Genomic DNA, 57,671 nt, shown 5'->3' with positions numbered 1-57,671 from the left:
GGCGGGCATCGATTTTATCGGCTTCAAAGTCCAAAACGAAGATGCGCTTAACACTCTGGAGAAAGATTTAAACGATTACGGTATTGAGACCCGACGTATTCCTGCTGGTGACCTACTTGAAACCGGTGAGCGGGTCCGTTTCACCTTGCCTTCTGGTCATGAGCTTGAGCTATTCGCAACCAAGACCTCGGTTGGTAATGGTATGTCGTTAACCAATCCTGGCCCCTGGTGTGCTGATTCAGAGAAAGGTATCTCGCCAGTACGCTTTGATCATGCACTCCTCTATGGCCCCAATATCGATCAGGTCAAAAAGATCTTCACAGAGGTGCTTGGCTTCTATCTGGTGGAGCGGGTGCTGGGTGAGGATGGCTCTACAGAGATGGCTATCTGGCTCTCCTGTTCGCATAAAGTCCACGACATCGCGTTTGTTGAATACCCAGAACCAGGTAAGTTGCACCACTGTTCTTTCTTGATGGAAACCTGGGAACAGGTGCTACGCGCGGGGGACATCATGTCGATGAATGAAGTCGCTGTCGATATCGGTCCCACCCGACATGGCATTACCCGTGGTTGCACAATCTACGCCTGGGATCCCTCCGGCAACCGCTTCGAGACCTTTATGGGTGGTTATCAACCCTATCCCGATTATGAGCCCATCACCTGGACGGCAGAGAATTTTGGTCAGGGGCTGGATTACCCGCAGCGGAAGTTACATGAGACTTTCCTAACCGTGGTTAGCTAATCAGCTGGTTTTGTAGAGCTCTGCGGGCCAGAAAGTTTTACTGGTCAGCTAGAGCGTTCACTTAATTGGAGAGCGTCAGGGGATACCTATGCCTATCGATCAGCTACCAACCGACAATATGACTAAATATGTGCACGTCACACACAGAAGCAGCCGCTTTGTAGAGTTCAACTTTGCTATAGGTGATCCTTCGCTCTACGCCGAGTTAATTCTACCCTCGGTCGCGTTCGCTGAATTCTGCCAAAAAAACAATGTGCAGATGTTGTCTGAGCGCGAAGTGGTAGAGATTAAGGCGGCAGAAAACCGGTGGCGCTTTGGTGACCTTGTGCCAGATTAACCGACACACATCACTACCCGATTGCAAATAGATAAAGATAACAAAATAGAGGGCTCACTATGTCCATCGAAATTAAAACGGCTTCGATAGAACCGGTGCGCGCGACATTCGCCAATATCAGCAGACGCTTTGGCGAAAAGGCGGCAACCCGTTATCAGGAAGCGACCTATGATATTCAGCCAGAAGGCAATGAACACTATCGTCCGCTCTGGGATCATGATCATGAAATGGTGGATGCCAGTCGTACGCAAATAGTGATGCGCGATTGGTACGACTTAAAAGATCCCCGCCAATACTACTATGGCGCCTATGTTCAGCAGCGGGCAAAAATGCAGGAGATAGCTGAAGGCAATTATAGCTTTTTTGATAAGCGAAATTTGGCCGAGCTGTTAACGGACGATATCAAGTCCCGGGTTATTAAGTATTTGGTACCACTGCGCCACGTGGAGCACACCGCCAACCTAAATAATATGTTTGGTTGCGCCTACGGTTTCGGTACGACATTAACCCAGGCCTTTCTCTATAACGGTATGGATAGATTAGGTATGGCGCAGTATCTGTCCCGTATTGGCCTGCTGCTGGATGGCAATACCGGTTCGGCATTGGCTGAGGCTAAGCAGGCCTGGATGGAAGATCCAATGTGGCAAGGTTTAAGGGCGCTGTGTGAGTCGACGCTGGTGGTAAAAGATTGGTTTGAACTGTTCATTGCGCAAAACGTGGTGATGGACGGCTTGGCCGCCGAGCTTTTCTATCGACAATTTGATCAGCAGTTGGTGGCTCAGGGGGGGCAAGACATTGGTATGCTCACCGAGTTTATGCGCGAGTGGGAAAAAGATTCCAACCGCTGGGTCGACGCAGTCGTTAAAGTTACTCTGGCTGAATCGGATGGCAACGCACAACTATTGCGTAGTTGGACAGAGCTCTGGCGATCAAAAGTGGCCGAAGCCTATCAACCGATCGCTGACAGTATTCTGGGTAGTGAAGGGCTAAACCTTTGCCTGGCTGAGCTGGATAAACGACTAACTAAACTGGGGCTTTGCTAGGAGGGGGCTATGTCTAAGGTCTATTTAGTGTTGCAAGACAACGATGACTCTCGATTTATCGTAGAGGCGATAGAGCAGGATAATGGCGACGTCAATATTATCCATCAACCAGCCATGATCCGTATTGAAAATGAGAACTCACTGGTCATTAAGCGTGAGAGTGTTGAGGAGAAAATCGGACGAAGCTGGGATATCCAAGAGTTACATATTAATTTAGTCACTCTGGGCGGCAACGTCGACGAAGATGACGAACAGTTAAGTTTAACCTGGAATTACTAGGGGAATGCACGATGACTAATAAAAAATTAAATATAAAAGATAAATACCGGCTGCTGACTCGGGATCTTGACTGGGAGTTCTCTTACACAGACCGCAAAGCGGCTTTCCCCTTGGAAGAGTTTGAGGGAATAAAAATTACCGATTGGTCCAAATGGGAAGATCCGTTTCGTTTGACCATGGATGCCTACTGGAAGTACCAGGCTGAAAAGGAAAAAAAGCTCTACGCCATCTTTGACGTGTTTGCACAAAATAACGGCCATTTAAATGTCTCTGATCCCCGTTATGTTAATGCCATCAAGTTGTTTCTAACGGGTATTACCCCTCAGGAGTATCAGGCGTATCAGGGCTTTGCTCACCTGGGTCGACAGTATGGTGGTGTCGGCGCTCGCGTCGCCTGCCAGATGCAGTCGATTGATGAGTTGCGCCATGTGCAAACTCAGGTGCACGCCATGAGCCATTACAACAAGTTTTTTGATGGCTTCAAAGAGTGGACGCACATGCAGGATAAGGTGTGGTACCTCTCTGTTCCCAAGTCTTTTTTCAACGATGCGCGCAGTGCCGGCCCCTTCGAATTTCTGGTGGCGATCAGCTTCAGTTTTGAATATGTGCTAACCAACCTTCTATTCGTGCCGTTTATGTCGGGTGCGGCCTACAACGGGGATATGGCGACGGTTACCTTTGGCTTTTCGGCGCAGTCCGATGAGGCCAGGCATATGACGCTGGGCTTGGAGGTAATCAAATTCCTGCTTGAGCAGCACGAAGATAACCTGCCGATTATCCAGAAATGGATCGATAAGTGGTTTTGGCGGGGCAGTCGACTGCTCACTATCGTTGCCATGATGATGGATTACATGCTACCCAATAAGGTTATGAGTTGGCAGGAGGCATGGGAAACCTATTTTGAAGAGGCGGGTGGCTCACTGTTTAAAGATCTGGCTCGCTACGGAATTAAAATGCCGGAGTATGCGGAGCTGATCAAGCGTGAAAAGGAGCATGTGTCACACCAGGCCTGGTGGACTTTTTATACCTATGGCCAAGTTGCAGGTTTTCATACCTGGATCCCTACCGACGATGAGCTCGATTGGTTGAGTGAAAAATACCCGAATACTTTTGATAAGTACTACCGCCCTCGATACGAGTACGCACGCAAACTGGAGCAAGAGGGCAAGCGCTTCTACAACGGCACGCTGCCAATGCTCTGCACCACGTGTCAAATTCCGTTGCTGTTTACCGATATGGATGATCCCAGCTTAACCAGCCATAGAAGCAGTGAGTATGAAGGTGATCACTACCACTTCTGTTCCGATGGTTGTCAGCACATCTTTGAGGATGAGCCAGAGAAATACGTGCAATCCTGGTTGCCGGTTCACCAAATATATCAAGGCAATTGTGGCGGACCTGGGCTGGAGGAGATCCTATCCGAGTACTACCGCTTCAGTTTGGGCGAGGACAACCTCGATATGGTCAATTCGCCGGATGAGCAGCGCTGGAAGAAGTGGAAGGGCGTTGCCTAGATAAAATCGCTGATTTTCACTCTGGCAATGTGTTGTTTATCTGCTCAGCGGCCTGGTGTTTAACATTAATGCCGGGCCGGAGAAAGATAACAAATAAATAATAATGATAAGGAGGCCGACGTGTCTGTTAAAGCCTATTACGAAGATTATAAATACCCTGCTAAAGATCGGCAGGAAAATTTCCATGGTAATCAGCTGGTCTATGTCAATTGGGACAAACACCTGCTGTTTGCTGCACCCTTTACACTGATGGTATCGCCAGCAATATCTTTTCGATCGTTGCGCGATGAAGTGATGCCCAACGCATTTAATCAGCACCCAGAGTGGACTGCCATTGATTGGCAGAAGGTTCATTGGCTGTTAAACGGTGAGCCGTTTACCCCGCAACTGGAATGCACGTTAGTCGACCAGGGGATTACCCACAAGTCTTTTCTGCGTATACAGACTCCTGAATTAACCGGCATTAGTGCCGCTGGCATATAGCAGGTAGGATCATGAGCTACGAAGTTACTATCGAGCCCACCGGTGATGTGATTACTGTGGAAGAGGGGCAGACCATTCTCGACGCGGCCTTGCGCCAGGGGGTGTGGTTGCCATTTGCCTGCGGGCACGGCACCTGTGCCACCTGCAAAATTCAGGTGTTGGAAGGCGAGGCAGATGTTGGCGAGGCATCACCCTTCGCACTGATGGATATGGAGCGCGATGAAGGCAAGTTGCTGGCCTGCTGTGCCAAGCCCGAAACGGACATGGTGATTGAAGCGGATATCGATGTCGACCCCGATTTTTGTGGTTACCCGGTTGAAGACTATACCGCCACCACCATTGCTATAGATCAATTGTCACCCACGATTAAAGGTTTGGTCTTCGAACTGGATCGTCCGATGCAATTTCAAGCTGGCCAATACGTCAACCTCACGATTCCTGGTGTCGAGGGAACGCGGGCATTTTCTATCGCCAACTCGCCATCCCAACCCACCCGCTTGGAGCTGCACGTGAGGTTGGTTCCGGACGGGGCTGGTACCAGTTGGCTGCACCAGCAGTTGCAGGTGGGTAAGCAACTACAGATCTCCGGCCCTTACGGCCAATTCTTTGTGCGCAAGTCCGATCCAAAAGATCTTATCTTTATCGCTGGTGGTTCCGGTTTGTCGAGCCCGCAATCGATGATTTTAGATCTGTTAGAAGAGGGCTGTGAGCGACAGATAACCCTGTTTCAGGGGGCTCGCAATCTGGCTGAGCTCTACAACCGGGAATTGTTTGAATCACTGGCCAAAAAACACAGTAATTTCTGTTATGTGCCGGCCCTGAATGCACCGCTACCGGAGGATAACTGGGCCGGGTTTGCCGGTTTTGTTCACGAAGCGGCCATGGCTCATTTCAACAATCGGTTTAGTGAACATAAAGCCTATTTGTGCGGCCCCCCTCCCATGATCGACGCCGCCATCACCAGCCTGATGCAAGGCAGGCTGTTTGAGCGCGATATTCATATGGAGCGGTTTGTTACTGCCGCCGATGGTGCCGAAGAGCAGTCAAGATCGGCGTTGTTTAAACGAATTTGATTGAGCGTCTGGCCATAAGAGCGGAGGTGTATGCCTGCTGGTCTGTCGGTTGTGCACTACAGTTTCTGATTACTATAAAGGTATGAGGAAGGCGAAAAAATAGTATTAGATGGTATTCGATTGGTTAATTAAGCTAATCCCATCAGCCATTATCTCTGTCTACAGCCGTTTCGGCGTGCTATCTGAAACGACAAAATAATAAAGGTCGTAGCAAATGCGAGAAGTAAATAATTTCATAGCGGGTTGCTTTCAGCCATCCCAATCCGGCAGAACCTTCGACAAGCGTTCACCGATCAATAACCAAGTCATTGCCACCATTGCCGAAGCGGATCGCAGCGATGTCGACCAGGCTGTGGCGGCCGCTCGGGCGGCATTGAAAGGGGAGTGGGGGCAGTTGTCGGCCGATCAGCGTGTGGCCATGTTGTACGAGGTTGCCGACGAGATCACGCGACGTTTTGATGATTTTGTTGAGGCAGAGATGGCCGATACCGGCCAGCCAGAGCACGTCATGAAGCATGTGTTTATTCCCCGTGGTGCCGCCAATTTTAAAATATTTGCCGACGTCATTAAAAATGTAGCCTCCGAATCATTCCGTATGGCAACGCCGGATGGCCTGGGCGCGCTCAACTATTCGCTGCGAGTACCGAAAGGGGTGATTGGCGTTATCTCGCCCTGGAATGCCCCCTTTATGTTGATGACCTGGAAGGTTGGCCCCGCCCTCGCTTGTGGCAATACGGTGGTGGTTAAACCCTCGGAAGAGACACCATTAACAGCGGCGCTGTTGGGTGAGGTGATGAATAAAGTGGGTGTGCCGGCCGGTGTTTATAACGTGGTCAATGGTTTTGGCCCCGACTCCGCCGGCGCCTTCGTTACTGAGCACCCGGAGGTGGATGCCATTACCTTTACCGGCGAAACCCGTACCGGTACCGCGATTATGAAAGCCGCCGCTGAAGGGACGCGGGATGTCTCCTTCGAGATGGGTGGCAAAAATGCGGGGATTATTTTTGCCGACTGCGATTTTGACAAGGCCGTTGACGGGATCTTCCGCAGTGCTTTCTTAAACACCGGGCAGGTCTGTTTGGGTACCGAGCGGCTCTACGTTGAGAGGCCCATATTCGACAAATTCGTATCGGCATTAAAAGCTAAAGCCGAAGCGGTGAAGTACGGCTCGCCCCTGGATCACGCCACCAATTTTGGCCCATTGATTAGTCGCGAGCACCAACAGAAGGTGCTCTCCTACTACAAAAAAGCGGAGCAGGAAGGTGCCACCGTGGTGACCGGTGGCGGCATTCCCGATATGCCACCAGAGCTGGCTGAGGGTAATTGGGTACAGCCCACCATTTGGACCGGCCTTGCCGACGATGCGGCAGTTTGCACCGAAGAGATCTTCGGCCCCTGTTGTCATATACGGCCGTTTGATTCCGAATCTGAAGTGGTCGCGCTGGCCAACAATACCAACTACGGTTTGGCCACCACCATTTGGACCACAAATTTATCACGCGCCCACCGTTTAGCCGAGCAGGTTGAGGTGGGTATCACCTGGATTAACAGCTGGTTTTTGCGGGATCTACGCACCCCCTTTGGCGGTTCTAAGCAGTCCGGTATTGGTCGCGAAGGCGGTGTGCACTCACTGGAGTTTTACACCGAAACTCGCAATGTCTGTATTAAGTTGTAGAGGTAATTATGGAACAGCAACAGATTCAAGAGATTGGCGAAAGACTCTACGACGCCTATCGATCTGGTACCACGATAGCGCCACTCACAGAGAGCTATAGCGGTATCACCCTGGAGCAGGCCTACCAGGCACAACTCTATTTCACCGAACGACGACTGGCCGCCGGTGAAAAAATCATTGGCAAGAAGATCGGCGTAACCAGTAAAGCGGTGCAGGATATGCTGGGCGTTTATCAACCCGATTTTGGTCAGCTGACCGACGCCATGATTTTTCCCAATGGCAGCACACTGGACCTGAGTAACCTCATTCAACCGAAAGCGGAAGCGGAGCTGGCTTTTGTTTTAAAAGAGGATCTGGTTGGGCCTGGTATTACTGCAATGGACGTCATTCGGGCCACTGACTATGTTGCACCCTGTTTCGAAATTGTCGATTCCCGCATCGATAATTGGAGAATCAAAATTGAGGATACCGTTGCCGATAACGCTTCCTGTGGTGTTTTTGTGCTGGGGGATATCAAGGGCGACCCGCGCTCAATTGACATCACCATGGCCGGTATGGTTTTGGACAAAAACGGCGAGTTGTGTTGCACCGGCGTGGGTGCGGCCGTGCAGGGCGGGCCTGCCAATGCGGTGGCCTGGTTGGCCAATACGCTGGGTAGCTTAGGGCTGCCGTTTAAAGCCGGGGAAATCATTCTTTCCGGTTCCCAATCACGGTTGGTGGAAGTGACCGATGGTGACGAGCTGGTGTGTACCGTCGGGGGCTTGGGTTCCTGTCGGGTTAAATTTAGCGGGAGGAGTCGAGCATGAGCACAACACTCAATCGCGAGGATGTGGTACGCCTGTGTGAACGGGTGGAGGGGGCTCAGACTCGAGCCTACTCAATACCGAAATTAACCGACGAGTATCCCGAGATGAGCATCGCTGATGCTTACTTGGTGCAGAATGAATTGCGCCGTCGTTTTCTGCAACAGGGCCACCGCTTAACGGGTTGGAAGGCCGGCTTGACCTCCAAGGCAAAAATGGAGCAGATGGGTGTTGCTGTACCCACCGTGGGTTTCTTAACCGACAAAATGGCGCGCTCTGAAAACACCGTTATCTCGGTCGCTGATCTGGTGCACCCGCGGGTGGAGTGTGAAGTGGCCTTTGTAACCAGATATCCACTGGCCGGGCCCAACTGCACCGCCGAACAGGTGCTGGAAGCGACGGATTATGTGCTGCCCGCCATTGAGGTGATCGACTCGCGTTTTCACGGATTTAAATTCGACCTGGCCAGCGTAATTGCCGACAACAGCTCCTCTGCCCGCTACGTCGGCGGTGGCCGCCCCCGCAACGTACACGATATCGAACTGCGTAGCATTGGTGTGGTGCTAGAGAAAAATGGCGAGATTGTACAGATGGGTGCGGCCGCAGAGGTGCTGGGTGATCCGGCGGAAGCGGTTGCGCTGTTGGTTAATATTTTGTCTGAATTTAACGAAACCCTGCCGGCCGGTAGCTTTGTTATGAGTGGTGGTATCACTGCGGCTGTGGCAGTGGCGCCGGGGGATAATATCATCGCCCGTTACCAACACCTCGGTTCTGTATCGATTCGCTTTGGCGAATAACATTGGAGAATAATTAAAAATGCCAATTATTGAAATGCATCTATTGGCGGGCCGCTCCACCGAAGCCAAGGGTAGGGCGGCCCAAGCCATCACCTCCGCTGCCGCCGAGGCGCTGGGTGTGGCACCGGAGACGGTCCGAATTCTAATCACAGAGCATGCAAAAGATGAGTTTTACGTAGCGGGTAAAGCTGGTCGAGCGAGCGATCAATTGCGTGCAGTCGAATCCAGTGGAGATGAGTAGCCATGAAAAAAATTAAATGTGCTCTTATCGGATCGGGCAATATCGGTACTGATCTGATCTATAAAATCCAACGCAGTCCGGTGTTGGAGGCCGTGTGGATGGTGGGTATCGACCCCGAATCCGAAGGCTTGGCGAGAGCCCGCGAGATGGGCTTGAAAACCACTCACGAAGGCGTTGATGGACTATTGCCGCACGTGCTGGCAGACGAAATTCAAATTGCCTTCGATGCCACCAGTGCCTACGTTCATGCCGAAAACAGCCGTAAGCTCAATGCGCTGGGCGTAATGATGATTGATCTGACACCGGCGGCTATTGGCCCGTTGTGTGTGCCGCCGGTGAATTTAAAGCAGCATGCTGAAAAATTGGAGATGAATGTCAATATGATCTCTTGCGCCGGCCAGGCGACTATTCCGATTGTGAATGCCGTGGTGCAGATACAAGAGGTTGAGTATGCCGAGATTGTTGCCAGTTTGGCCTCGCTCTCGATTGGGCCTGGTACCCGAGCCAACCTGGATGAGTTTACCCACACCACCTCTAACGCCATTGAAAAAGTGGGCGGTGCAAAAAAAGGTAAGGCACTGGCTATTATCAATCCCGCTGAACCACCGATGATTATGCGGAACACCATCTACTGCCGCACCAGCGACACCCCCGACCAAGAAGCCATTACCAAATCGATATTGGATATGATCGAGAAGGTCCAGGTTTATGTGCCGGGTTACCGGTTGGTGAATGGGCCGGACTTCGACGGCAATATGGTGTCGGTCTTTATGGAGGTGGCGGGCCTGGGTGATTACTTGCCCACCTACGCTGGCAATCTGGACATTATGACAGCGTCCGCAACGCGCACGGCGGAGATGTTCGCCGAGGAGATTCTCTCGGGCGCTATTGAGTTAAAACCGGTTGAGGTGGCCTGATATGTCTGATCAAAAACGACAAGTAATTCTGCACGATATGTGTCTGCGTGATGGTATGCACGCTAAAAAAGAGCAGATATCGGTGGCGCAGATGGTAAAGGTTGCCACGGCGTTGGATGAGGCGGGAATGCCCTTTCTGCAGGTGACCCACGGTGCGGGCTTGGGGGGTAATTCGCTACAACATGGCTTTGCACTGGCCTCCAACGAAGAGTACATCTCCGCTGTTGCCCCACTTATGAAACAGGCCAAGGTCTCGGTGTTACTAATTCCGGGGCTCGGTACCATGAAAGAGCTAAAGGCGGCTTACGAAGCAGGGGCGCGCAGTGTGCACGTGGCAACCCACTGCACCGAAGCCGACACCTCGCCGCAACATATTGCCTATGCGCGAGAGCTGGGCATGGATACCTCCGGCTTTTTGATGATGGCCCATTTAAACAGTGCCGAGGGTTTGGCTGTAGAGGCCAAAAAAATGGAATCCTACGGCGCCCATACGGTTTATATCACCGACTCTGCCGGTTACATGTTGCCAACGGATGTAACAGAACGGGTAGTAGCGTTGAAGTCGGTATTAAAGCCCGAAACTGAAATCGGCTTTCACGGCCATAACAACCTGGGTATGGGTAACGCCAACTCCATTGCCGCTATTCAAGCTGGGGCATCGAGAATTGATGGCTCGGTCGGAGGCCTGGGTGCCGGTGCCGGCAATACTCCGCTGGAGTCACTCACCGCCTGTTTGGAGCGTATGGGTATAGAGACGGGTATTAATCTGTTTAAGCTTATGGATATCGCGGAGGATATTATCTTCCCGATGATGGAGCATATTGTCCGGGTTGATCGCGAATCTCTAACCTTGGGTTATGCTGGTGTCTACTCCACCTTTTTGCTGCACGCGAAGCGCGCCTCCGAGCGCTTTGGTGTGCCGGCACGGGATATTCTGGTGGAGTTGGGCCGCAAAAAGATGATCGGTGGTCAGGAAGATATGATTCTTGATACCGCGATGACCATGGCCAAGGAGCGTGGTTTGCTTAAGGCAGTGGGTGCTTAAGCTGAGGTAAGCGGTATGGCCAATTTTCAAAATGAGCTGGCGATCGTTGTCGGCGCGACTGGGGACTTCGGTCAAAAAATTGTTGCCAGCCTTTTGAATAAAGGCTTGTCGGTAATGGCCGTGGCTCGTACCGAAAGTGCTGTGCGCGATCTGGTGGCGGAGTCATCGCAATTGATTGGCTGTGTTGCCGATATTGCCGATGACCGCGCCATTGCTGCTATCGCAAGCAACATAGATCGTCCAGTGCGGGCGGTAGTGCATGGGCCAGGCGTGGGGGTTGCCGGCGGTATATTAACCGCCCCGACAGAGACCATGGTCGATGCGGTTAATATTAAAGTCGGCGGGTTATTGCGCCTGGTGCGGGCGGCGGATGCACAATTTACACAGCGATCTCGAATAATCGCCATTGGTGGCCACTATGGTCTCGAGCCAACGGCTTATGCCGCATCGGCGGGTGTGGCCAATGCCGCCTTGGTAAATGTGGTGCGACAGTTGAGCTTGGCCTATGGCGCCCGCCAAATTACGGCCCATACGATTATTCCCGGCCCGGCCGATACCGAGCGCCTGCATCGGGTAGCTGCCACCCGGGCCGAGCAGCGCGGTGTGAGCCTGCAACAGGTATTAACAGAGATGCGCAGTGAATCCAGTCTCGACGCTTTTACCACACCGGAGCAGGTGGCTTGGGCGGTAACGACTTTATTGGAACCTCAAGCCGATGCCATGACCGGATCCGCATTTATGCTCGATTCCGGCCGACGCAAAGGTCTGCCCTGAGTTGAGGGGGCAGACCTGACCGACCAACGAGGTGTTCCTATGCCAATTGTACATTTTCATGTTTGCCAAACAGAAGCCAGCGAAGAGCGCTGTCGGCTTCTGGTTGAGAGCGCTTGTCAGATCTACGCGCGTATCTTAGATGCCCCCATAGAGCGGGTACGGGCATTTATAACTGTCCATAAACCCTACGAAATGGCTCTGTTGGGAAGATCGCTCCACACCGGTGATAGTGGTGCCCCTTTTTTTGAGGCCTACGTGTTGCGCGGCCGTACGCCAGCCCAGCGACAGGAGTTGATGATGAGTTTTACCGAGATTCTATCGGAGATATTGTCGATCGATAAATCCGTGGTGCGAGGTCGGTGTGTGCAGGTAGACCCGGAGGATTGGTGTATCGCCGGTTACCCGGCAGCCGATATCAGAAAAGATGAGATAGAAGCAAGGCAGAAAGCGATCTCTTAACTCTACCTTTGCTTGAATCATCGACGTAATAACAATAATAGTGCGGAGTTGACGACTTGGAAAAGCACACCATTTACATTGTTGACATCGACAGCGGTGCGCACGAGGCTTTCTGTTGTCGCAGCGACGAGTCGATACTGTCAGCCCTCTACCGGTTGGGGCGCAAGGGAATTCCCTCCGGCTGTCGCGGCGGTGGCTGTGGTATCTGCAAAGTACAGATTATATCGGGGGTCTATCGCCGTAAGCCGATGAGCAGTTGCCATATCTGTGATGACGATATCGATAGTGAGTGTCTGCTGGCCTGTCGGGTTTTTCCGGATAGTGATATCCGGCTGCAGGTGGTTGGTAAAATGAAATTCAAATTCGGCGGCCTGGAAGCCGCTATGGGGCTGCAGGATCACAGCTCCGCTGGCAAGGCGACGGTTAGGTTATCCTGATGCTGTTACACGCTCTTATTGCTGAAAATATTTAGCTAGGAGTGGTATTGATAAACTTGCAGAGTAATCTAGTCGTTGTCACGTTTGGCGTTGCGAGAGAATTCCCTTACCTTCTCCAAAAAAGAGAAGAGCAGGGGGGATTGGTCGTCTGCCCGATAGATACAGCTTAAATCGACCTTGGCGCCGGCTGGCGCTTTTGAGATGGGCAGATATTTCACGCCGGTTAATTTAAGTGCAGCAGCGGATTCCGGCACCACACAGACCCCAAAACCACCCGCTACTAACGAGACGCCAGTAACCGCATCGCCAACTTCATGGGATATCGTCGGAAACATTTTGGCTTCGTGAAATAGATTAAGCAGCTTGCCCTTAAAGTTGGGTTGCCCGCGGGAAGGGTAAATGATGAGAGGGTGTTTATCCAACTCGGCAAAATCAACGTTCTGTTGTTGCGATAGGGGAGAGTTGGTATTGACCGCGAGCAGAAGGTTTTCCGAAATAATAACTTCGGATTTAATATCGGGTAACGGCATTATGATTCGGTTAAAAGCCACGGATATTCTGCGCTGGCGCAACGCTTCTATCTGATCGCCTTTGCCCATTGAGTGCAGAACGATTTTTACATCCGGATAATCACTGCGAAAACTGAGTAATATTCTGGGGATTGTGTCGAGTATGCCCGATCCAAAGATGGCGACATCCAGCCTCCCCAGCCTGCCACTGCCGGCTCGTTGAGCTCTTTCGGTAGCTTGTTCCACCAGCGAAAAAATATTTCGCGCCTCCTCCAGAAAGATAGTGCCCGCTTCCGTTATCTCCATTCCCTTAGGTGTTCTATTAAACAGCTCAACACCCAGCTCCTCTTCCAGTTGATGGATCTGCCGAGTCAGTGGTGGTTGTGAGATGTTGAGCGCCGTCGCCGCGCGGCCTATGTGACCCTCTTCGGCAACAGTTATGAAATAACGAAGCTTGCGTAGATCCATGGAGCTGCTCTCTTTTTTCTTGAATACTCTAAAGGTATTGAAACCTTGCGTCAAATGTATTGGATGGGTATGGGCTAGCTGAATTAGAGTAATTCTTGTCAGCGCAGAGAGATGATATTTTCGCGTGATTTTCTAAACCCGACCAATCATCTCACTAATAATAATGCCGATGTTTAATAGCGGCGCTAGCACAAAAATGGCCCAACGATGAATAACAATAAATTGAATTCGAATGGCTTCCGACTCAAGCCACTGTGGCTGCCCATTCTGGTGGGTGTTCTGACTGGGTGTGAAGCCTCGCTCGATTTAACCGGAATTGAGCAAACCACAACACAAGCCGTTCGCAGAACGGATCAGATTCAATCGGTCGCCGCCAACCAGGCAGTACAAGTCGCGGTCGGCAACAACGGCTTGATACTGCGTCGAGAGTTAAATCAATCCAACTGGCAACGTCAGGAACTTCCATCGGAGAGCGGCTTGATCGACCTGGCTGTTTGCCCCGATCAAACGTTCGTTGCTCTCGGCTTTGATCAAACCGTCTGGCTTGCTCCGAGTGATGGCACTAATTGGCAAAAGGTGGAGTTGCCGACCTCGGAAAATTTGATGGATCTGACCTGTGCTCCCGACGGTTCAATTTGGGTGGTGGGTAGCTTCTCCACTCTCCTGCACAGCAGCGATAGCGGCCAATCTTGGGACGAGTCTTCTCTCAATGAAGATGCTTTTCTCACCTCAGTTCAATTTATTGATAAAGAGACAGCGATTGTAGCCGGCGAATTTGGCCTCTTGGCCAAATCCACTGATGGTGGCCAGCAGTGGCAGCTGTTAGATCCCATGCTGGATGATTTTTACCCGCAACAAACCTGGTTCGCCAATAAATCAGAGGGTTGGTCAGTGGGCCTGGATGGAGTGCTGTTACACACCGACGATGGTGGCAACAGTTGGCAGTCGATGGTCACTCCGGTATCTGCTCCGTTGTATGGCATCGTCTCAGATGGTAGTTCGCTCTACGTGGTGGGAGACAACGCGACGCTATTAAAGCAAATCGATGGCCTCTGGCAGAGTGTGCCGGTCGAACTGCCTCCTGTTTTTCTCCGGTCGGGTCTTGTTGCGGATCAGCAGCTGCTTTTGGTTGGTGGCCAGGGCTCAATTTTAACACTGGCTTTATAAGTGTTGTGTGGTGGTAAAAATCATGAATAAGAAATCCGCGAATAATCATAAGATTACCCATTGGCTGCACCTGTTCGAGACTAAGGTGTTTGAGTATCCAAAAATCATATTGGGCTTAATAGCACTGGTTGCTATTTTCTTTGCATTGCAGCTGCCCAATTTAAAAATCTATTCAGATTTTGCTGATCTTCTCCCGCAAACGCACCCTTACATTGAATTGCATAATGAGATCAAGGAGTCGTTTGGTGGGGCCAACGTGATTATCGTTGGTGTGGAATACACACAGAGTGATATCTTTAATAACGATGCCCTGGCTCGTATTCATCGGGTGACGCAGGCAATAGATTCACTGCCCGGCGTCAATCATAACCTGGTTACCAGTCTGACCCACCGAAATACCCGTAAAGTGTGGTTAACCCCCGAGGGCAATTTAAACTCCGAGCCCTATTACAATCCTGAACAGACCAATCAAACCGATGCCGCACTGGACTCACTAAAAAGTGATGTCATTGCTGATGCCCGTGTCTATGGGCCACTGGTAAGCCCTGATATGCACATGGCCTTAATTAAGGCACAGTTGATTGAAGGGAAACTCGATTATGCCGAAACCTTTCGACAAATTCGTGCGCTGCAGGAGTCTGAGCAGGCAGAAGGGGTAAAAATACATGTGACCGGCCAACCGATGTTGGTCGGCTGGAGCTACCAATATCTTGACCAGATAATTGTGATCTTCCTGTTTACCGGATTGATTATGGTCTCTCTGTTGATCTGGTATTTTCGCAAAGCTTATGGAATTTTAATTCCGCTGGCCGGGGTGATCGTCTCCTCCATTTGGGGGGTAGGTATTATCTCTCTGTTTGGCTACAACCTGGATCCGCTCAGCCTGGTGATTCCATTTCTGATCTCAGCGCGAGCTATGTCCCACGGGATACAGCTGGTTGAGCGCTACTATCAAGAGTTAACCACCCACGATAATCACCACCTGGCTGCCAGATTGACCTTTGAAAATCTGTTCAGACCAGGAAGCTTAGGTGTGGTTTCTGACGCTATTGGGTTGTTGCTTATCGCAATTGGCTCGATTCCCCTTAACACAAAAATGGCCCACTACGCGTCAATCTGGGCATTGAGCATTATTGTTACCGTCCTGCTTGCCGTGCCACTGCTGTTGTCGGTGCTGCCGAAACCGAAAAATAGCCAGGCAACACATAATATTTTCCGCCACGTGGGTTCTCTGTGTGCGGATCTTATCAGCGACCAGAAGTCGGCCAAACGACTCTTGGTTGCCGGCCTGCTATTAATGGCCGGTGGGCTCTATTTCTCTTCGAAAGTTGTGATTGGCGAATCCGAACCTGGCTCGCCAATATTGTATCAAGATCACGAATACAACCTTGCGTCCAAAGCGATTAACGATAGTTTTCCCGGTTCCGAGGAGATGTATATCGTTGCCGAAACGGACGAAAAAGGCGGGATAAAAAGACCGGAAGTACTTAAAGCTTTGGCCGATCTGCAACGGCATATGTTACTCGATCCAGAGGTTGGTGGGGCCAAGGGTGCACCAGATCTGGTCAAGCAGGTTAATCGCCTGTTGCACAACACCGACCCGCGCTGGTCACAGATACCCGACGATCAGTTGTATGTCGGTGGTTTGATGTACACCTACATGATGTCTAATCCAATACCCGGTGCCCTCAATGAATTTATCGACACCGACGAACGGGTAGCGAACTTGGTCTTCTATTATAAGGATCATCAAGGGGAGACTATTCGCCGGGCGATCTACGCAGCAAAAACCTGGATCGCAGAAAACGAAGGTAAGGTAGAGGGGTTAACCATTCGCCTGGCGGGTGGCACTATTGGTGTGATTGCGGCACAAAACGAGGCGGCTTTTCAGACCAATCTGCTCGTTCTGCCACTGGTATTTCTACTCATTTTTTGTTCCGTCACTCTTTTCTACTCCTCGTTCTTGGCAGGCACCATGATGCTTGGTGCCATGTTCTTCGCCACCACACTGACCTACGCCTACATGGGCATCGTCGGTATGGGCATTAACTCCAATACGGTACCGATTATTGCCGTTGGTGTGGGTGTCGGTATCGATTACTCCATTTACATGATGGATCGTGTTCGGGCGGAAATGGTGCTCTCGCACAGCTTGATTGCGGCGGTCCAAAAAGCGATTCGCACCACCGGCTTGGCGGTGAGCTTTACCGCTATAACGTTGATCGCGGGCATTGTTATGTGGGTGGTACTTTCTGATTTGCGCTTCCAAAGCGATGCGGCCCTGCTGCTGATTGTGATGGTGGTACTCAATGGATTGTCTGCGCTGCTGTTAGTCCCCTCATGGATATTGATATTCAAGCCGGCCTTTATTACCAGCGCCTATAGCGATGAGGACGGAGTTATCCATGGTTTGGCGGATGCCGATTCCAGCGCTGACTCGGATGCTGCGCCTTTAACGGAAGCGACCTCTGCCACCTGTTTAAAAAAAGCAACAGCCTAAATTATGTAGCTGTATAAATTTAGTCATTACCATAATAATAATGAGGTATCCACAATGTCGAAATTAATCACTGTGCAGCGAAAGCCACTGTCGCTGGTGTTGTCTGCATTAACTTTAACCATGGCAAATGGGGTCTCGGCCGCGGATAGTAACCTTGAGGTTTTTGCTGAAAACGCAAGTTATTACCGCGACGAAGTTGGCCTTTCCAAGTTTCGCAACACTCTGCAGCTGGAGTTTGAATCCAAATTTAGCAGCAATTTGTTTCGCTCTATTTCTGTAAACGCCATTATCAGGGGAACCTACGACGGTGTTTATGATATGAACGATGATGAGTTTGGTGAGGATGTCACCTACCAGTACCTGGGCGAGGATTGGCACTCCAGCGATGTCTCATCACCGGTAATTCTGACGCCCGGTGTTGCGGTTCCCTGTGAAAACGACACGCTGCTCTGTCACAATTTGGATGGCTATATGGACCAGGATAGCAATGATATCCGCTATCCAGATTTCAACGACTCCTATGATTTTATCCGTGAACTCTACGTTACCGCCGATACGGTTGTAGGTGGTGACGATATTCTCTCATTCAGACTGGGTAAACAGCAGGTGGTCTGGGGTAAAACGGATCTGTTTCGGGTATTGGATGTAATCAACCCGGTCGATTATTCCCGACACAATATTTATGACGAGTTGGAAGATATCCGTATTCCGCAGTGGATGCTGAAGGTGGATTGGCGTATGGGGGCCAATAAGGTTTTCGATGATTCCAATTTCCAACTGGTGTGGAATTTTGATGAATTCCGGCCGAGTAACCTGGGTACCTGTGGTCAATCCTATCGTATTCTGGATGCCGGTTGTTTCTTCTCTTCCTACGTGAATGCCAGCTACTTAAATGCCGTATTGGGTTCCATGGGGTTGCCAGCACTGTACGCCGGCAATGTTCCGATTATCCACGATGTGGAAGAGCCGGATTGGAATCTCTCTAACACTCAGGTGGGTTTAAAGTGGGAAGGCGTTTATGGCGATGCCACCTTTTCCCTCAATGCCTTGACCTATCGTCAACAGTTACCGTCACTGCATTTCCGTCCCTTCGCAGAAGGTTTGCCGATTCCAGCCGCTGATGGTGTGTTCGATATTGTATTCCCGCGGGTTAACCTTCTGGGCGGTGCTATCGATTACTACTCCATGGCAGCTGATGCCGTGTGGCGGGTTGAATTTGCCTATACCGAAGGCGAAGAGTTAGCGCGTGATACGGATGGCCACAAAGAGACTGAAATGGCCCGCTATGTGATCGGTTTGGATAAAAACCTCGTAATTCCGGCGCTGGGTACACAAAGCGCCTTTTTGATATCGGTGCAGCTCTTCGGTGAACATATTCTCGATTTTGAAAAGGATATGCCGAATGAAGAGGATAACTGGATAGCGACGATGTTGTTTAAAGGTTTTTATATCAACAACCGTTTAAGCCCGCAAATTATTCTGGCGCACGATGTGGGTGGCAAGGCTACGGCGATTGCTCCGAGCATCTCCTATTTGTCGGGCAATCATTGGCTCTTCAACCTGGGCTTAAATATTAAAACCGGTGGCGATGAGACCTTCCCCTGGACAGTAGCGGGCGGTGCCAGCGTAACCGAGCCGCTCTCTCGATTTACCAATGGTCCAATAGGGGTTGCCAATAATGAAGACGAGGTCCAACTGACTATTCGTTACAGCTTCTAATGCATAAATATAAGACTAAGTGATAGGTGTACTCATGTTAAAGCTCAAACTATTCGCCGTAACCCTAGCGGCTGCGGTATCCATCTCGACTCAAGCCGCCGAGATAAGCGAAGAGGTAATCAATAACTCTTTTCACCCCTATAAAAATGGGGTTCCCTCATACCCTGGTTTATCGGTGGGGATGACGATCGATCAGAGCAACGTCGATCAATTTAAAGAGATTCTCGACCCTGCTATGTACCAATTTATTAAGGCGGGTGACACCTCTATCACGGTGGGTGAAACAACCTCCTTTGATCTTCACCAAAGCTATGTTGATGCCACCCGCAAATACTCGGCGGGTGTTACCTTGGGGGCGGGCAACGGTGAGTTGTCTGAGACTGTCGCCGGGCGGCCATTTCCGGAAGAGCCCTCGTTGGATGATCCTCGTGCCGGGGAGAAGTTGGCCTGGAACTTTAAATACGGTTATAACTGGGGCGATTCTGCCGCGATCAAACCCTTCTATTGGGTTATGCGCAATATGGACTCCGGTAAAAAGGAGCGGACTTTGAAGTTCAACTTTAACTTTTTGAACTACACACATCGCACCACGCAAGAGCCGTTACCGAAAATTACCCCCAATCCATCGAATCTCTTCCGTGGTACCTACGCAATGGTGCTTGAGCCGTTTGATGTTAAAAATACTCAGCTGCTCATTCACCGTTTTGAAGATGACACAAAATTGGATAATGCCTATCTCTACCTCGGCTTTCAACGTCGAGTGCGCCGACTCTCATCCGGCCAAACCACCGATGCCTTTTTGGGTACGGATCTGATGATCGAAGATTTCGAAGGCTACAACGGCCGTGTTAGTGATATGCAGTGGAAGTTTTTGGGCACAAAAAACATATTACTGCCATTTTATAACCACAACGATCTGACTTCATTTGATACTGAAATTCACCAGAACGACGAGGATGGATTTCAGATGGTGGCCTATGGTGGTAAAGGCGGTTGTTTCCCGGAGGTTAGCTACCAGCTCAGAAAAGTCTATGTGCTGGAGTCTTCCCCCATTGATAAAAGCCATCCCATTAGTAAACGGCTACATTTTATCGATGCACAAACCTTCACCATGCCGCGCAACGTGCTGTATGACCGCAAGGGCGATATGTGGAAGTCTTTCACCATTGGTCAAGCGCATCCGGACCACCACCTGGCGATCAATAAAGGTTCGGGTGTCTCTATCGATGATGCGGTAACCATGATTGATATTCAGGCCAATCACTGCACCACGGCGCAATTTAAAGGGATTGTCGATCCAAGCCTTAGCCCACTGGATAAATTTACCGTGCAAAATATGCGCACCTCGGGCAGTTAATTGGCGAGCCAATCGATGTGATCTGTTCTGCTGTCACCGTCCTCTTCTGCGGCGGTGACAGTAATCTCACCGTTACCATAATGATAAAAATAGGGTGGCAACTAATGACCGAAGTAATCGCAAAGGAAAACCCCAACTATTTTTTACGCAATGCCTGGTATGTGGTGGCCTTGTCGAGCGAGGTTGATACGCAAGCGTTGTTTAGCCGTACCGTAATGAACGAACCTATTGTTCTTTTGCGGGGCGCTAGTGGCCAGATTTCCGCGCTGCAGGATCGTTGTCCACACCGTTTTGCGCCGCTCAGTTTGGGTAAGCGCAAGGGCGATAACATTGAGTGTATTTATCACGCACTGGAGTTTAACGCCGTGGGTGAGTGCATTCATAATCCTCACGGTAACCAGCGGGTACCCGGTGCTTGTGCGGTTAAGCGCTACGCCACCGTCGAGCAGGATGGTTTTATCTGGTTGTGGATGGGGGAGCCTGAGCAGGCGCAGCTGGCGCTGGTGCCTAACAACAGCCTCTATACCGAACAGCCGGAGACGGCGGTTGGCCATGTGTATATGTACAACCGGTGCAGCTACGACCTGATTATCGACAATGTAATGGACCTCAGTCATGTCGACCACCTGCATGGCCCGTTAATCAATACCGCCGGCAAACTGAGTGAGCAGATCCCTAAGGTAAGCGAGCCCGATGATAACCGGGTTCATATTCGATGGGACTGGATTGCCGACCCGGCGATGCTGCTGTTGCGCGAGCATCTGCCGCGGCCAGAAGATAAGGCCGATCAATTTGTTGAGGTCACCTGGCAGGCGCCAAGCCATATGCATCTGTGCGTTGGTGCGGTACAGGATAGCCCCCATTTCCATCGTGACGGAGCCGTGCTTTACGACTTTCATACGGTAACCCCGGAAACCGAATCCACCACCCACTACTTCTTTGCTTCTTCGCGCAATTACCTGCTGGGTGATGGCGACTACAACCGTGCGAAAATGGCGGGTATGACCGAAGCATTTACCCAGGAGGATAAACCGGTTATCGAGGCGCAGTTCAAAAATATGCAGGGGCGTGGCTTTTGGGAGTTAAAGCCTGTAGTCCTCTCCAGCGACGCCGGTGGCTTGCGGGTGCGGAGAGTGTTTGAGCGCATGCTGAAAGCGGAGCAGGCGCCCGTGGAAGGTGGAGTGTAATGCAGTTTAAGAGGTCCCAAAAGAGGTGTGCATCTGTTCTCTCTTGAGGCAGATGGCACTTCTGTGCTGGCTTAGCCCGGAATATTCCGGGCTTTTTTTGTCGGCACGGTTATTCACTGCTTAAGGGCAGTTTTTGCAAACGGGATAAAAATAATTTAACCCCTTTTTTCTGTTCCACACCAACCGCGTAAAGGCTGGCCGGCGTGGCTTGCCAGTCGCTTAAGCGCGCGGCCTGGTCGGCGGTTGCGGCAATGGTTTGACCGATGGCAATACCTTCGGTGATGACTCGTACCGGGCCGCCCTCCAAGTTGAACAGCTCTGGCTTAATCACGTAGAGAATGGCCGCTGGGTCGTGCAGATAGAAGCCTTCCTCGACCCCGACCGAACGGTAGAAATTGAGATAAAAAGCGCTGATTCCCTCCAGAAATTGGCCGGTCGTGGGGTTTTTCTTGGTAATGGCGGCGAGGTCTTTCGGGCCCACCACCAGCTGCGTGGTTACATCCAAACCGATGGCTACCAGCTTTTGCCAGGGGGCACCAAACACGACGTCAGCCGCGTGCGGGTCGCCGATGATATTGGCCTCTGCCACGGGGGTGACATTGCCGGGGTGGTGGAAGGCGCCGCCCATTAATACCACCTGCTTGATGCGAGACGGCAGCGTTGGGTCCAGCGCCAGTGCCAGGGCGATATTGGTCAGTCGGCCCACGGGCACCAGGGTTAATTCCCCGGGGTAGATATGGCTCTGCTCAATAATAAATTCGGCGGCGGTCAGGTTTAACGGTATTCGGTCGCCGGCCAGATTCACCGGGTAATTACCCAGTCCGTTGGCGCCATGGACAAAATCGGTGGGTGGCCCTTCCGGCAGTACCAGGGGTTTACGGGCCCCCTGCACAACCGGCGTGGCCACCTGCAACCGCTGGGTTAAATAGAGCGCATTGCGGGTGCTGTTTTCGATGGTGGCGTTGCCAAATACGGTGGTGATGCCCACCACCTCGAGCTCCGGTGAGGCGTGGGCCAGCAGTATGGCCATGGCATCGTCAATACCGACGTCGGCATCAATGATAATCTTCTCAGGCTCGGCCCGGGTGTGGGCGGCAACCAGAGCCAGCAGCAGTGCCAGCAGGGCTGCTTTCGTGCGCTGAGTAACCTTGCCCGCGCTTCGGTAACAACAATTTAGACGATCAGTCATGGCTGAGCTCCTCCAGTACGGCAAAGAGTACCTCTGCCCCAATGCGGGATACTTCGCTGTCGTAGATGTGTTCGACATTGACCCCTTCCTGGCCCCCGGCCAAGTCGCTGATGGCACGAATGATCATCCAATCCACCTCGTTAGCGTAACAGACCTGGCCCACGGCGGCGGACTCCATTTCGGTTACCTCGGCGTTGAAGACGTCGCGTACCCATTTGCGGTACTCGCGGTTATCCAGAAAGACGGAGCCGGTGACGCCATTGCCTCCCACACTTAATACGGCATCACGCTCGTCCAACACCCGCTGGGTGGGCATGCTGGCGATTGCCTGCTGAGCGGCCTTGAGCAGGCGCGGCGAGGCGCTGAAGTAGGGGGTGTCCTGGGGTTTATCCAGGCCGTCTTTGATTACCACCACTTCATCCGGGTGGATAAAACCGATCGGTTGATAGTTGGGAACATTGGGGTCGGCGGCGCGGCGGGCGGGTTGCTCCGCCAGAAAACGGCGGTAGTAGTCGGGAATCAGGTAGCTGCCGGGCTCTGCCGGGTCGGGGTTACTGTAGACGCTTTCATCGTGGTAGTACCAGCGTTCGGGTACGATCACATCCCCGGGTTGCCATTGGGGGTTAACTGCTCCGGCAATGCCCATGTAGACCACCTCGTTGATGGGGAAATAGTCCAGTGCCATCTGGGTGGTCATGGCGGCATTGGCGATGCTCATGCCGGTGGCAAAAATGAGAATGGGCTGGTCGTGGAAATGGCCAATGCGGTAGGTGACCCCTTTAATGGTTTCGATCCGATCGATGCCGGCATGGGGCAGGCTCTCCAAGGTGGAGAGAATACCCTCCAGTTCGGGGGCGTAGGCCACCATAACGGCGGTGTAACCGGTGGGATCAGCGGCCTGTTCGGGGGTGGTTTGGCAGCCAGTGGTGGTAATGATAACAACGGTGAGTAAGAACCAACGAGCGAGGGATTTCATTCTGGGGCCTGTCTTACGGGGTTAATCGAAGGGGCGTGGCAAGCTTGCCTGTGGTCGAAAAGCAATATGTATGCCCCTGGTGGTTAAACGGTTTGTGGAAGCTTTGATGATAAACACATTTTTCTACCTAAGCCGCAGCCATAGGATCATTCTGTTAGCCAGGGAAATGGTCTAAAATCCGCGGCTAAAGCTTTCCAGCTCGGCCGGTTCCGGCCGCGCGTAGCCACCTATCATAACGTTTACGGCCGACAGGGCCGCAATCTACTTTCGAGGTCGACAGTGCGCTTTCAATTTCCGATCATTATCATCGACGAAGATTTTCGTTCCGAAAACACCTCTGGCCTGGGTATTCGGTCGCTGGTAAAACCCATTGAGGACCAGGGTATCGAAGTGCTGGGGGTAACCAGCTATGGTGATCTGACCTCCTTTGTGCAGCAGCAGAGCCGGGCCTCCTGTTTTATATTAAGTATCGACGACGAAGAGTTTAATGATGGCCAGGCCGAGACCACGTTGGCGCAACTGCGGGCGTTTGTGGCGGAGCTGCGCCACCGCAATCCCGATATCCCCATCTTCCTCTACGGCGAAACCCGCACCTCCCGCCACATCCCTAATGACATTCTGCGAGAGCTGCACGGCTTTATTCATATGTTTGAAGATACGCCGGAGTTTATCGCCCGCTATGTGGTGCGCGAAGCCAAAGCTTACATGGATACCCTGGCGCCGCCTTTCTTCCGGGCGCTGGTTCACTACGCCGCCGATGGCTCCTACTCCTGGCACTGCCCGGGGCACTCCGGTGGCGTCGCTTTTCTGAAGAGCCCGGTCGGGCATATGTTCCACCAGTTTTTTGGCGAGAACATGCTGCGGGCCGACGTTTGCAACGCGGTGGACGAGTTGGGTCAGTTACTGGATCACACCGGGCCGGTAGCGGCCAGTGAGCGCAACGCGGCGCGCATTTTTCATTCCGATCACCTCTTTTTTGTGACCAATGGCACCTCCACTTCCAACAAGATTGTCTGGAACTCCACGGTGGCGCCGGGGGATATTGTGGTGGTGGATCGCAACTGCCATAAATCGATTTTGCACTCCATTATCATGACCGGTGCCATTCCCGTTTTCCTGATGCCCACGCGCAATAACTTCGGCATTATCGGCCCGATTCCCAAAAGCGAGTTCAAGTGGGAAAACATCAAGGCCAAAATTGATAAGAACCCCTTTATCACCGATAAAACTGCCAAGCCACGGGTGTTGACCATTACCCAGAGTACCTACGATGGTGTGCTCTATAACGTGGAGGAGATTAAAGAGGAGCTCGATGGCAAGATCGACACCCTCCACTTTGATGAGGCGTGGCTGCCCCATGCCGCCTTTCACGAATTTTATGGTGACTACCACGCCATTGGCGAAGATCGCAAACGCTGCGACGAGTCGCTGATTTTTGCCACGCAAAGTACACACAAGCTGTTGGCCGGTATCTCCCAGGCGTCGCAGATTCTGGTGCAGGACTCCAACAGTCGCCAGCTGGATAAAGACCTCTTTAACGAGGCCTATTTAATGCACACCTCCACCTCGCCCCAGTACGCGATTATCGCCTCCTGTGATGTGGCCGCGGCCATGATGGAGCCACCCGGTGGCACCGCTCTGGTGGAGGAGTCCATTGCCGAGGCGATGGAGTTCCGGCGGGCCATGCGCAAGGTGGACGAAGAGTGGGGCACCGACTGGTGGTTTAAGGTGTGGGGCCCGGACTACATCGCCGAGGAGGGGATGGGCGCACGCGATGACTGGACCTTAAAAGCCAATGAGCGCTGGCACGGCTTCGGCAATTTGGCTGAAGGTTTCAATATGCTCGACCCAATCAAGGCGACCGTTATTACCCCGGGGCTGGATGTCGATGGTGAGTTTGCCGAGGAGGGCATCCCCGCCGGTATTCTGACCAAATACCTGAGCGAGCACGGCATTATTGTCGAGAAGTGCGGCCTCTACTCCTTCTTCATTATGTTTACCATCGGCATTACCAAGGGCCGTTGGAACACACTGGTCACCGAGTTGCAGCAATTTAAAGATTGCTACGATACCAACATGCAGTTGTGGCGTTGTATGCCGGAGTTTCTCGCCAAGCACCCGCGCTATGAGGGTATGGGCCTGAAGGATCTCTGTAACCAGATTCACGCCGTCTACGCCCAGCACGATGTGGCCCGGCTAACCACTGAGATGTACCTGAGTGATTTAACACCAGCCATGCGGCCCACCGATGCCTGGTCGAAAATGGCCCACCGGGAAATTGAACGGGTTGCCATTGATGAGTTGGAAGGGCGCATCACCGCCATGCTGGTTACCCCTTATCCGCCGGGTATCCCATTGTTGATTCCGGGTGAGCGGTTTAATAAAACCATTGTTGAGTATCTGCGTTTTGCGCGTACCTTCAACGAGCAGTTCCCCGGTTTTGAAACTGATATTCACGGCCTGGTAAAAGATGTGAAAAATGGCAAGGTGAGTTACCACATCGACTGTGTGCGCGATTGACCGTTACTGGCATTGGCCAGTGGCTGTTACGCCAAAAACAAAGCCCGGCATGCCGGGCTTTTCTTTTTCAGGTGGTGCTACTTTTTGTTATTTTTTATTTCTGGCTTTTATCTTACGCACTTCCGCTTTCGCACTTCCTCTTTCACAATTTCTTTTTCACCGTCTCTCTTTCACTCACTCTTTTTTTACTTGCGCTTGTTATTGGCCTTTAACTGACTACCTCCTGCAGGGTATGCGTGCCGCTAGTGACCTGCCAGGTGGGGCCGGTGATCGCCTGATACTGTTTTGATTTAACCGTGCTCACATAGTGCCACTGGCTCTGACAGTGGTCGCGGGTGGCGGTAATCAACATCCAGCCGCGCTGGTAGCTGTCCTGGTAGCGCATACCCTTATTGAAATCCACCAAGCGACGGGAGAGCTCCTCTGGGTTGCTGTTGGCCAGGTAGGACTCCATGCCGGGGGAGGTGACGCTGGTGGTGGCAAACTCCACGGCCACGGGCGTGGATTCGCCATCGGGGGTTAACTCAAACGCCCAGGCGTTGTGAGAATCCCCGGCCAGTGAGATAGGGTTGCGTGCGTGGTGTTTTAACAGCTGTAGGTAGCGCTGCCGGCAGGCGTTGTAACCGTCCCAGGCGTCGCTGTTGAAGGGCAGCCCCAACTGGCCAAGCATCACTATGCCGTTGATGTACTCTGGCAACTTGCCTTCACTGGTAGCCATCAGGTCGCGAATTTCGGGAGATTTCACCTCCCCGGTAATGATCTGCTGGCCCAATATCTGCCAGGTTGAGTGGCTGTTTTTCTGCAGCTCGTCACTCAGCCAGGCCTCCTGGGTTAGTCCCAGTAGCTGGCGGTCGGGATCATTCAGCAGCTTGGCGCGTACCTGTTCGACATCGGGTAAAAAAGCAAAGCCCTCGGGCAGGTTGTGTGGGTCGAGGGTTTGCAGTTGTTGCCAATCGAGCAGGGGCTTTGGTGGCTGCTGGCGCAGATCAAACGGTACTGTCAGCCATTGAATCTGCTCGGGCTTGAGTTTGGCCAGTGCGCCGGCCTCAAGTAGTGCTGTTGCCTTGCCGGTGGTGGCCAGTTGGGAGGTGTCAAAGGCTATCTGCTGCCAGATCATATCGGCCTGGTAATCAAACTGCTGGCTGCGGCCAATAATGCGGGTATCGAGCATATAGAGGCTCACCAGGTTGCCAATCTGGAAGCTGCGGTAGGTGAGTGCCGGATTGCTGGCATCCTGGTAGTCGCGAATGGGTAGCCACTCCCGGTAGGCTTGAATGGCGGCGGCCTTGCGTTGTTGCCAGTCACCCTCGCTTTCGGGCTGATGATTTTCGGCGCCGGTCATGTAGGCGTCGTTGGCCAGCTCGTGATCATCCCACACACAGATAAACGGGTGTTGGGCGTGGGCGGCCTGCAGGTCCGGGTCGCGGCGATAGAGGCTGTAGCGGGCCCGGTAATCGTCCAGGGCGATAATTTCGTGTTCTGGCTGCAGCCGCCGTTCGCCGGCGGCGAGGCTGTGATCCGAGTAGCCCTCGTTGTTGTATTCGTAAATGTAATCGCCCAGATGCAGCACCGCCGTCAGCTCATCCTGCTGGGCGATCTCCCGGTAGACATTAAAATAGCCGTAGCCGAAGTTGGAACAGGAGACCACTGCCAGGCGGGTTTGCTCGATGTCGCCGATGGGCAGTGTGCGCGTGCGGCCAAGCGGGCTTTTTTCGTGGCCCAGTTGGAATTGGTAGTAATAGGTTGTATCGGGCTCAAGGCCTGCGACATCCACCTTCACTGTATAGTCCCGCGCCGCTGAGGTACTGGCCGCGCCGCTGTTCACCACACGTTTGAATTCTGCATCCTCGGCCAGGCGCCACTGCACCTTGAACGCCTCCTGTGGCTGTTTCGCATTGGCGGTGATACGCGTCCAAAGAATGACGCTATCCTGCAGTGGGTCACCGCTGGCGACACCGTGTTCAAAACCGGCTGCACTGCTGCTGCCGGTGGCTACCGCGCAGCCGTTCAGCAGGGTCGCGCTGCCGGCTACGGCACCTAAATGACCAATAAACTGCCGTCGATTCAGGCTCTTCATACTGACTCCTATTCCTCTGTTTCTCACCGCGTTCACCTGTGTTACAGAGTGCGAGAGATTTTATTTTTGCGATTGATTACTGGAAGTGCTTGCGCAGCTCCAGGCCGTACATCAGCGGAGCGCCTTCAATATAGGTGGCGAAACCAAAGGCGTTTCCGGTGTTGCCGGCGTCGATGATGTACTCCTCATCGGTGGCGTTATCGATAAACAGTGCGGCCGACCAGTTACCATCCTGGGTGGCCATGCCCAGGCGCAGGTCGAGCAGGCCGACCGCACTCTCTTTAAAGTTATTTTCGATATCGAAATAAACTTCCGAGCGGTAGCTGTAGTTGGCGCTGCCGTTGAGCTCCAGGTTGTTGGCGATGGGGTAGTGCCACAGCAACGCCAGGGCGCCACTGGTTTCGGGCTGCAGTCGGAATTGATTGCCGGCAAATTCGCCATTACTGGCATCGTCGTCGATGCCGGCATCGATCAACGCCAAGTTGGCGATAACCGTGAAGTAGTGGTTGGCGAGCCAGGTGATCTCTGCCTCAAAGCCGTTGTTGGTGGCGTTGCCGGCATTTTCCGAGTGCAGCAGGCCGGTCGCCTCGTCGATGACGTTAACCTGGAAGTTTTGGTAGTCCTGATAGAAGAGCGCCAGAGAATAATTGATGGAGTTGGTGGTGTTACTGCCTTTCAGGCCAATTTCGTAGTTGGTTATTTTTTCCGCTGGGGTGATAGCGGCTGAGCCGCTGGCGAGTTCCAATACTTCGGCGCGTTCACCTTTGGCGATGGTGGCGTAGCCATTGAGTTGAGGCGTAATCTGCCAGCGCAAATTGGCGCGTGGCAGTAGGGAGCTATTAGTCAACTCATCGTTTAATTTGGTGCCGCTGGTGTTATAGATACCGCCGCCAAAAAGGTCGGTGGGTTGGCCGGTCAGCAGAGTGGCAAAAAATGAGGGCGGAACATCAGAGGCATAGCTGGAGCGGCGTTTTTCATCCACGTAGCGAGCCCCCAAGGTGAGCTCCACTCTATCACTGATAGCCAGGGTGGCATCGGCAAAGAGCGACTCTGCCTGGTTGTCGGCACCATTGCGGTAATAGGATTGGTAGGGGATAGCATTTTGCACCGGCAGTGCGGGTATCAGCGTGGTAACAAACTGGGTGGTACCGGGATCACACTGTGTAATTCCCAGAACCGCTGCTTGGCCGATACAACTTAAAAAGAGCCCCTCTTCGGTGGTAAAGGGCACGGTCTGTTTGGCCTGCTCGGAAAAATGGCTGAGCCCGGCGAAACCAGTGACACGATCGCCGCTGAAATTCACCCGCAGCTCATGGCTGTTCTGTCTACCATCGGCTTGCTCGGCAAAGTTGAGAAATTCGTAAGCGGTGCCATCGGCATCGAAGGCCTCCAGGGAGTCGTGGTCGCGGTAGGCGCCGATGTAGGTGAGTTGCCACTGTGCATTAATTTGCCATTGGCTGGTCAGGTTGAGATCGTTGGTTTCGCGTTCGACGCCAACATTGGCCATGCCCAGGTTGCTTTCATTGGGTACGCTCAGAGCCAATTGATCGGTAAACAGGGCGTCGTGGCTGGAGAAGGCGGTGCCGGGGTCGTCGGCCTTCTCGTAGTTGTAGATCAGGTCGAGCGTGAATTGATCGTTGGGGGTAAAGCGTAGACCGGGGCGTATGGCGGTGCGCTCAAAACCGTTGAGATCCGCCTCCGAGGAGCGGTTTTTAACATAGCCATCGCGCTCGCGGCTTAAAAAGGCGAGGCGTCCCTGCAGCCAATCGCTGCCCCCGGTAATAAAGCCGCCCACCTCAAACAGACCGTAGTTACCGGCGCTGGAGTGGAGTTCTGCGGCAAACTCTCTCTGAGGTTTATTGGTGATAAAGCTGATGGCACCGATCGAGGCGGCGGTACCAAACAGCGTTGCCTGCGGCCCTTTTACCACCTCCACCCGTTCCATGTCGTAGGGTTCAAAATAGGAGCCACGGGAACGGGACACATCAACGCCATTTAAATAGACAGACACCCGCGCGGCACTGGGCGCACTACCGTCATCGGAGGTGATGCCGCGGATAACATAGCCGTTGTTGTTGATGCTCTGCTGCTGCACCACCAGCCCAGGTATCAATTCAGATATTTCATCAAATTGGTTGATACCCAAGGTTTGCAGCGTGTCGCCGGAGAGCGAGGAGATGGTAAGGGGGACATCCAGTATGTTTTGTGAACGCTTTTGAGCGGTAACCAAAACCTCTTCGATAGCGTTGCTTGGGTGATTGGTTTGTGCCCACGAGGGAGTGGTGGTGAGCAGGCCGCCGGCGATTACGGTGGCCAGCAGGTTGGGTTTCAATATCATAACGAAATGCAGCCATAGCAGAGTAAAAACTCCGCTAATGTGCAATGCAATTGCTACAGGATTAAGACAGCGAAATAGCCGGCCTGGGGAAACTCTCGGGCTATTTTTCGATCCTAGGGTCGCTACCGCTTTGCAACGACGCCACTTGGTGGCAGAGTGGTCGCCCGCAAGTTTCATATTCGCCGCCCGCAGGTTTCAGCGCCGGCGTTGGATGGGAGTCGCTGCCCAGTTGTGTGAGGTTGCCACTTAAGGGAATGCCACTTAAGCGGTTGCAACGACAGCCGGCCGGCTCATCGGTAATCAGTTTTCAGACGATAGGAAGAGAATTATGAAAAGTATCAGCCGCCGTATGTTTGCCAGTTTGGCCCTGGTGATGGTTGCGTTGTTCAGCAGTGGTGTGTGGGCGGATATGGCCCTCGATAGCGAACGCTCCAGCCTGACCTTCATTACCACCAAGAATGGCGCCATTACCGAGGTGCATCGCTTTACCGGCCTCAGTGGCAGTATCGACAAGGCCGGTGTGGCGACTGTCTCGATCGATCTGATCAGTGTTGCCACCGGCATTGAGGTGCGCGATCAGCGCATGCGCTCCATGTTGTTTGAAACCGAGAAATTCGCCACCGCCACCATTACCGCCAACGTTAATGCGGTGATGGACAGCATTAAAAAATCGTCCAGTAAAACCGTAGAGATTCCAGCGCAACTGTCGCTACACGGTGTGACTCAGGATATCACCTTGCAGGTGCTGGTTACCCATGGCCGCAAAAATTGGGTGGTGAGCGCGGTAACGCCAGTGATGATCAAAGCGGAAGACTTTGGTTTGGCCGCGGGAGTGGAAAAACTGCGTGAAGTGGCTGGTTTAAGCACCATCAGCCAGATGGTACCGGTCAGTTTTGTACTGACCTTTGATAAGTAGTATCTGTTTGATGACAACAACGCTGCCAGCAATGGCAGCGTTGCTTACTAAAGCCGCATAAATTCGGCCAGCGCCTTTTTGGCCTCGATAATAATACTGGTGTCGGGGGCAAAATCTTCGGTCAGTATGCGTTTGATGGCGGGTACCTGGTTGAGGTCGGGCAGGCCATTCATATTGTTGTGCAGCATGCGCAGGTGGATGTTGGTGACGATCATCAGCTCGCCATAGTCCGGCTCTTTCTGGCCGCTGGTGTACCGCCATTGGCCACCAAACTGCAGCGCCTCTGACACCGCCTCTGGCAGTTTCCAATCTTCCACCAGCAGGCGACTGATTTGTGAGGAGGTGGCCTCGGCAATGTTCTGCACCTTCGCCAGCTCATTGGGCTCCTCTTCAATATCGGCCACATACTGGAATACCACCAGATCACCAATTCTAAACAGCAACCCGCACAGGAAGGCGGTATCGGGGTTGAGTTCGGAATCGCTGAATTTGGCCAGCGTGTGAGCCATTACCGCCCGCTCCAGGGAGCGTTGCCAGTTGGCCTGGAACAGCTTACGCAGCAGGGGAATCGGAGTTTCAAACAGCTCTTTGGTGGCGTAGTAGTAGACCAGGTGTTGGGTGGTCTGCCGGCCGAGCCGGGCGATGGCGTCCTGCAGTGTGTTGATGGGCACCGCGCCCCGGTAGAGTGGGCTGTTGGAAGCCGCCAGTAGCTTGGCGGAGATAGAGGTATCGTGGGCGACAATTTTGGTAATGGTGGCTGCTGAGCTGTCGTTATCTTGGCAGGCTTCGCGCACCTTAACCGCCACCTCGGGCAGGGTGGGTACCACCAGGGTGCCTTTGTGAATCTCCTGCTCCACCCGATCGAACAGTGTCTCCTGGTGTACCTGACCAATGATCACCGCTTCCTGAGCTCCCCACTGGTGGTTGCTCTTGGCCTGTTGAAAGCCAAGGTCGAGTACGTGGTGGGGGATTTTTACAAACAGTGCGTTTTTAGAGCGCACCACGGCTGAATATTTCCGTGGCCGCAGGTAGGCCAGAGGGCTTTTGGCTTTGGGGGAGGAGGCCTCAATTACCGATTCCCGGCCATCGAAGGCGATCAGCCCAACCTCACCCTCCAGTAGGTAGTAGTCCCATTCATCATTGAGCCCGGCTTCGAACAGCCGTTCGCTGGTACGTAACTCGACCAGCTCGGTAAAGCTCATGGTAATGATATTGGTGGATTCGGGAGAGGAGGCAAAAGGAATCAGACCTTTGAGCTTATCAAGCGAGAAGACTGAGAGGTCGATGGCCTCCATCTGTATTGACGCTTTTTTGGGTTTTGATTTCTCTTTTTGAAACAGCTTATGAAACATGCACGGATCCAATCCCATTAGTTGAGACTAAATTATAGTTGAATCTGAAAATTTCATGTGCACCAAGCTGGAGAAATGGCAAAGTTTTAGCCAGGTTTTGGCAAATTTGCCGTCTGGGCACGGGCAGGTTGACCACCAGGCACGATGCAGGATTTATATTGACGCGTTTTTCGCAAGCCGATGGCAGTCAGAACCTTGGCTCTTTCGGCCAGATTACTCGATGTGGCCGGTGGTGCGCACCCGGCGACTCACCTTGGCCTCGCCGGCGGATGCCAGGCGTTGTGCACGGCTTGCCTCCAGGCGGCCATCAATAATGTTTTTCAGCGCGATAAGAAAGCCGGTAACCAGAAAGGCACCCGGTGGCAGTATAGCGACCAAAAAGCCGGGGTAGTTATCCACCACGGTAATCTTCCAGTTGCGACCTATTTCGCCGACCAACAGGTGCATATCGGCAAACAGGGTGCCGTTGCCCAGCAGTTCACGGATGGCGCCTACCACCACCAGCACCAGGGCAAAGCCGAGCCCCATCATTAAGCCATCCACCATGGCGGGCAGCACCCGGTTTTTACAGGCGAAGGCGTCGGCCCGGCCGAGAATGGCGCAGTTGGTGACAATCAGCGCAATGAAGATACCGAGAATCTGGTAGAGCTCGTAGGTAAAGGCCTTCATCAACAGTTCGGCACAGGTGGTGAAGGAGGCGATGATCATGACAAAAGCGGGTAGCTTAATGGCATCGGTGACGGCATTGCGAATCATCGAAACCGCCAAGTTGGAGCCGGCCAGTACAACCGTGGTGGCCAGCCCCAGACCGAGGGCATTGACCACAGAGCCGGTTACCGCCAGCAGAGGGCAGAGGCCGAGCAGCTGCACCAGCGCCGGGTTGTTTTTCCAGAGGCCGTTGGCGGCCAATTGACCGTAGCTGGTGTTACTCATCGGGGGCTTCCTCATCGCCGGCGGGCGGCAGATTAAATAGCTGGCTCTGGTAGTGCTCGGCGAACTCTAGCACTTTCCGCACCTGCTTGACGACCGCGCGCGGGGTGATGGTGGCGCCGGTGAATTGGTCAAATTCGCCGCCATCTTTTTTCACGGCCCAGCTGTCAATGGTCGGGTTACTGAGTGATTTACCGATGAAACCCAACACCCAGCCGCTTTTACGTAGGTCGACCTTATCGCCGAGCCCCGGGGTTTCTCCGTGGGTTAATACCCGCACTCCGGCCAGGGAGCCATCGCGATTAACGCCGACGATCAGGCCGATGGCGCCGCTATAGCCGTCTGGCGCCGTGGCGGGAACGATAACCGTGGTGATTTCGCCGTGCAGTTTAGCGATGTTGATATTGGCGGGTTGAGCGAGGCCGAGCATTGACCAAGCCGCCTCCGGTACCGGAATTATGTCTACCAGCAGATCGTTGTCGTGCATGGTTTGCGGCACGATCTCCAACAAAGCTTTCGCAGCGGCGGTGCGTTCCGATTTGGCCACCCGCTCTTTGGTGAGCTGATAGGTGGTTGCTAGAACACCGGCGGTGCAGAGCGCAAACAGCGCCAGCACCAGGCTGTTTTTACTGATCGCTCGGCCCAGCATTAGTTATCTGCCTTTTCTGTGGCCCGCCGTGGCCGGGTGTGGCCGTAGGTGCGGGGCAGGGTGTAGTAGTCGATAAAGGGGGCGGCGAAGTTCATCAATAGCACGGAGAAGGCGACGGCGTCGGGATAGTTACCCCAGGTGCGGATAACGTAGACCAGCGCGCCGATACCTGCGCCATAGATGAGGCGCCCTTTTTTGGAAACCGCCGAGCTGACCGGGTCGGTGACAATAAAGAACGCCCCCAGCATGGTGGCACCGGAAAATAGATGCAGCAGGGGGGAGCCGCCGCTTTCGGAACTGCCATCGAAGAAGATAAAAGCGAGCAGGCTGATGGCCAGCAACATGGCCGCTGGTGCGTGCCAGCTGAAGATACCGCGCCAGAGCAGAAACAGGCCGCCGATGAGGAAGCCCAGGTTGACCCACTCCCAGCCGGCGCCGGCGATGTGGCCGGCACTGAACAGAGGCTGTTCATAGATGGCGTCGACGGTGAGGCCTTGGGCCTGTTTGAATGCATCGAGCGGTGTGGCACCGCTATAGCCGTCGGCACCCTGGCCGCTGAAGACCTGGCTCAAGGCTGCGGCCAGGCCCGGTAATGAGTGGTCGCCAACGCCGGTCGGGGCTGCCCACTGGGTCATGGCTACCGGAAAAGAGATGAGCAGCACCACATAGCCGACCATGGCCGGGTTAAACGGGTTGAAACCCAAACCGCCGTAGAGCTGCTTGGCGACGACAATTGCAAAGAAGGCACCCACCAGCAGTAGCCACCAGGGGCAGTAGGGTGGCAGTGCCAGGCCCAGCAGTACACCGGTGACCAGCGCACTGTAGTCGCGCAGATAGAAGCCGATGGGCCGTTTGCGCAGAGCCAGGGCCAGCGCCTCGAAGCCAACACAAAAACCAACGCACAGCATGACGTTGATCAGCGGCCCAATACCAAAAAAGAGGACCATGGCGACCAGCCCCGGCAGGGTTGCCAGGGCAACCGTCAGCATCACTTTTTGGGTGCTGTTACTGCCGTGGGCATGGGGGGACGAGTGCTGGATAAAACTCATGGGTTGGCCTGCTCCTCAAGCTCGGCCAACACCTGTTGTGCCTGCGCCAGTTTTTCAGTGAGTTTGCTAACCCCGAGTGCCAGCGCCTCTTGGTTGTCGGCCTCAGCGGCTTGTGCTTCGGCCAGCTTGGTCTGCGCTTTCGCAAGACGTGACTGCAGGCTCTCTATCTGGCTGGTCAATTTCTCTGTGGGGGAGAGGGTGGCTGCAGCTGCGGCCTTGGCCTTGGCTCGTTCGATGGCGGCCTGGGCCGGGTCGTCGGCGGCGGCGAGCACAGGCTCAAGCTGGCCGGCGGTTTGGGCCAGCTCCTGTTCGGCGTCGGCCAACTTCTGCTCAAGTTTCTCCACCCCGCTTTGCAGAGCTTCGACCTTATCGGAGTTCTCCTGGGTGGCCTCTGCCAGCTTTTCACGGGCTTTTGCCAGCCGCTTTTGCAGGCTCTCGACATTGGCCTTGGCCTTCTCGGCCGGGTTCATGGCCTGCTTGGCCTGGGCGCGGGCGATGGCCGCGGCTACTGGGTCGTCGCTGGTTTCCACTGGTGTAGCAGACGGCTCCGCCTGGGCGGCCGCCAGCTTCTGTTTGGCTTCATTGGCGCGAACTTCGGCCTGTTTAAGCTTGGCCAGCAGTTGTTCGGCGCGTTCGCTGCCTTCGGCAACGGCCTCCTGGTAGCGCTCCTGGGCGGTGGTTACCCGCGCCTGGGCGCTCTCGACGGCCCGTTCCAGTCGGGCAATGGCATCGGCGCCGCCAGCTTCGCTAACCGCTGCCGGGGCAGTGGGGATGGCTGCTGCGGGGGGCGGATTATCGGCCAGTTTCTGTTTGGCCTTCTCGGCCGCTTGCTGGCGCGCCAGGCGCTTGGCCTCTTTTTCGGCCTCTACCTTGGCCAGCCGTGCCTGGCGGAACTCAAAGCGCTGACGGGAGTGGTCTGATTTGATTTTGTCTTCGCGGGCCTGGCGGATACTGCCTTTGGCTGAGCGATAGTACTGCACCAGCGGAATATTGCTGGGGCAGACATAAGAACAGGCGCCACACTCGATACAATCAAATAGATGGTGGCTCTCCAGCTTGTCGAAATCCTCTGAGCGCGCGTACCAGTACAGTTGCTGCGGCAGCAGGCTGGCGGGGCAGGACTCGGCGCACAAGCCACAGCGAATACAGGCTTGTGCGGGTGGGTTGTTAGCTGGCATTTCGCGCCGGCTGGGGGCGATTAGGCAATTGCTGGTTTTGATCACGGGTATGAGGTCGCTGGTGAGGGCGAAGCCCATCATTGGCCCACCCATAATCAGCCGTGATGCCTTTTTGGCCTGGTAGCCAAACTGGCTGAGCAGCTCGCCTACCGGCGTGCCCAGGCGAACCTCGACGTTGGCCGACTTCTCCAGGGCTTCGCCCACAACAGTGGTTACCCGGCTCAGTAGAGGCTCGCCAAAGCGTACGGCGCGAAAGGCGGCGTAGGCGGTGCCGACATTCTGTACCACGCAGCCGAGGCTGGCGGGCAGGGCGCCAGAGGGCACCTCCTTACCGGTCAGCCTTTGGATGAGCTGTTTTTCGCCCCCTGACGGGTATTGGCAGGGAAAGCTGACCACCTGCACCCGGGTTCCTTCGGCAGCCTGGCGCAGGGCGGCCAGTGCTTCGGGTTTGTTCTCTTCCAGACCAATGACGAGATCTTCCGGCTCGCCCAAAATCTTGGCCATGATCAGGGTGCCCTGGATAACTGCCTCTGGGTAGCTGCGCATCAGCATGTCATCAGCGGTGATGTAGGGTTCACACTCGGTGCCGTTGATAATCAGATGTTGTATGGGGCTGCGCGCCGCTAGCTTGACCGCGGCTGGGAAGCCGGCGCCGCCCATGCCGACGATGCCAGCGGCACGGATTTTGGCCAGTAGGGTGTCGGCGTCCTGCTCCAGATAGGCTTCACAGGGCTCCAGAGGTTGCCACTCATCCAAACCGTCGGATTCGATCACAATACAGGGGCCGGACATACCCGACGGGTGCGGCAGAACACAGTCGGTGATGGCGCTAACGGTACCGGAGATCGTGGCGTGTACATTAGCACTGACCACACCCTTGGCCTGGGCCACCAACTGCCCAGTGAGCACGCGCTCACCAACCTCAACCATGGGCACCGCAGCGGCGCCGATATGTTGGCTCAGGGGCAGGATCACCTGTTTCGGCAGGGTGGCCTCGGTAAGCGGAGTTTGTGTCGATTGCGCCTTATTTTGCGGCGGATGCACGCCCCCAGGAATGGGGTAAATCTTGCGGACGTGCTGTTCGGGCTTGGTATCCATAGACGGTGCTGACACTACATTCTCCCCTGGGCTCAAGCGGCTTGATGGTCGCGGTCAGAGGCGATGAGGCCTGCCGGTTTTGGCTTTTGCCAATGCCAGGTGGCCAGTGTGGTGGCGATGGGGACCATATCAATGCAGTCGACTGGGCAGGGCTCTACGCAGAGGTCGCAACCGGTGCACTCTTCGGCAATGACCGTGTGCATCTGCTTGGCCGCGCCCAGGATGGCGTCCATCGGGCAGGCCTGAATGCATTTGGTGCAGCCGATACACTCATCTTCGCGGATAAAGGCCACCCGTTTTACCTCCGCGTTCGCGGCATCGCCGGCATCCAGGGTTGGCGCTTCAACTCCCAGTAACTGGGCGATGGCATCAACCGTGGCCTGGCCGCCGGGTGGGCATTTGTTGATCACGTCGCCCTCGGCGATCTTTTCGGCGTAGGGTCGGCAACCGGGGTAACCACACTGGCCACACTGGGTTTGCGGCAGCAGCGAGTCGAGCTGCTCAACGATTGGGTCGCCTTCGACTTTAAAGCGCACTGAGGCAAAGCCAAGCACGCCACCGAAGATTAAAGCCAGGGTGCCGAGTGCCAAAACGGCGGCGAGAACGGGTTGATCCAATAGCATTTGCATTCTTCAGTGCCTCACAACGCTCTAAATCAATCCGGCGAAGCCCATAAAGGCCAATGACATCAATCCCGCGGTGATCATACCAATGGCCGCCCCTTGAAAGGGGAGCGGTACATCGGCGGCGGCCAGCCGTTCACGCATGGCGGAAAAGAGAATGAGCACCAACGAAAAGCCAACCGCGGCGCCAAAACCGTAGAGGCTGGATTGCCAGAAGTTGTAACCCTTGTTGGTGTTTTGCAGAGCCACGCCCAACACGGCGCAGTTGGTGGTAATCAGGGGTAGAAAGACGCCCAGTACCCGATAGAGCAGGGGGCTGGTCTTTTCGATAAACATCTTGGCGAACTGTACTACTACGGCGATCACCATAATAAAGGCGATTGTACGCAGGTATTCCAACTCCAGGGGTGAAAGTATCCAGGTGTAAACCAGATAACTGCAGATGGACGCCAGCGTCAGCACAAAGGTAGTGGCGCCCGCCATGCCGATGGCGCTCTCCAACTTATTGGAGACTCCCATAAATGGGCACAAGCCAAGGAATTGCACCAACACGTAATTGTTCACGAGAACCGTGCCCAATAGGATTGCAGCGAATTCTGTCATAGCGGCTCTGTGATCATGGTTGGTTGGAAAAAGGGCGCCAAGGCCCGCCGGGAGCGGCATTGTACAGCAAAAAATGGCATTTCCTAAATGCAACTTGCTGCAATCACTTATCGGCTAGATAGATATAGGTGCGTCGTGTTGATCTGTTTTTGTGGTAGCAAAAGGCATGGGAGGTGGCTGACTTGGTGGGGCAGAATGTGACCAAATAGGTCAATTTTTTGGCCGGCTTTATGCACGAAACCGCAGCTCTTGACGCTGTTTCCTACGTTTAGTTATAAAAAAAAGGGATTTTTAGATGATTGTGTGAAACTCTTTGCAATCTCGAAAAGTGTCATTTTCGGTGCTCGGAGTTAGAGCGTATAAATAGGCTGTAACAGCCTCTTTTCGAGTGATGTTTATTGCGCCACATCGAGAATTTAAGGTGTTTTTCTAAACGGTAGGGCCTGCTCTCCTGCGCCCCGCCCAGGCCAGACTTCTTACCTTGAAGTTCCGTCGTACCGCCAAAAGCGGTGGTTCAATTGGTTAGGTTAATTGATATGTCAGACAGTTCGCAGCGTCAAAATGTAGTGGAATTCCGCCCGGCTGCCAAACTGAAGCGCAGCCAGTCGGCCGTTCGATTGCCGGCGGCGGTTCATCTTCTTAAAGAGAAAACGACCTACTTTTTACAGTCGGCAATGTTGGCGCTATTTGACAGCGCCGACGATACCCTGTTTGAACTGGCCGACAAATCGGACACCAACCAGGACCAGAGTCTCTACTTCGAGTCTATGCGCCAGGTTCGCCTCTGTCGGCGCGAGATCGAAAACTCCCTGATCGAACGTGTTCACGCTGGCTTCGACCGTCTGGCCGATCCACATGCGGTGGGCCACGAGGAGTGGGAATACCAGGTTGATACCGATAACCTGTCGCTGGTTAACAACGAGCAGCTGGAACAAAACGTTGCCGTTGAGTCTATGGTGAACAAGGCCATAGAAGCCAATCCCGAATCACTACAACACCTGACTTTACGGCTGGACAGCCTGGTCCCGTGTAAGGTCTACCAACGCAACAACCCCGTTGGTCCGCACGATATCTGTTATGCCTTCCTGAAAGCGGCGGAGAGTCTGGATACCAATATCAAAGTCAAGTTGGTGGTGCTCAAGCTGTTTGAACGGCATGTAATGAATGAGCTGCCAGGCTTCTACGACCTGGCCAATGAGCTGATGATTCAGCGCAACATTTTGCCGTCGTTGACTACCAACGCCTCTCGTCAACGTGGCAATCCCGCCGAGTCGTCTACTGGTGCCGCAACCCGCGCCCCAGGTTCGCAGGAGGTGTTGCAAACCTTCCGCAGCCTGGTCGGTGAGGGGGCTTTGCCCGGCCAGGAGAATAGTGCCGGCGAGCAGCAGGTTGTAATCAGCGAAAGTACCCTCTTGCAGCTGTTGTCACAGGTACAAGTGCAGCAGATGCGTAATCCGCAAGTGACTACCGCCGGCATCGATGTACAGCAGCTGCAGAATATTCTGACGGCCCAACACAAAGGGGTGATTGGCCAGATCGATCGCGATGTGATCAACCTGATCAATCTACTGTTTGAATTCATCGTCGATGATCGCAATCTGGCCGCAGAGATGAAAGTTCTGCTCAGCCGTCTGCAAATCCCTCTGTTGAAGGTGGCGATTGCCGACAAGACCTTTTTTGATCACGGTGGTCACCCCGCCAAACGGCTGCTTAATGAAATGGCCACCGCCTCCCTGGGTTGGGTTGCCAACCAAAAGGGCCGGGATAACCTCTATAGCAAAGTTGAACAAACGGTTCTGCGCATCTGCGAAGACCCGAATGTCGGCACTGAAGTGTTCGACGAAATGTTGATGGATTTCCTCTCTTTTATTGAGAAAGAGAAACGGCAAGCCGCCATTTTAGAGAAGCGCACCCTGGATGCGGAGGCCGGTAAAGCCAAAGCCGAGGCGGCCCGAAGTGAAGTCTCCAGTGCACTGGCCAAGCTTAAAAATGTTGATAACCTCAGCGACCCGATGAAAACATTGGTGCATGAAGCCTGGGCCAATGTCATGTTCCTGGTCGCCTTGAAAGACGGTGTTGATAGTCCGCAATGGAATTCAGCCCACAGTACCGTTCGTAACCTGGTTTGGAGTTTGACCACAGAGGTCACCTCTGAAAACCGCGTGCGCCTGATTAAGCTGTTGCCGGAGCTGCTCAAACGGCTGCGAACCGGTTTGGAAAGCATCAGTTTCAATGCCTATGATATGGGCAAACTGTTCAAGCATCTGGAAGCGGAACACTTGGCGCAGCTGCGCGGGAAACCCGCTTCTGCGCAGGCCAATGCAACGGTGCCAGCCACGCCAGACGTGGCGACAAAAGTTCAACCCCGGCCATTAATGCCGCGCGGCACTACCACTGATGCTGCGCCAGAGAAACCCGCAGGTTCGCCTGTGGCAACTTCCTCTGTTGAACCCCGTCTGCCAAGCCGAGGCGAAACTACACCGGCGGCACCAGCTGCGGTAGAGCCAGAGCCACAGTTTCTCGATCAGGTGGATGGCCTTTCGCAGGGTAGCTGGTTTGAATTGCGAAGTAGTGGTGAAGCTTCTGTTCGTTGTCGTCTGGCGGCGATCATCAAGCCCACAGGCAAGTATATTTTCGTTAACCGCAGTGGCATGAAGGTGGCGGAGAAGGATCGCAACGAGTTGGCGATTAATCTTCGTAGCGGCGAAATTCGCATGTTGGATAACAGCATGCTTTTTGATCGCGCACTGGAGTCGGTAATCAGTAATTTGCGTGACAGCCGTTCGCCGACTAACCGCTAGCAACGACTAGTGCCCCCCCGTTAACAAGCGCGGCTAACTGCCGCGCTTTGTCTTTTAACCCAAGCCTGGTTTTACCTTTCCTATTTTTCCACTCCTGGCTCCATCCGGCCAGCGCTGGTTGTTCGGTTGGCTGCTGTGTTAATGTTGGCGACTATCGTTCGGATGGATAGCTCAATGATAGACCGCAAAGGCTGGCTGCAGCTGGATGCGCCCATACGGGTACAGCACCGGCCCTCTCCCAATTTTAATCAGCGCCCGAATGGAGCTGATATCTCCCTGCTGGTTATACACAATATCAGCCTGCCACCTGGCTGTTATGGTGGTGGCTTCATTGAGCAATTTTTTCAAAATCGACTGCCCAAGGATGAACACCCCTATTTTGCGGAAATTGCCGAATTGCAGGTCTCGGCCCACGGCTTGATTGACCGCTCCGGTGGCTTTACCCAGTTTGTCGGTTTCTACGATCGAGCTTGGCACGCGGGCGCTTCTGAGTACCATGGCCGCTCAAACTGCAACGACTTTTCAATTGGCATTGAGTTAGAGGGCTGCGATACTGAGCCCTTCAGCGTGGATCAATACCGATGTCTCACGTGGCTTAGTCGGGTCATCATGGAGTGCTTTCCTGCGATTTCTGTAGAGCGCATCGTTGGTCATAGCGATATTGCCCCCGGCCGCAAAACCGATCCGGGCCCCTGTTTCGACTGGGTTGGCTATCGGCACTCTCTCGCTCGCTAGGGTGGGGCGCTGTGGTTAATTCTTCAACACTGGTCATCCACTGCTGTTGCCGGTCGATAAAATATTAAGGAAATAAAACGACTATGTTACTGATCACCGTCGTCTGCAGCCTGTTGCTGATTCAACTCTGGGGTTCTGGCAAACCGCTGCACAAAGACAATTGGTTCTACGCCCTGCTCAACTTTTATTCGCAATTTGATCGCCTGGCGTCGGTTCGTATGGGCGCTTTCTCGGCCGCTTTGATCACCGCATTACTGTTGGTAGTAATTGGCTATTCGCTGTTAGATTACATCTCCTCCTGGTTGGCTGCCGCCTTCGCTATATTGGTGCTGGTCTACTCCATGGGGCGGGGACTTTTTTCGGAGCTGGTGGCCAGCTATGTGAGTATCTGGCATGCCAAGGATTGGGAGGCGGCGGTTACCATAGCCCAGGAGTTGGGCATAGAGACCCACTGGTTGGAGTCTGACGACTGGAGCGAGCTCAATCACCTGGTGGTTGAGCAACTCGCCTATCGGGGCTTTGAACGGATTTTTGTCGTGCTCTTCTGGTTTGTGGTTACCGGCGTGGTTGGCCCGCTGGCCTACCGGTTAGTAGCGCTCTACGGTGATCACACCGACGATGGCGATGAAGCGGAACAGTTGCAGCGCCTGCTTTGGTTGGTCGAGTGGCCGGTGGTGCGTTTGTTTGGTTTGTCGCTGGCGATTACCGGCAATTTCACCAGCTGTTTTTCTCGTTGCCGGCAGTTTATCAGTTGCACCAAAACCAGCTCTTCACAGATGTTGGTCTATTTTGTGGAAAGCGCGCTAAGTGTCACCAAAGCCGATTCGTCAGACCCCCGCTGTGGGGAGAAAGAGTTAACTGAGTTACAGCAGCTCTACTCTCGCACCATGGTACTTTGGGTGTGTGTGATTGCCGTGTTCACTCTGCTTTTGTAATCAGCTTAAAAGAAATAAGAGAAAGTTATGCCCTCATTTGATGTTGTTTCCGAAGTGGATAAACAGGTGTTAACCAACTCGGTCGATCAGGCCAATCGACTAATCGGTAACCGCTTTGATTTCAAAGGTGTCGATGCAGAGTTCACCCGCCAGGAGTATGTGGTTTTTTTGCGGGCCGATGCCGAAATTCAGATTAATCAGATGTTGGATATTCTTAAGTCCACCCTGCACAAGAACAACGTGGATATCCGTTGCCTGGAGGAGGGTAAGTTGGAACAGTCTGGCAAGCAGGTGAAAACTCAGGTGACGGTGCGCACGGGGCTGGATCAGGATCTGACGAGAAAGATTGTCAAACTGATTAAAGATTCCAAAATTAAAGTGCAGTCGCAGATTCAAGGCGATCAAGTGCGTGTGACCGGTAAGAAGCGCGATGAGTTGCAGGCCATCATTGCCATGCTGCGCGCAGCCGATCTGGATATGCCGTTACAGTTCGATAACTTTCGCGATTAAAATCCCTCTCTTTTCTAGTGCGTGCTGGCGAGCCCTCGGCAGTCGTGTTCAACTCTCCCGCCAGCGAAACAGTGCCGCCGATACCAATAAAAAGAGCGCGGTCATGCCGGCTAAAATCAGCAGATGGTTACTCACTTGCATTAGTGTGGCGCCATCCAGCATGACCGCCCGGGCAGCCTGCACCATGTGGGTCAGCGGCAGAAAATCACTGAAATAGACCATCCATCTGGGCGCGCCGTCGAGCGGAAACCAGACCTCCGACATCAGCATCATGGGAAAGACAAACACGTTGAGCAGGCCGTTGGCGAGCTCTTCGCTGGCCAGCCGGCTGGCGATAATCAGCCCCAAGGAGAGCAGTGACAGGATGCCTAAGCCGGCAACGAGTAACAGTGTGAGGTAACTGCCCAGCATCACAAAATCGAGCACCAGGTCGGCGGTAATAAATACCAGCGTACAAACACCGATATTGATAATGAAGCGCGACAATACCTGTGCAGTTAGAAATTCAATGGGCCGCACCGGCGAGGCCTGCAGGCGTTTTAAAACCCCATTTTTACGGTAGCGGACAATCACATAACCCACGCCAAACAGGCTGGAAAACATCAGGTTCATTGAGATGATGCCGGGAATCGCCCAATCGACGTAGCGCACCTCCCGCCCCTCGATAGACTGTGCCTGCCATTGGTCCGACTGCTTGAGTGCCAGTAACTGCTCAAGCAGCTTGCCTTTGCTTGAGCTGGCGTTAATCCAGTAGTGGTTGTCGTTTATTAACAGGTCAACTTGGTGATACTGCACCTTGGTAATGGCCGGAGCGAGCTCGTCGTAATGTATGATTTGGATCGCATCAAAGCTCTCCACCTGCTCAAGTAAGGCCGGGTCTGGGGTAACAACACCCACTTTAAACACCGCTTCGTCGCCGCGGGAGAAGGCCAGGGCAACAATGGCTATGATGAGTGGCGGCATGACGAACGACCACATCAGGGAGGCCCGGTCGCGGTAGTACTCTTTATTGCGGGCGATTAATAAACTGAGAATTCTTTGCATGGGGCGCTCTGATGGGTACTCTGATTTTTACCTGAACTTTATTGCCGATTGCGCGTGTGATTGTTCTGGCTAATGGGCTTACTCACGCAAACTGTGGCCGGTAATTTTTAAAAACAGGTCATCCAGTGTCGGGTTTCTTACCTGCAGTGAGCTTAGGTCGGCATTGCTGGCTAACAGCTGCTGTAATGTCTGTTCAATGCTGTAACTGGTAATTTCAATTTTGCCGGCGTGGATCGTGTAATCAAACTGCACCAGAGCTTCTGCACTCAGGCTCTCCTGGGGCAGGCAGACGTAAGCGTAACCAAAGTGTTGTTTCAGCAGCGCTTGTGGCGAGCCCTCTGTGACCACTTCGCCGCGGTCGACAATCAGCAGGTTATCGCACAGGGACTCGGCCTCATCCATGTAGTGGGTGGTAAGGACAATGGTTTTACCCTGGGCTTTGATGCTTTGAATCAGCGACCAGAAATTGCGCCGCGATTGTGGGTCCAGGCCGGTGGTGGGTTCATCCAGGAAGACAATTTCAGGGTTATTAATTAGCGCCAGGGCCAGTAGCAGCCGTTGCCGTTGGCCGCCAGAGAGTTTGGCGGCCGGGTGGTGCAGAAAGTCCCCCAGGCTGCACTGCTGAATCAGTGCCTCCAGCTCGACACTGTTGTGGTAGAGGCCGGCAAACAGCCGCAACACTTCAATAACGGTGAGAAAATCCATCAGCGCTGTGGATTGAAATTGAATTCCCGCCTCGGCTTTGAAGTTGGGATTGTTGCTGATTCCTTTGTATAAAATTTCACCGGATGTAGGTTGGGTAATCCCCTCCATCATTTCGATGGTGGTGGTTTTACCGGCCCCATTGGGGCCGAGCAGGCCGAAGCAGATACCTTGTTCAATGGCAAAGGAGATACCCTTTACGGCTTCAACATTTTTGTAATGTTTACGCAGATTGCGAACTTCAAGAATGACAGTCATTGCAGCAGATCACCGGTGCCTAAATTACATGCGCTGTAATAACACAGAGCTGTAATCAATAGAGGCGTATTTAAATTGCCCGTATTGTCACAGAGACCAACGCGAAAGCCCAGGTGCGGGTATTGAATTAATCCTGTTCAATCAATCGGCTGATCCGATGGCGTATACCCCACAACAGGATTAGCGAGGGGAGCACCATGATGGTGGTGACGATAAAAAAGAGCGACCAACTACCCAGCCAGTCGATCAGGTAGCCACTTAAACCGGCCAATGAGGTGCGCCCAAGATTACCGAGTGATGCCAATAGGGCGTATTGGGTGGCGCTAAACGCGCGGCCGGTGATGGCCGACAAAAAGGCGACCATGGCCACCGAGGCAAAGGCACCGGTGAAGTTATCGACGATAAGGGTGAGGGCAAACAGCCACTCGTGAGGCCCCAGTTGTGCCATCAAGGCGAACATTAAGTTACTGGCCGCCATTGCCACGCCACCGACCATCAATCCGCGAACGACACCAAAACGGGTATTAAAGAGGCTGCCGATCAGGGTGAAAATTACCGTGAGCACCCAGCCAAACATTTTGCTGTACTGGCCTATCTGTTCGTTGCTGAAGCCAACTTCTCGGTAGAAGACAATCGACATTCGGCCGAGAAAGGCCTCGCCGATTTTAAAGAGAAAAATAAACAGCAACAGCGACAGGGCGATGCGCACACCATTGCGCCGGAAAAAGTCGCGGAAGGGCTCCAGCACCGTGACCAGCAGCCAGCTACTCTCCCGCGACAGATGCAGATCGTGCTGTACGCTGGCTTCGGCCTTTTTCTGCAGGATGTCACGCTCGGTCTTTGGCTCTTTCACCCAGAGGGTGGCGATGATCAGCGCCACAAGCACTCCGGCCATCAATAGGTAGACCTGGTTCCAGCCAATCTGGTCGGCGGAGGAGAAGGCCAGGTAACCGGGCCAGGAGTAGCCCGACCACCAACCGATCACCGACATCGCCGCCGCGGCTGGCATCTTGTCGCTTTCGGCGGGGGAGAATTGATCGATTCGAAAGGCGTCGATGGCGATATCCTGAGTGGCTGAGCAGAGTGCAATCAGGGCCGCCAGCACACCGAACAGGGCCAGTTGTGAGCTGGGCGAGACCTGGGCTATGGCCAACAAAAGCATCAGCAACAGCATCTGCATCAGCAGTATCCAGCTGCGCCTTTGGCCAAATCGGCTCAGACCGGGTAGAGGCACCCGGTCAATTAATGGTGCCCAGAGGAAATTAAACGCGTAGATCAGGGCTACGGAGCCGAGCGCGCCAATATCGCCCCGGCTGATGCCCTCATCCTTTAACCAGCCACTTAAATTGCTGCCAATCAGGGCGAAGGGGAAGCCGCTGGCCATTCCCATTAAAAAAATCCACAACAGACGAATATCAGAGTAGAGCTTGAGCGTTTGAAACCAGGAGTTGGGCATGAAGATATGGGCTAGGGTCAACGAGATTAGCTGTGAACCTTGCCCGAATGCTAACGCTTGGGCAAGTCTTTACGAGAATTCGAAATAAGATTTCACCAGGGCGGGTAGTGTAGGGGGCATTTCAGAGCTATGGCCGCCAACGGTAGCGAGCCAGGCTTGTCCTCTCGCCTGTAAAGACAATCCCTTCCGCTTGCAGCAGCCCTTTTTGATATTGGCCACGCTCATCGGGCAGGGAGATACGGCCCTGGCTGTTGATGACTCTATGCCAGGGCAATTGGCTCTCTTGTGGTAGTTGGCCAAGGGTACGCCCCACCCAGCGGGCGCCGTTGGCCAGGCCGATCAGCTTGGCCAGATCCCCGTAGGTGGTTACCCGGCCCACGGGAATTTGGCTCAACACCAAGTAGAGCGCCGCCAGCCGCTGCTCCATGGGGGTCAGTGTGACGGTTAGAAGTTGTAGACCAGGTTGGCGGAGGTGATGGTATCGGCGTGCAGATCGCCCTGGGCGGGGTCGCTGTTGTAGCGAATCTCATAGCCGAGCTTAAGCGCCATGGAGCTGTTGATGGCGACCGCAAAGCCAAAGATGCTCTGGGTGAAGGTGTTGTCGGAGGAGATCTCCACCCGGGTTTCGTTGAGCAGGGTGGCGGTTTCGGTCAGCTGGTATTTGTAGTCCGAGGTGATCAAGTAGTTGATACCGCTCTGCTTTTCCTGAGTCTCTTCCAGCTTGGTGGTTCGATAACCAGCACCCGCAGAGACTTTCCATTTCATGGTGTCGGTGTTAAAAATCTTGTAACCAGCACCGAAGGCGGTGGTGTAGATCGCTTCAAACGAGTCGAATTTGTCGTCGAAGTAGCGTAAATCACCAAACAGGTAGGTGCGCTCGGTGAGGCTGTACTGGCTGTCCCAGTTGGCCAGATAGGACTCAGCATCCTTGGTGCCATCACTTTCGGCACTGGTGGCGGCCAATTTCAGTTTGTGATCCCACTTTTCGCGGCTGTTTTCAAAGGTTAACGAGGCGTTAACGACTTGGGATTCGGAATTGCCGTCCACCATGACCAAGCCGGCCTCGCCGACACCACTCCACTCGGATGCGAAGCCGGCGCTGCTCGCAAAAGTCAGAATAGTAGCGGCGATAAAGCGTTTGCTCGTCATATAAAAGCTCCTAAAAAATCAATTCGCTCGATAAGTGCAGGTCTCGGCACTCAAATTAAGCGGGCCATTCTAACGATGTTTTGTTGAAATTCCGACTTTCCCTCCCGGCAGAGTGTAAAAAGGTGGTCAAATCTGCTTTTTGAACCGGTTTTTGTGGCGATCTGCTTGAATTCAGCCGCTCCCGCCCTCAGACAGTCATCTGATATACCTCTGGTTTGTAGGCAACGGAGCGCTCATGCGTCTGCTTTTTATTCTCTTTATCTACTTGGTGCTGGAATTCTGGCTGATGGTGGCGGTGGGTACGCATATTGGTGCCCTGGCGGTGGTTTTGATTACCCTGGCCACGGCTGCCATTGGTTTGTCCCTGGTCCAGCGCCAAGGGCTGGCAACTCTGGCTCAGGCCCAGGAGAAGATGAATAAGGGGGAATCCCCGGCCGGCGAGATGGTCTCCGGGCTGGCCCTCTTTCTGGGTGGGTTATTGCTGCTCATCCCCGGGTTTATCAGTGATGGTGTCGGTATTCTGTTGATGATACCGGGCCTCAGGATGTGGTTGGCGCGCAGAATGTTGGGCCCGATCACTCGCTCTTCGTTCACCCGTTTTCGCTTCCACGGCAGCCAATACCAGAACGGGCGCACCTTTGAGGGTGAGTTTGAGGAAACGGGTGCAGATCACCCCCGTTCAGACAAAAAAAATCAAAATTTTTTGCCCTAAGGGTGTTGAAATCGTCTTTATAAGCCCCATTTCGTCAATCACCCTATCCCGGGTGGCTGATGTTTAACCAGCAGCCATCCAGCCAGGCCGATACTGGCCTGTAAGTTTGATAACACACAGTAATCGCTACCCCAGGGTTGCTTTAATACTTCAGGAGAAAATAAAGATGAACATTCGTCCTTTACACGATCGTGTTGTGGTTCGCCGAAAGGAAGAAGAGAAGACAACTGCAGCTGGCATCGTTTTGCCTGGCTCGGCTACCGACAAGCCTAATCAAGGCGAAGTATTAGCAGTTGGCACCGGTCGCATTTTGGACAACGGTGATGTCCGCCCAGTAGACGTAAAAGTGGGTGACACCGTGGTATTTGGCAAGTATGCCGGCAGCGACACCATCGAAGTCAACGGCGAAGAACTGTTGATTTTGAACGAATCCGACATCAAGGCGGTGCTGGTTTAATCCGCATCTGTCGCCTTTAAGTAAAGCAACTGAATACAAGATAGAAGGAATCAACAATGGCCGCTAAAGACGTAAAATTTGGTGATGACGCCCGCGTACGCATGCTCGCAGGTGTAAATATTCTGGCTGACGCAGTAAAAACCACTCTGGGCCCCAAAGGCCGCAACGTAGTACTCGATAAATCTTTCGGCGCCCCCACCGTAACCAAAGACGGTGTTTCGGTAGCCAAAGATATCGAGCTGGAAAACAAATTCGAAAACATGGGTGCACAGATGGTTAAGGAGGTTGCTTCCAAAGCCTCTGACGACGCGGGTGACGGCACCACTACCGCCACTGTTCTGGCCCAGGCGATTGTTAACGAAGGTCTGAAGGCCGTTGCCGCCGGCATGAACCCAATGGATCTGAAGCGCGGTATCGATAAAGCCGTTGCCGCGGCCGTAGCCCATGTTAAATCCATCGCTCAGCCCTGTGCCGACACCAAGTCTATCGCCCAGGTAGGTACCATCTCTGCCAACAGTGACACCAGCATCGGTAACGTAATCGCCGAAGCCATGGAAAAAGTGGGCAAAGAGGGTGTTATCACCGTTGAGGAAGGGTCTGGCCTGGAAAACGAGCTGGACGTGGTGGAAGGTATGCAGTTCGACCGCGGTTACCTCTCTCCTTACTTCATCACCAACCAGGACAGCATGTCTGTCGAAGTAGACAGCCCCTTCATCCTGCTGGTTGACAAGAAGATCTCCAACATCCGTGAGCTGCTGCCCGTTCTGGAAGCGGTAGCCAAATCCGGCAAGCCCCTGGTCATCGTTGCTGAAGACGTGGAAGGTGAAGCACTGGCGACTCTGGTTGTTAATAACATGCGCGGCATTGTTAAAGTCTCTGCCTGTAAAGCTCCTGGCTTCGGCGACCGTCGCAAGGCCATGCTGCAGGATATCGCTACCCTGACGGGTGGTACCGTTATCTCTGAAGAGGTTGGTCTGGACCTGGAAGGCGCCACTCTGGAGCACCTGGGTACCGCCAAGCGCGTAACCATGAGCAAAGAGAACACCGTCATTGTTGACGGTGCCGGTGATGCCGAAGAGATCAAAGCGCGCGTTGCTCAAATCCGCGTTCAAATCGAAGAGTCCACCTCTGACTACGACCGCGAAAAGCTGCAAGAGCGTGTTGCCAAACTGGCTGGCGGTGTTGCTGTTATTAAAGTGGGTGCCGCCACTGAAGTGGAAATGAAAGAGAAGAAAGCCCGCGTGGAAGATGCCCTGCACGCTACCCGTGCTGCGGTTGAGGAGGGTGTTGTGCCTGGTGGTGGTACCGCGCTGATACGTGCCGTTGCCGCGATTGCCGACCTGGTCGGTGACAACGAAGAGCAAACCGCTGGTATCACTATTGCCCGTCGTGCCATGGAAGCGCCGCTCCGTCAGATCGTTACCAACGCGGGTGATGAAGCTTCTGTTGTGGCTTCTCTGGTACGTGAAGGTACTGGCAACTTCGGTTTCAACGCCGCGACTGGTGAGTATGGCGACATGCTGGAAATGGGTATTCTGGATCCAGCCAAAGTTACCCGTACTGCGCTGCAGGCTGCCGGTTCCATTGCTGGTCTGATGATCACCACTGAAGCCATGGTTGCGGATGCACCGAAGGAAGCAGGTCCTGCCATGCCAGATATGGGTGGTATGGGCGGCATGGGTGGCATGGGCGGCATGATGTAATTTGCCGGCTTAGCCAAACCCTGTTCCAAACAAAGGCTCGCTTCGGCGGGCCTTTGTGCTTTTGGGGAGCTGTGATAGCGTGCTAGGCACTTTATAAACTGGCTGGGGACTATAGAATAGGGCCAAATTTGATAGGGGCACCCAGCAGTGGGCTTTGCGTTACGGCGCATCTGCTGTAGCCGAGCGTGCCATTTCTATCGCCAGTGACACATTCAAGGACTCAATTACCTATGGTGCAATCGCGCAAAGAACCAACCATCTCCTCCGGCGACCTCTCTCTTCCTATGGATGACGATCTTGGCCCCCGCTCTCGACAGCAACGCTCGGCGGCGGCAACTGGAAAAACCCCTCCCTCGAAGACCGCAACAGTGGTTAAAGCCAAGTCGCCACTGGCTGGATTTGCTGTACTGTTGGCGCTGGTGGCATTGGGTATCGGTGGTTTTGCCACCTGGCAATTCTGGCTGACCTCGCAGCAGCTGGCCGAGGCCAATGGCCGCCTGACGGAGCTGGAGAATCGTTTGGCATTATCCGACGATGAATCCACTCAGTCAGTGACTGCGCTGCAGGCGGCCCTTAAGCAGGCCCTGGGTAATGTCGGTATTAATGAGACAGAAATTCGCAAGCTCTGGGATACCCGCAATGTCAATCGCAAAGCTATTAACGACAACGAATCGGCGATTGTGGCTTTAGGAAAAGAGGTGAAAGCGAGCCTGGGTAAGCTTGATAAGTCTGTGGCTGCGTTGCAGAGCGGATTACAGAGTGTGGATGGTAAGGTCGCGGCCAATGAAAGCCAGGTTGCTACATTGAAAAGCCAGATGGCGGGTTTGAAAGATCTCTCTTCGCAACTGTCCAGCCTCAAGTCCCAGTTGGCTACGATTCAGAGTTTGAACTCCCGTGTTACCAGCAATGAAGAGGCTATCGAGGCGATTGATGCGTATCGCCTGAATATCAACCGTCAGCTGCTGGAGTTACAGCAGCGGGTCAATGGCGCTCAGTAGCGTCCCGCATTGACAGCGCCTGGGGGGTTAGAGCTCCCGGGCGGGTTTGCTCTCTCGCTTGGCCATTAGCCCTGGCAGGCGTTGATTGACCAGTTCCCCTTTCTGCTCGACTGCTTCCGGCGTCAGTGTAGACGCTGCACGGGCGTGGGTACGACTGGTGGCGTTCCACTGCATCACCGCCAACTCTTGATTTTCCCTCTGCGGGCCTCGGCACCGACAACTTTGGCAGGCTACTGAATAGGTTAGAGAGTGCACCACCATATGCAGGTGTTCACTGCCACAAAACGGGCAGGGTTCGATTTGTAAAGCCATAAATACTCCACTGGGCCTAGCTTACTGGCCCCACTGCTAACTTCGAGATCGGGTTCTGGAGCTGCTGCCTCTTATATACAGAGGAGTTCCGCTCGAAGTTAACCAGTTGAAGAAGCCCGCGTGGCCACCATGGGCGCTGTGCGTGCTGCCCCGCTAACGTTACTGGCAGGGGCGGTCCATGCCAAACGCGGGATAATGAGACGTCAACCTTACCAAGCAAGGCTCTCATACAGGAAGTGTAGTACCAGATGCCAACTCTTCAAGTCGGTATTTGATTAAAATCCCAATATCTTGTGCTGGGTATGATTTGCGGTACTAATTGTAGGGTTTTGGTCTGGATTTACCCTTAACCAATACAGTGGGAAATCCACGGCTGCATGGTGTAGAATCCCGGGCTTTAATCTAATTAGCCGATATGAGTGAGACGCGCGTTATGACCACCGTAATCCGCCAGCAAGATCTGATCGACAGTATTGCCGACGCCCTCCAGTTCATCTCCTATTACCACCCCAAAGATTTCATCAAAGCGGTTTATGAGGCCTACCAGCGTGAGGCGAATCCCGCAGCCAAAGATGCCATGGCGCAGATTCTGATCAACTCGCGGATGTGTGCCGAAGGGCACCGCCCCATCTGCCAAGACACTGGAATTGTTAGTGTCATCATGAAAATTGGTATGAATGTGCAATGGGATGCCGACTGCAGCATTGAGGATATGGTCAACGAAGGTGTTCGTCGCGCTTACAACAACCCGGATAACAAGCTGCGTGCCTCTGTGCTGGCGGATCCAGATGGTGCCCGTAAGAACACCGGCGACAACACCCCGGCAATGATCACCTACAAGTTGGTACCCGGCGATAAGGTGGAGGTCCACGTTGTCGCCAAGGGCGGTGGTAGTGAAGCGAAAACCAAATTTGCGATGCTCAACCCATCCGACTCTGTGGTGGAGTGGGTTCTGAAAATGCTACCCACCATGGGGGCGGGCTGGTGTCCACCGGGTATTTTGGGTATCGGTATTGGCGGTACCGCCGATAAGGCAATGGCGATGGCCAAAGAGGCACTGCTCGACCCAATTGATATCCAAGACCTGCGCGAACGTGGTCCTTCCAATCGAGCCGAAGAGCTGCGCCTGGAATTGATGGATGGGGTTAACAAACTGGGTATTGGCGCCCAGGGCCTGGGTGGTTTGACCACTGTTTTGGACGTGAAGGTCAAAGATTGCCCTACCCACGCGGCCAACAAGCCGGTGGCGATCATCCCCAACTGCGCCGCTACCCGGTTGGTGAAATTCACACTGGATGGCTCCGGCCCGTCGTTGCAAACCCCTCCCAGCCTGGATGATTGGCCGGAAATCACCTGGGAAGTGGGCAACGCGCGTCGCGTTAATCTCGATACTCTCACTAAGGCCGATGTCGCCGACTGGAAGCCGGGCGAAACTGTACTGCTCTCCGGCAAATTACTCACCGGTCGTGATGCCGCCCACAAACGCATGGTTGATATGATTGGCAAAGGTGAGGCGCTGCCGGTCGATTTCACCAACCGCATGATCTACTACGTGGGCCCAGTGGATCCAGTTGGCAACGAGGTAGTGGGTCCGGCCGGCCCAACCACTGCAACACGCATGGACAAATTCACGCGCACCATGCTGGAAGAGACCGGTTTGCTGGGCATGGTTGGTAAAGCTGAACGCGGACCTGCGGCCATAGAAGCGATCAAAGATAACAAAGCGGTTTATTTGATGGCGGTGGGCGGTTCGGCCTACCTGGTCTCCAAGGCCATCAAAGCGGCCAAAGTGGTTGCCTTTGAAGACCTGGGCATGGAGGCCATCTACGAGTTTGAGGTGCAGGATATGCCGGTAACCGTAGCGGTGGATTCCAATGGTGAATCTGTTCACCAAACCGGCCCACAAATTTGGAAGGCTAAAATCGAAGAAGGTGTGATTGAGGTTAAGTAACCCTTCACAGAAAAAGGCCGGCAGCGACCGGCCTTTTTTATTGCAATGCGGGAGGTGATCCATGCTCTCTAAACAGCGGTGTGTGCCGTGTAATTCACAAAGCCAGGCACTGACGGAAGAAGCTCTGCAGCCACTGCTGGTGCAACTCGACGGTTGGCAGGTAGTGACAGAGGGTGGGCACAAGCTGTTGCGTAAGCGGTATATACTGGCTGATTTCCAGCAGGCCATGCTGGCGGCGCAACAAATTGCTGAGCTGGCCGAGCAATTTGATCACCATCCGGCCCTGCTGGTGGAGTGGGGTAAGCTTACGGTGAACTGGTGGACACATACGATTGCAGGGCTGCACCTGAATGACTTTGTCCTCGCTGCCAAGTGTGATGATCTCCCGGTTTTCAGTGTTACCGGTGGTCAATAGTAGGGTAACCCCTGCGGTGCAGATCACCAACTGAGGGCGCTATGCTGAACCCACCCCCAATTTCTAGGCAGCTGCGGCAGGCAGCGGACGTTGCCTGGCTAAGCACATTCAGCTGTGATGGTTCGGTTCAATCCCCGTTGGTGTGAGCGGAAGTTGGTGGTGAGTGTGACAAACTGAATTGCGTGGCCGACCGTGCCAGGGTGGTCAATCGCCAGCGGTGATGAGCCGCACTACTGCTGGCCAATAGCAATGACACCGACGGTAACATCGCCGTGTTGTGAATTGGAAAGGGTCGAAACAACCCACTTTCGTACCTGAGTAAATTCACTCAACCCAGTATAGGGATCGGCATAGCTACAGTTAATACACCGTCGAAAACTAGGCGTGTTGTTGTTTATCTGTGGCTGGTTTCTATTTGTTTCCCTTCACAAGGTGACTACCGTGGCATCATTTTCAACCAACTTATTTCTAATCGATAAAAAAGAGTCATTTGGTTTTGAACAGCTTTTACTGGCACGACTATGAAACCTGGGGCGCCAACCCCTCTGTTGATCGACCGGTTCAGTTTGCCGGGGTGCGCACGGATGAGAACCTCAATATCATCGGTGAGCCGCTGAATATTTTATGTCGCCCTTGTAACGATTTCCTGCCGCAACCGGAAGCGTGCCTGATAACCGGTATCACGCCCCAAGAAGCTCTGGCAAAGGGTATGCCCGAGCGTGAATTTATTGCGAAAATTTATGCAGAGTTGAGTAGACCCGGTACTTGTGGCGTTGGGTACAACAGCATCCGCTTTGATGATGAAGTCACCCGCCATACTCTTTGGCGTAATTTCTATGAACCCTATGAGCGTGAGTGGAAAAACGGCAATAGTCGGTGGGACATTATTGATATGGTTCGGCTCACCTATGCCTTGCGCCCAGAAGGTATTGAGTGGCCAATGGTTAATGGTGTACCCAGTTTTAAGTTGGAAAGTCTGGCTGCCGCCAATAATTTAAATCATGACCACGCCCATGATGCTCTCTCAGATGTCTATGCCACTATCGCCTTGGCGCGTCTGATCAAAGAGCAGCAGCCGCGTCTGTTCGATTATCTGTATCAACTGCGTGATAAACGAAAGGTGGCTGAGTTGATCGATATTCCGAATAGTCGGCCGCTTTTACATGTGTCATCAATGTTTCCCGCAGCTCGGGGTTGTGCCGCGTTGATCGTGCCGCTGATGATGCATCCACGGAATAAAAATTCTGTAATCTGTTACGACTTAAGCGCAGATCCTGCTGAGTTACTGAATTTGCCTGCCGACACACTTCGGGAACGGCTGTATACGCGCTCAGCTGATCTGCCAGAAGGTGTGGAAAGAGTTGCCTTAAAAGAGGTTCACCTGAATAAAAGCCCTGTTCTGGCGACGACACGTTTACTGGAGCCAGCGGCCGCTAAACGATTGGGAATTGATCTTGAGTTGTGTCAACACCATTGGCAGCAACTTAAAGGGCACACATTGGCGCCTAAATTACAAAATATATATGTTGAAAGGGAATTTGATCGCCCGCGTGACGAGGAGAGCGCTCTGTATGATGGCTTTTTGAGTCATTCTGATAAGGCCAAAGTGGAGCAGGTACATCGAGCCGATGGTGATCAAATTGCGAAAATGGCCCTCCAATTTGAAGATCGCCGTTTAGCACCACTACTGTTTCGATATCGCGCCAGAAATTTTCCTGAAACACTCTCAACAATTGAATTGGAGCAGTGGCAAGAGTATCGTTACCGAAACCTTATGGAATCAAAACAGGGTAGTATGACGCTGGAAAGTTTGCATGAGAAGATTTTTGAGCTGCAAGAGAGCGGCGCTCTGACGGCTAGCCAAATGCAAATTTTGGAATCACTTTCCGACTATGCGGATGCAATAATTTAACCTACTAAATTAATTTACTGTGGTTGCCGGTAGATACAGGAAAGATTGTAAGGAAGTATCAGTAGCTGCAGCCCTTTCTACCAATAAAAATTTTATCTTTTCTCACATAAATTGCTAAAAAGTACTACAGTTTTCTGAGAGGCATTTAATAAGATGCTTCTTTAATGTATGTAGTTTTAACCATTAAGCCCTAATGCTTTTGTGGGTTATTGTCTACTTTCAGGATAAAGGCATGCCTTGTATACAAGGATATTGCAGACAGTGAACCTCCTAACGTCCAGTAGAGTGCTGTTGTTTTTTGTTGCGTGCCCCTTCATTGAGGTTAGTGCGGCAGAGCGCTATGCCGGTGAAACTACCGATGATCTATTTGACCTCTCTCTCCAAGAATTGATGCAAATAGAGGTTTCATCCGCCAGTAAGATAAGGCAAAAACTGGAAGAGATTCCCGCCTATGTAACCGTTCTAACTCGTGAAGAGATCGCGAGTTATGGATATACATCATTAGTTGAGGTGCTGAGAAATATTCCTGGTCTCTATGTGGAGGAGGATACCGAAGAGGTTTATCTTGGCACCCGCGGGTCAATCAGCGGCGGTATC

General features: G+C 53.4%; 53 protein-coding genes (2 of these 53 cut by a window edge). 35 read left to right on the top strand and 18 right to left on the bottom strand.

All coding sequences use genetic code 11. From position 1 onward, the window contains the following. The 16 genes from SBL51_RS09495 to SBL51_RS09420 form a co-directional block, all read left to right on the top strand. On the top strand, nucleotides 1–742 hold the 3' portion of the coding sequence (locus SBL51_RS09495; protein WP_317931143.1) for a catechol 2,3-dioxygenase. It extends 182 nt beyond the left edge of the window; only the last 742 of its 924 coding nucleotides appear in the window; the start codon falls outside the window, past its left edge; it ends in the stop codon at nucleotides 740–742. Nucleotides 743–830: 88 nt separating this feature from the next. After that, complete coding sequence (locus SBL51_RS09490) at nucleotides 831–1,079, top strand: phenol hydroxylase subunit (protein WP_317930680.1); 249 nt, start codon at nucleotides 831–833, stop codon at nucleotides 1,077–1,079. A 59-nt stretch (nucleotides 1,080–1,138) separates the two neighbouring features. Continuing rightward, nucleotides 1,139–2,122, top strand: a complete 984-nt coding sequence (locus SBL51_RS09485) for an aromatic/alkene monooxygenase hydroxylase subunit beta (protein WP_317930679.1) — start codon at nucleotides 1,139–1,141, stop codon at nucleotides 2,120–2,122. A 9-nt stretch (nucleotides 2,123–2,131) separates the two neighbouring features. Beyond that, on the top strand, nucleotides 2,132–2,401 hold the full coding sequence (locus SBL51_RS09480; RefSeq protein WP_317930678.1) for an MmoB/DmpM family protein: 270 nt from the start codon (nucleotides 2,132–2,134) through the stop codon (nucleotides 2,399–2,401). Between the two features lie 11 nt (nucleotides 2,402–2,412). Continuing rightward, entirely contained in the window at nucleotides 2,413–3,915 is a 1,503-nt protein-coding gene (locus SBL51_RS09475; protein ID WP_317930677.1) for an aromatic/alkene/methane monooxygenase hydroxylase/oxygenase subunit alpha, read from the top strand. Between the two features lie 120 nt (nucleotides 3,916–4,035). Further along, entirely contained in the window at nucleotides 4,036–4,398 is a 363-nt protein-coding gene (locus tag SBL51_RS09470) for a phenol hydroxylase subunit P4 (RefSeq protein ID WP_317930676.1), read from the top strand. Nucleotides 4,399–4,409: 11 nt separating this feature from the next. After that, a complete protein-coding gene (locus tag SBL51_RS09465; protein WP_317930675.1) occupies nucleotides 4,410–5,471 on the top strand; it encodes a phenol 2-monooxygenase domain-containing protein in 1,062 nt (353 codons plus the stop codon). A gap of 214 nt (nucleotides 5,472–5,685) precedes the next feature. After that, nucleotides 5,686–7,146, top strand: a complete 1,461-nt coding sequence (locus SBL51_RS09460; protein WP_317930674.1) for a 2-hydroxymuconic semialdehyde dehydrogenase — start codon at nucleotides 5,686–5,688, stop codon at nucleotides 7,144–7,146. Between the two features lie 8 nt (nucleotides 7,147–7,154). Beyond that, nucleotides 7,155–7,952: a 2-oxopent-4-enoate hydratase gene (gene dmpE, locus SBL51_RS09455; RefSeq protein WP_317930673.1), complete on the top strand. Its 798-nt coding sequence runs from the start codon at nucleotides 7,155–7,157 to the stop codon at nucleotides 7,950–7,952. Continuing rightward, nucleotides 7,949–8,746 (top strand): 2-oxo-3-hexenedioate decarboxylase, encoded by a 798-nt coding sequence (gene dmpH / locus SBL51_RS09450; RefSeq protein ID WP_317930671.1) that lies wholly within the window; start codon nucleotides 7,949–7,951, stop codon nucleotides 8,744–8,746. Before dmpE ends, dmpH begins: the two co-directional genes overlap by 4 nt. Nucleotides 8,747–8,765: 19 nt before the next feature. Beyond that, nucleotides 8,766–8,987, top strand: coding sequence for a tautomerase family protein (locus tag SBL51_RS09445; protein WP_317930670.1), 222 nt, complete (start codon nucleotides 8,766–8,768; stop codon nucleotides 8,985–8,987). Between the two features lie 2 nt (nucleotides 8,988–8,989). After that, on the top strand, nucleotides 8,990–9,904 hold the full coding sequence (locus tag SBL51_RS09440) for an acetaldehyde dehydrogenase (acetylating) (protein WP_317930669.1): 915 nt from the start codon (nucleotides 8,990–8,992) through the stop codon (nucleotides 9,902–9,904). A gap of 1 nt (nucleotide 9,905) precedes the next feature. Continuing rightward, a complete protein-coding gene (dmpG, locus tag SBL51_RS09435; protein WP_317930668.1) occupies nucleotides 9,906–10,949 on the top strand; it encodes a 4-hydroxy-2-oxovalerate aldolase in 1,044 nt (347 codons plus the stop codon). Between the two features lie 15 nt (nucleotides 10,950–10,964). Continuing rightward, nucleotides 10,965–11,723 (top strand): SDR family oxidoreductase, encoded by a 759-nt coding sequence (locus SBL51_RS09430; RefSeq protein ID WP_317930667.1) that lies wholly within the window; start codon nucleotides 10,965–10,967, stop codon nucleotides 11,721–11,723. A gap of 39 nt (nucleotides 11,724–11,762) precedes the next feature. After that, the gene (locus SBL51_RS09425) at nucleotides 11,763–12,182 is read left to right on the top strand and encodes a hypothetical protein (protein ID WP_317930666.1); all 420 of its coding nucleotides are present in this window, start codon (nucleotides 11,763–11,765) and stop codon (nucleotides 12,180–12,182) included. Between the two features lie 56 nt (nucleotides 12,183–12,238). Next, the gene (locus tag SBL51_RS09420) at nucleotides 12,239–12,619 is read left to right on the top strand and encodes a 2Fe-2S iron-sulfur cluster-binding protein (protein WP_317930665.1); all 381 of its coding nucleotides are present in this window, start codon (nucleotides 12,239–12,241) and stop codon (nucleotides 12,617–12,619) included. Between the two features lie 68 nt (nucleotides 12,620–12,687). Here the strand turns inward: SBL51_RS09420 and SBL51_RS09415 are convergent, their stop codons facing one another. Continuing rightward, nucleotides 12,688–13,596 carry a LysR family transcriptional regulator gene (locus tag SBL51_RS09415; RefSeq protein WP_317930664.1) on the bottom strand — a complete coding sequence of 303 codons (909 nt, stop codon included), beginning with the start codon at nucleotides 13,594–13,596 and terminating at the stop codon, nucleotides 12,688–12,690. Nucleotides 13,597–13,803: 207 nt separating this feature from the next. On the opposite strand from SBL51_RS09415, the gene SBL51_RS09410 reads away from it, so the two are divergent. From SBL51_RS09410 to SBL51_RS09390, 5 genes are all read left to right on the top strand, one after another. After that, nucleotides 13,804–14,763 carry a WD40/YVTN/BNR-like repeat-containing protein gene (locus SBL51_RS09410; RefSeq protein WP_317930663.1) on the top strand — a complete coding sequence of 320 codons (960 nt, stop codon included), beginning with the start codon at nucleotides 13,804–13,806 and terminating at the stop codon, nucleotides 14,761–14,763. A 22-nt stretch (nucleotides 14,764–14,785) separates the two neighbouring features. Next, complete coding sequence (locus SBL51_RS09405; protein ID WP_317930662.1) at nucleotides 14,786–17,263, top strand: efflux RND transporter permease subunit; 2,478 nt, start codon at nucleotides 14,786–14,788, stop codon at nucleotides 17,261–17,263. 54 nt (nucleotides 17,264–17,317) lie between these two features. After that, complete coding sequence (locus SBL51_RS09400) at nucleotides 17,318–18,982, top strand: DUF1302 family protein (protein WP_317930661.1); 1,665 nt, start codon at nucleotides 17,318–17,320, stop codon at nucleotides 18,980–18,982. Between the two features lie 34 nt (nucleotides 18,983–19,016). Then, nucleotides 19,017–20,339, top strand: a complete 1,323-nt coding sequence (locus tag SBL51_RS09395; RefSeq protein ID WP_317930660.1) for a DUF1329 domain-containing protein — start codon at nucleotides 19,017–19,019, stop codon at nucleotides 20,337–20,339. A 104-nt stretch (nucleotides 20,340–20,443) separates the two neighbouring features. Further along, nucleotides 20,444–21,526 carry an aromatic ring-hydroxylating dioxygenase subunit alpha gene (locus SBL51_RS09390; protein WP_317930659.1) on the top strand — a complete coding sequence of 361 codons (1,083 nt, stop codon included), beginning with the start codon at nucleotides 20,444–20,446 and terminating at the stop codon, nucleotides 21,524–21,526. A gap of 109 nt (nucleotides 21,527–21,635) precedes the next feature. Here the strand turns inward: SBL51_RS09390 and SBL51_RS09385 are convergent, their stop codons facing one another. Next, nucleotides 21,636–22,715, bottom strand: coding sequence for a nucleoside hydrolase (locus SBL51_RS09385; RefSeq protein ID WP_317930658.1), 1,080 nt, complete (start codon nucleotides 22,713–22,715; stop codon nucleotides 21,636–21,638). Further along, nucleotides 22,708–23,691, bottom strand: coding sequence for a 5'-methylthioadenosine/S-adenosylhomocysteine nucleosidase (locus SBL51_RS09380; RefSeq protein ID WP_317930657.1), 984 nt, complete (start codon nucleotides 23,689–23,691; stop codon nucleotides 22,708–22,710). Before SBL51_RS09380 ends, SBL51_RS09385 begins: the two co-directional genes overlap by 8 nt. 279 nt (nucleotides 23,692–23,970) lie before the next feature. Between SBL51_RS09380 and SBL51_RS09375 the strand changes: the two genes are divergently transcribed. Beyond that, on the top strand, nucleotides 23,971–26,211 hold the full coding sequence (locus tag SBL51_RS09375) for an arginine/lysine/ornithine decarboxylase (RefSeq protein WP_317930656.1): 2,241 nt from the start codon (nucleotides 23,971–23,973) through the stop codon (nucleotides 26,209–26,211). A gap of 208 nt (nucleotides 26,212–26,419) precedes the next feature. Here SBL51_RS09375 and SBL51_RS09370 read toward each other — a convergent pair whose 3' ends face one another. Continuing rightward, a complete protein-coding gene (locus SBL51_RS09370; RefSeq protein ID WP_317930655.1) occupies nucleotides 26,420–28,288 on the bottom strand; it encodes an alkaline phosphatase D family protein in 1,869 nt (622 codons plus the stop codon). 76 nt (nucleotides 28,289–28,364) lie between these two features. Continuing rightward, complete coding sequence (locus SBL51_RS09365; RefSeq protein ID WP_317930654.1) at nucleotides 28,365–30,626, bottom strand: TonB-dependent receptor; 2,262 nt, start codon at nucleotides 30,624–30,626, stop codon at nucleotides 28,365–28,367. Nucleotides 30,627–30,954: 328 nt separating this feature from the next. Between SBL51_RS09365 and SBL51_RS09360 the strand changes: the two genes are divergently transcribed. After that, on the top strand, nucleotides 30,955–31,542 hold the full coding sequence (locus SBL51_RS09360; protein ID WP_317930653.1) for a YceI family protein: 588 nt from the start codon (nucleotides 30,955–30,957) through the stop codon (nucleotides 31,540–31,542). A gap of 47 nt (nucleotides 31,543–31,589) precedes the next feature. Here SBL51_RS09360 and SBL51_RS09355 read toward each other — a convergent pair whose 3' ends face one another. The 7 genes from SBL51_RS09355 to rsxA all read right to left on the bottom strand — a co-directional run bounded on the left by SBL51_RS09355 (nucleotide 31,590) and on the right by rsxA (nucleotide 39,024). Beyond that, a complete protein-coding gene (locus SBL51_RS09355; protein WP_317930652.1) occupies nucleotides 31,590–32,894 on the bottom strand; it encodes an HDOD domain-containing protein in 1,305 nt (434 codons plus the stop codon). Nucleotides 32,895–33,107: 213 nt separating this feature from the next. Beyond that, entirely contained in the window at nucleotides 33,108–33,827 is a 720-nt protein-coding gene (locus SBL51_RS09350; protein WP_317930651.1) for an electron transport complex subunit E, read from the bottom strand. Further along, nucleotides 33,820–34,473, bottom strand: a complete 654-nt coding sequence (gene rsxG / locus SBL51_RS09345; RefSeq protein ID WP_317930650.1) for an electron transport complex subunit RsxG — start codon at nucleotides 34,471–34,473, stop codon at nucleotides 33,820–33,822. The genes SBL51_RS09350 and rsxG overlap by 8 nt, the downstream gene beginning before the upstream one ends. After that, the gene (gene rsxD / locus SBL51_RS09340) at nucleotides 34,473–35,522 is read right to left on the bottom strand and encodes an electron transport complex subunit RsxD (RefSeq protein ID WP_317930649.1); all 1,050 of its coding nucleotides are present in this window, start codon (nucleotides 35,520–35,522) and stop codon (nucleotides 34,473–34,475) included. Before rsxD ends, rsxG begins: the two co-directional genes overlap by 1 nt. Continuing rightward, nucleotides 35,519–37,813, bottom strand: a complete 2,295-nt coding sequence (gene rsxC, locus SBL51_RS09335) for an electron transport complex subunit RsxC (RefSeq protein ID WP_317930648.1) — start codon at nucleotides 37,811–37,813, stop codon at nucleotides 35,519–35,521. The genes rsxD and rsxC overlap by 4 nt, the downstream gene beginning before the upstream one ends. A 17-nt stretch (nucleotides 37,814–37,830) precedes the next feature. After that, nucleotides 37,831–38,421, bottom strand: a complete 591-nt coding sequence (rsxB, locus tag SBL51_RS09330; protein ID WP_317931142.1) for an electron transport complex subunit RsxB — start codon at nucleotides 38,419–38,421, stop codon at nucleotides 37,831–37,833. A gap of 27 nt (nucleotides 38,422–38,448) precedes the next feature. Continuing rightward, on the bottom strand, nucleotides 38,449–39,024 hold the full coding sequence (gene rsxA / locus SBL51_RS09325; RefSeq protein ID WP_317930647.1) for an electron transport complex subunit RsxA: 576 nt from the start codon (nucleotides 39,022–39,024) through the stop codon (nucleotides 38,449–38,451). Between the two features lie 536 nt (nucleotides 39,025–39,560). Here rsxA and SBL51_RS09320 point away from each other — a divergent pair. From SBL51_RS09320 to SBL51_RS09305, 4 genes are all read left to right on the top strand, one after another. Beyond that, entirely contained in the window at nucleotides 39,561–41,825 is a 2,265-nt protein-coding gene (locus SBL51_RS09320) for a DUF1631 domain-containing protein (protein ID WP_317930646.1), read from the top strand. A gap of 174 nt (nucleotides 41,826–41,999) precedes the next feature. Then, nucleotides 42,000–42,560 (top strand): 1,6-anhydro-N-acetylmuramyl-L-alanine amidase AmpD, encoded by a 561-nt coding sequence (ampD, locus tag SBL51_RS09315; protein WP_317930645.1) that lies wholly within the window; start codon nucleotides 42,000–42,002, stop codon nucleotides 42,558–42,560. Nucleotides 42,561–42,643: 83 nt separating this feature from the next. Then, nucleotides 42,644–43,495: a regulatory signaling modulator protein AmpE gene (ampE, locus tag SBL51_RS09310; RefSeq protein ID WP_317930644.1), complete on the top strand. Its 852-nt coding sequence runs from the start codon at nucleotides 42,644–42,646 to the stop codon at nucleotides 43,493–43,495. Between the two features lie 27 nt (nucleotides 43,496–43,522). After that, nucleotides 43,523–44,005, top strand: a complete 483-nt coding sequence (locus SBL51_RS09305) for a YajQ family cyclic di-GMP-binding protein (RefSeq protein ID WP_317930643.1) — start codon at nucleotides 43,523–43,525, stop codon at nucleotides 44,003–44,005. 48 nt (nucleotides 44,006–44,053) lie between these two features. On the opposite strand, the gene SBL51_RS09300 is transcribed toward SBL51_RS09305, so the two are convergent. The 5 genes from SBL51_RS09300 to SBL51_RS09280 form a co-directional block, all read right to left on the bottom strand. After that, a complete protein-coding gene (locus SBL51_RS09300) occupies nucleotides 44,054–45,049 on the bottom strand; it encodes an ABC transporter permease (protein WP_317930642.1) in 996 nt (331 codons plus the stop codon). 78 nt (nucleotides 45,050–45,127) lie between these two features. Next, on the bottom strand, nucleotides 45,128–46,009 hold the full coding sequence (locus SBL51_RS09295; RefSeq protein WP_317930641.1) for an ABC transporter ATP-binding protein: 882 nt from the start codon (nucleotides 46,007–46,009) through the stop codon (nucleotides 45,128–45,130). Between the two features lie 127 nt (nucleotides 46,010–46,136). After that, nucleotides 46,137–47,465 carry an AmpG family muropeptide MFS transporter gene (locus SBL51_RS09290; protein ID WP_411860473.1) on the bottom strand — a complete coding sequence of 443 codons (1,329 nt, stop codon included), beginning with the start codon at nucleotides 47,463–47,465 and terminating at the stop codon, nucleotides 46,137–46,139. 127 nt (nucleotides 47,466–47,592) lie between these two features. Beyond that, a complete protein-coding gene (locus SBL51_RS09285; RefSeq protein WP_317930639.1) occupies nucleotides 47,593–47,892 on the bottom strand; it encodes an MGMT family protein in 300 nt (99 codons plus the stop codon). A gap of 17 nt (nucleotides 47,893–47,909) precedes the next feature. Further along, nucleotides 47,910–48,614: a DUF481 domain-containing protein gene (locus SBL51_RS09280; RefSeq protein WP_317930638.1), complete on the bottom strand. Its 705-nt coding sequence runs from the start codon at nucleotides 48,612–48,614 to the stop codon at nucleotides 47,910–47,912. 235 nt (nucleotides 48,615–48,849) lie between these two features. On the opposite strand from SBL51_RS09280, the gene SBL51_RS09275 reads away from it, so the two are divergent. The 4 genes from SBL51_RS09275 (at nucleotide 48,850) to SBL51_RS09260 (ending at nucleotide 52,484) form a co-directional block, all read left to right on the top strand. Beyond that, on the top strand, nucleotides 48,850–49,326 hold the full coding sequence (locus SBL51_RS09275) for an FxsA family protein (protein WP_317930637.1): 477 nt from the start codon (nucleotides 48,850–48,852) through the stop codon (nucleotides 49,324–49,326). 166 nt (nucleotides 49,327–49,492) lie between these two features. Continuing rightward, a complete protein-coding gene (locus SBL51_RS09270) occupies nucleotides 49,493–49,783 on the top strand; it encodes a co-chaperone GroES (protein WP_317930636.1) in 291 nt (96 codons plus the stop codon). Between the two features lie 56 nt (nucleotides 49,784–49,839). After that, nucleotides 49,840–51,486 carry a chaperonin GroEL gene (gene groL, locus SBL51_RS09265; RefSeq protein ID WP_317930635.1) on the top strand — a complete coding sequence of 549 codons (1,647 nt, stop codon included), beginning with the start codon at nucleotides 49,840–49,842 and terminating at the stop codon, nucleotides 51,484–51,486. A 230-nt stretch (nucleotides 51,487–51,716) separates the two neighbouring features. Beyond that, nucleotides 51,717–52,484, top strand: coding sequence for a hypothetical protein (locus SBL51_RS09260; RefSeq protein WP_317930634.1), 768 nt, complete (start codon nucleotides 51,717–51,719; stop codon nucleotides 52,482–52,484). Between the two features lie 27 nt (nucleotides 52,485–52,511). On the opposite strand, the gene SBL51_RS09255 is transcribed toward SBL51_RS09260, so the two are convergent. Beyond that, on the bottom strand, nucleotides 52,512–52,796 hold the full coding sequence (locus tag SBL51_RS09255; protein WP_317930633.1) for a Lar family restriction alleviation protein: 285 nt from the start codon (nucleotides 52,794–52,796) through the stop codon (nucleotides 52,512–52,514). Nucleotides 52,797–53,229: 433 nt separating this feature from the next. Here SBL51_RS09255 and SBL51_RS09250 point away from each other — a divergent pair, with 433 nt between their 5' ends. From SBL51_RS09250 to SBL51_RS09235, 4 genes are all read left to right on the top strand, one after another. Beyond that, nucleotides 53,230–54,747 (top strand): fumarate hydratase, encoded by a 1,518-nt coding sequence (locus SBL51_RS09250; protein ID WP_317930632.1) that lies wholly within the window; start codon nucleotides 53,230–53,232, stop codon nucleotides 54,745–54,747. A 61-nt stretch (nucleotides 54,748–54,808) separates the two neighbouring features. Further along, nucleotides 54,809–55,162, top strand: a complete 354-nt coding sequence (locus SBL51_RS09245) for a 4a-hydroxytetrahydrobiopterin dehydratase (protein ID WP_317930631.1) — start codon at nucleotides 54,809–54,811, stop codon at nucleotides 55,160–55,162. A 496-nt stretch (nucleotides 55,163–55,658) separates the two neighbouring features. After that, a complete protein-coding gene (sbcB, locus tag SBL51_RS09240) occupies nucleotides 55,659–57,074 on the top strand; it encodes an exodeoxyribonuclease I (RefSeq protein WP_317930630.1) in 1,416 nt (471 codons plus the stop codon). Nucleotides 57,075–57,365: 291 nt separating this feature from the next. After that, on the top strand, nucleotides 57,366–57,671 hold the beginning of the coding sequence (locus SBL51_RS09235; protein WP_317930629.1) for a TonB-dependent receptor plug domain-containing protein. Its footprint extends 1,746 nt past the window's final position; 306 of the gene's 2,052 nt are visible here — the first part of the coding sequence; its start codon is at nucleotides 57,366–57,368; its stop codon lies beyond the right edge, outside the window.

The organism is Halioxenophilus sp. WMMB6 (assembly GCF_033283405.1).
GTDB lineage: Bacteria > Pseudomonadota > Gammaproteobacteria > Pseudomonadales > Cellvibrionaceae > Halioxenophilus.
Note: the sequence above shows the minus strand (reverse complement) of the source record. Positions and strands in the feature narration are given on the sequence as shown.

Bases quoted from the DNA above. Each gene is read 5' to 3' on its own strand.
- SBL51_RS09490 (WP_317930680.1), top strand. From the start codon at position 831: ATGCCTATCGATCAGCTACCAACCGACAATATGACTAAATATGTGCAC.
- SBL51_RS09485 (WP_317930679.1), top strand. From the start codon at position 1,139: ATGTCCATCGAAATTAAAACGGCTTCGATAGAACCGGTGCGCGCGACA.
- SBL51_RS09480 (WP_317930678.1), top strand. From the start codon at position 2,132: ATGTCTAAGGTCTATTTAGTGTTGCAAGACAACGATGACTCTCGATTT.
- SBL51_RS09475 (WP_317930677.1), top strand. From the start codon at position 2,413: ATGACTAATAAAAAATTAAATATAAAAGATAAATACCGGCTGCTGACT.
- SBL51_RS09465 (WP_317930675.1), top strand. From the start codon at position 4,410: ATGAGCTACGAAGTTACTATCGAGCCCACCGGTGATGTGATTACTGTG.
- SBL51_RS09460 (WP_317930674.1), top strand. From the start codon at position 5,686: ATGCGAGAAGTAAATAATTTCATAGCGGGTTGCTTTCAGCCATCCCAA.
- dmpE (WP_317930673.1), top strand. From the start codon at position 7,155: ATGGAACAGCAACAGATTCAAGAGATTGGCGAAAGACTCTACGACGCC.
- dmpH (WP_317930671.1), top strand. From the start codon at position 7,949: ATGAGCACAACACTCAATCGCGAGGATGTGGTACGCCTGTGTGAACGG.
- SBL51_RS09445 (WP_317930670.1), top strand. From the start codon at position 8,766: ATGCCAATTATTGAAATGCATCTATTGGCGGGCCGCTCCACCGAAGCC.
- SBL51_RS09440 (WP_317930669.1), top strand. From the start codon at position 8,990: ATGAAAAAAATTAAATGTGCTCTTATCGGATCGGGCAATATCGGTACT.
- dmpG (WP_317930668.1), top strand. From the start codon at position 9,906: ATGTCTGATCAAAAACGACAAGTAATTCTGCACGATATGTGTCTGCGT.
- SBL51_RS09430 (WP_317930667.1), top strand. From the start codon at position 10,965: ATGGCCAATTTTCAAAATGAGCTGGCGATCGTTGTCGGCGCGACTGGG.
- SBL51_RS09425 (WP_317930666.1), top strand. From the start codon at position 11,763: ATGCCAATTGTACATTTTCATGTTTGCCAAACAGAAGCCAGCGAAGAG.
- SBL51_RS09415 (WP_317930664.1), bottom strand. From the start codon at position 13,596: ATGGATCTACGCAAGCTTCGTTATTTCATAACTGTTGCCGAAGAGGGT.
- SBL51_RS09410 (WP_317930663.1), top strand. From the start codon at position 13,804: ATGAATAACAATAAATTGAATTCGAATGGCTTCCGACTCAAGCCACTG.
- SBL51_RS09405 (WP_317930662.1), top strand. From the start codon at position 14,786: ATGAATAAGAAATCCGCGAATAATCATAAGATTACCCATTGGCTGCAC.
- SBL51_RS09400 (WP_317930661.1), top strand. From the start codon at position 17,318: ATGTCGAAATTAATCACTGTGCAGCGAAAGCCACTGTCGCTGGTGTTG.
- SBL51_RS09395 (WP_317930660.1), top strand. From the start codon at position 19,017: ATGTTAAAGCTCAAACTATTCGCCGTAACCCTAGCGGCTGCGGTATCC.
- SBL51_RS09390 (WP_317930659.1), top strand. From the start codon at position 20,444: ATGACCGAAGTAATCGCAAAGGAAAACCCCAACTATTTTTTACGCAAT.
- SBL51_RS09385 (WP_317930658.1), bottom strand. From the start codon at position 22,715: ATGACTGATCGTCTAAATTGTTGTTACCGAAGCGCGGGCAAGGTTACT.
- SBL51_RS09380 (WP_317930657.1), bottom strand. From the start codon at position 23,691: ATGAAATCCCTCGCTCGTTGGTTCTTACTCACCGTTGTTATCATTACC.
- SBL51_RS09370 (WP_317930655.1), bottom strand. From the start codon at position 28,288: ATGAAGAGCCTGAATCGACGGCAGTTTATTGGTCATTTAGGTGCCGTA.
- SBL51_RS09365 (WP_317930654.1), bottom strand. From the start codon at position 30,626: ATGATATTGAAACCCAACCTGCTGGCCACCGTAATCGCCGGCGGCCTG.
- SBL51_RS09360 (WP_317930653.1), top strand. From the start codon at position 30,955: ATGAAAAGTATCAGCCGCCGTATGTTTGCCAGTTTGGCCCTGGTGATG.
- SBL51_RS09355 (WP_317930652.1), bottom strand. From the start codon at position 32,894: ATGTTTCATAAGCTGTTTCAAAAAGAGAAATCAAAACCCAAAAAAGCG.
- SBL51_RS09350 (WP_317930651.1), bottom strand. From the start codon at position 33,827: ATGAGTAACACCAGCTACGGTCAATTGGCCGCCAACGGCCTCTGGAAA.
- rsxG (WP_317930650.1), bottom strand. From the start codon at position 34,473: ATGCTGGGCCGAGCGATCAGTAAAAACAGCCTGGTGCTGGCGCTGTTT.
- rsxD (WP_317930649.1), bottom strand. From the start codon at position 35,522: ATGAGTTTTATCCAGCACTCGTCCCCCCATGCCCACGGCAGTAACAGC.
- rsxB (WP_317931142.1), bottom strand. From the start codon at position 38,421: ATGCTATTGGATCAACCCGTTCTCGCCGCCGTTTTGGCACTCGGCACC.
- rsxA (WP_317930647.1), bottom strand. From the start codon at position 39,024: ATGACAGAATTCGCTGCAATCCTATTGGGCACGGTTCTCGTGAACAAT.
- SBL51_RS09320 (WP_317930646.1), top strand. From the start codon at position 39,561: ATGTCAGACAGTTCGCAGCGTCAAAATGTAGTGGAATTCCGCCCGGCT.
- ampD (WP_317930645.1), top strand. From the start codon at position 42,000: ATGATAGACCGCAAAGGCTGGCTGCAGCTGGATGCGCCCATACGGGTA.
- ampE (WP_317930644.1), top strand. From the start codon at position 42,644: ATGTTACTGATCACCGTCGTCTGCAGCCTGTTGCTGATTCAACTCTGG.
- SBL51_RS09305 (WP_317930643.1), top strand. From the start codon at position 43,523: ATGCCCTCATTTGATGTTGTTTCCGAAGTGGATAAACAGGTGTTAACC.
- SBL51_RS09300 (WP_317930642.1), bottom strand. From the start codon at position 45,049: ATGCAAAGAATTCTCAGTTTATTAATCGCCCGCAATAAAGAGTACTAC.
- SBL51_RS09295 (WP_317930641.1), bottom strand. From the start codon at position 46,009: ATGACTGTCATTCTTGAAGTTCGCAATCTGCGTAAACATTACAAAAAT.
- SBL51_RS09290 (WP_411860473.1), bottom strand. From the start codon at position 47,465: ATGCCCAACTCCTGGTTTCAAACGCTCAAGCTCTACTCTGATATTCGT.
- SBL51_RS09285 (WP_317930639.1), bottom strand. From the start codon at position 47,892: ATGGAGCAGCGGCTGGCGGCGCTCTACTTGGTGTTGAGCCAAATTCCC.
- SBL51_RS09280 (WP_317930638.1), bottom strand. From the start codon at position 48,614: ATGACGAGCAAACGCTTTATCGCCGCTACTATTCTGACTTTTGCGAGC.
- SBL51_RS09275 (WP_317930637.1), top strand. From the start codon at position 48,850: ATGCGTCTGCTTTTTATTCTCTTTATCTACTTGGTGCTGGAATTCTGG.
- SBL51_RS09270 (WP_317930636.1), top strand. From the start codon at position 49,493: ATGAACATTCGTCCTTTACACGATCGTGTTGTGGTTCGCCGAAAGGAA.
- groL (WP_317930635.1), top strand. From the start codon at position 49,840: ATGGCCGCTAAAGACGTAAAATTTGGTGATGACGCCCGCGTACGCATG.
- SBL51_RS09260 (WP_317930634.1), top strand. From the start codon at position 51,717: ATGGTGCAATCGCGCAAAGAACCAACCATCTCCTCCGGCGACCTCTCT.
- SBL51_RS09255 (WP_317930633.1), bottom strand. From the start codon at position 52,796: ATGGCTTTACAAATCGAACCCTGCCCGTTTTGTGGCAGTGAACACCTG.
- SBL51_RS09250 (WP_317930632.1), top strand. From the start codon at position 53,230: ATGACCACCGTAATCCGCCAGCAAGATCTGATCGACAGTATTGCCGAC.
- SBL51_RS09245 (WP_317930631.1), top strand. From the start codon at position 54,809: ATGCTCTCTAAACAGCGGTGTGTGCCGTGTAATTCACAAAGCCAGGCA.